Here is a 46,148-nt window from a genome sequence, read left to right on the forward strand (position 1 = left end):
TGCCTTATTTAGAGTGTTTTTATCAAGGGCCTTTTCGATACTAACGTCAGACGAGATTGTGGCTAATGTTCGCTTCAGACACGCGGTGAATACATCCATGTACGCTCTACCGCAGCATCCTTGCTGCGGAAGGTCTTCTGCGAACATTAGCCACAACCTCTAATCCGCGCAGTGCAAAATTCAGCGCAGGAGGATTGAATAAGAGGGACATTAAGTGAATCGAAAGCTTCTGCCGCAAGGATGCGGCAGTAGAGCCATCAGGGAAGATTTCACGGCGTCTTGAGAATTTACTTAATGGCACTCGCTGAGAGTTTGATATCGCTTCTAGCTGGTTTGAAATTGGCCCAAGTCGAGCTGGCTCACAGCAATCACGGCTTGGGTGCGGTTGCGAACATTAAGCTTCTTAAAAATGGCCGTCGCATGAGCTTTCACCGTTGCCTCTGACACGCTTAAATCAATGGCAATTTGCTTATTCAGCATGCCATCGGCAAACATCATCAAAATGCGGTGCTGCTGCGGGGTTAATGATGCCAACCGAGCGACGATATCATCATCACCAGACTGCTCGAGAATTTTGGGGTCAGGCACCCACATTTGCCCTTCAAGCACCGCAACAATGGCATCGCGCAACTTGTTTGGGTCCATCGACTTTGGAATAAAGCCACAGGCGCCAGCTTGCATCGCCCGACGAATATTTTCGTCTTCCTCATGGGCCGACACCACTACCACCGGCAAGTCCGGAAAATGCGAGCGAACATGCACTAAGGTTGAAAAACCATGGGCGCCAGGGATCTGTAAATCAAGCACCAGTAAATCGGCATCTGCCGACGTTTCCAGCAATTTTTCCAAAACATCCACTGTATCTGCTTCAAGCCACTCTACCCCCTGAATTTCAGGCACGGCATTAAGAGTAAGCATCAATGCCTGACGAAATAATGGGTGATCGTCAGCTATGATAATCTGGTCGGCTAAGCGCATGGGCTCTATCCTGAAGAGTCTCGATTAACGCGGCAGTATTTCAATTTGAGCCATTAAGCTCAAGCGCTAAAACAACAATTTGGCACTTGAATCACCAAACTAAAGGAATCAATGATGATTACTCTCTATGGCATTCCCCGCAGTCGTTCACTCAGAGTCAGTTGGACGTTAGAAGAGTTAAGATTGGATTGGCAATACCACAAAGTGGATTTTGCCAAAGGTGAACATCGCAGTGCTGAGTATCTGGCACTCAATCCTTGCGGCAAAATTCCAACCTTGCAAGATGGCGACATCGTGATGACTGAATCGGCGGCAATCTGCTTATACCTTGCCGAGCGTTATGGTCCCAGCCAACTGCTTCCCGAAAGTATCGAAGATAGAGCGCAACATCATCGCTGGGTTCAACTGGTGACCAGCGAACTGGAGCAACCATTGTGGACCATGGGGAAACACCGATTTGCCCTACCTGAGCCACAGCGGGTACCACAAATGCTCGAAATCGCCGCTTGGGAGTTTGACAAAATCTGCAACGAATTAGAGACCCAGCTACCCGATTCAGAAACCTTGTTCGACTCGTTTACCGTTGCCGATATTCTGCTCACCCATACGCTCAATTGGGCGGTCAAATTTGAGCAGCCGTTACCACCTAAACTCGCCGCTTATCGCAAGCGCAATAGTCGCCGCCCCGCATTAGCCGCAGCGCTCGAAAAAGAAATGGCAAGCTAACGACACCGGCGTTGTCTGCTTTAGGCAACGCCTGATATTTCTCACCACCTCATTAGTTAATTTCACCACATCATGCGCTACAGGCAACGAGCCACTGAAAAAGCGAAAGATATTTCCTAACAGAAACAACAAAATAAACCTTGGCACATTGTTTGACTAAGGATTAACTCAACCATGCAGTACCTACCAATTTTTGCTAATAAGGATGATGACAATGCGTAACGCTCTATTCGCCACCGCCGCACTACTTTCAACTTCGGTCATGGCACATGACAATGAGTGTTCAGTCGACATGACCATGGGCGTGGATTTGAGCCCAACCAAAATTGAATTGCTGGCTGATGACAAATCGCCAGTAGTAATGACTGCCGACCGGCTTTACATCGACGGCGCCGCGATGGAACTAAACCACGAACAGCAAGATGCCTATCAGGCCTACCAGCAAGGCATCCGCGAATTCGTACCGCAAGTGGTCGATCTGGCCATGGATGCGGTGGAAGTCGCTATGATCGCAGTGCAAGAGGTAATGACAGGCCTCAACATTAATGAAGATGGTCAACGTGAACTGGAAGAATCCATTGAGCAACTGAAAGAAACGCTGGAGCGCTACTTCTCCAAGGAAGAGCAAACCTATCATTTAGCGGCGCATAACAATGACCAATTTGATCAAGAGATTGAACAAGGCCTCAGCCGAGTGGTGGAAAACTCTGTAGAACAAGGATTGGGATCAGTATTTACCATGCTCGGCGAAGCCTTTAGTTCGAGTGATGGCTCCTTCGAAGAGCGCATGGAAGCGTTTGGTCAGCGGATGGAGCAAATGGGCGAGGCCATCGAACAAAAAGTAGAAGCCTCTGCTGACGCCATTGAACAGCGCGGCGAACTGGTTTGTGAACAAGCAGAGCAACTGCACAAACTAGAGCTTGAAGCCCACCGCCAAATCCCGCAACTGCAGGACTACAGCCTGCTGAAAATCTAATACCAGGCCAATCAAGGGGACTCGGTGGCGAGTGACTGCAACACTTCGCCACACGCCCGGCAACGATAGCTAGCGCCGCGCAACACTCGATTGTGGCGGCGAATGGTCAACTGGTGCTGCTGACAGCCGCAACGATAAAGAAACTTGTCGCCCTCAACCTCAGAGACATCAAGCTGGTGAGTACGGCGGGCCGGCACCTGAAATACCGACTCCATCATTTGTTGCCACTCAGCGCCATGAGGGGCAACGCGACCGTACAACTGATGAACCAGCAAATGAGCCAGTTCATGTGGCAAGATTTGCTCAACAAAGACGTCTGGCTCAGCCACCAGCAACACCGGATTCAGCCGTAACAACTGGCTTTGCAAGCGAGCGCTGCCAGCACAAGTTCCGCGCTGGTTTAGCACCAATGTCGGCCGCTCAAATGGCTGCTCAAACGCTACCCTCGCCCGTTCAAGCAATTGCTCCAAGCGCTGCTCCAACCGCTGCCGCCATTGTTTTTCAGCAAGTTGTTGGCAGTCTAAAAAGCGCTGCGCTACTGTGGTTCGAGCCATTTAATCAGCTCTCGACTAGGGCGCTAAGCGCTCAATCGACCAGTCGCCTTGGCTTTGGCGTTGATATAAAAACCGGTCGTGTAAGCGATGCTCACCGCCTTGCCAAAATTCAATGCTCGACGGCACGATCCGAAAGCCGCCCCAAAATGTCGGCAGCGGCACTTCGCCATCAGAAAATTTCTTTTTCAGTTCCATGTACTTGGCTTCAAGCATCTGGCGAGCGCTGAGCCGCGAGCTTTGTTTGGAAGCCCAAGCAGCAATTTGCGACTCTTTCGGTCTCGACACAAAGTAGCGCAACACTTCACCGTGGGATAAGGGTTCAGCCTGACCGGTGATGTGAACCTGCCGCTCCAACGGGTGCCATGGAAACAAGGCGCTGACTTGCGAGTTTTCTTTGATGTGCTGGGCTTTGCGGCTACCTAAGTTGGTAAAAAACACAAAACCCGATGGTTCGGACTGCTTGAGCAAGACAATGCGTTGATACGGCTGGCCATTGCTGTCCACTGTCGCCACACTCATCGCGGTCGGATCAGATAGTTTGGCGTCAACTGCTTGCTGCAACCACTTTTCAAACAAATCAAATGGGCTGGCCGGTAATTGCTCTCGGCGCAATCCACCTTGGGTATATTCTCGGCGTAAATCGGATAAATCCAACATGAAGCTCCACTCGTAACGTCAGGTAGTAGGCAGATTAATCATAGGCTGTTCAAGCGGCCCGCGGCGATTGTCATGGCAGTCGCGCGGAATTGCAACCCCAGTCCACCAGCGCTAGTGAATTGTGACCATGACCGCAATGAAAACCTGTATTTTTCAGGGTCATGCCTTAGATTAGAACAAGCATAGAAAAAGTCGCGGTTACGGCAATCAAGGAGTTCAAGTGCTCGAGTTAGAAACAATTAGTCACTGGTTTGAGCCAACGGCTGCAGCCGATCCAGCGCAGCGGGTGCTGCATGATGTTTCACTGACCTTACAACAAGGCCAGAGTTTGGCGCTCATGGGCAATAGCGGTAGCGGCAAAAGCACGCTGTTGCAGATCGCCGCTGGTCTTGAGCACCCCAACCAAGGTCAGGTGCGACTTGCTGGCCAGCCCCTTTATCAGCTATCAGACAACCAGTTATCGGCATTACGTCGGGATAAAATCGGTTTTGTCTTTCAGCAATTTAACCTGCTGCCGGGTTTAACCGTGGGAGACAATATCTTATTCCAAAGTCGCCTTAGCCAGCAGCCTATCGATAACCAATGGCTGAAGCATCTAATGACCGAGCTGGCCATTGATGATCTGCAACACCGCTTGCCAGAGCAATTATCTGGCGGCCAGCAACAGCGAGTTGCCATTGCTCGGGCCATCGCTCACAAACCCTGTATCGTTTTTGCCGATGAGCCCACCGGCAATCTCAACGATAGTTTAAGTCACTCAGTCATGGCGCTACTGAGCCATTTGATCAAACAAGCCAATAGCAGTTTGCTCATGGTGACTCATAGCGCGGCAATGGCCGGTTATGCCGATACCGTGTTGGAGTTGCACCAAGGCCAACTGACTGAGGCGTCACCGGCATGACAAAGCCCAGCGCCACAATGCCTGCAGTGATGACTGTCAGCCATGCGCTGGCTGGCCATTATCGCCGCCACCCGCTGCAGGCACTGTTCTTATTCACCGGCATCGTCATCGCTACTGTGTTGCTGGTCGCAACGCAATTAATCAATGCTCAAGCGCAGGCAAGTTATGCCAAAGGCACGCAATTATTCGAGCAAAACCCAATTGGCTATTTGGTCGCCGCTCAAGGCCAGCGGCAATTTTCAATGGCCAGCTATGTCGCCCTGCGCCGGCAAGGCTTCGATCAGTTGCTGCCGGTGCTCCACCACAACTTTCAAAGCCAGCATCACGGCATTATTGCCGTAATGGGAATCGACTGGCTATCGCTACCAGCAACGCCACAAGCATCGGCAAACGGCAACTCACAAGTTAAGCCAATCGCACCAGCGGATCTTACCCTTGAGGACTTTTTGCTACCGCCATACCGGTTGATGATGGCGCCAGCAAGAATGACGCAGCTCGCGCTCAGTGCCGATCAGACGATTGCTCTGACCAACACCACATCGTCATTACCACCCGTAATCCCCGCGCCTGACAATTCAGGAGTGGGTCATCAGGCGCTGATGGATTTGCAAGCGTTACAAGCGATAAGTAACCGTCAGGGAATGCTTTCAGCGATCTGGGTATTGCCAATGTCCGAGCAACGATTAGCGCAGTTACAACAGCAATTGCCGCCTGACTTGCGATTTCGCCCTGCGGCAGAGCCTCTGTCACAAGCGGCGCTGGCAGAGAGTCTGCATCTGAATTTGGCAGCCATGGGATTGCTGAGCTTTGTTGTTGGGCTATTCCTGGCGTTTAACGCCATCCAATTTAGCTACACCGACCGGCAGCCATTACTGCGCCGCTTGCGTCTCAGCGGCACCAGCCAGCGCCAACTTTATCAAGCCCTTAGCATTGAATTATTGCTGTTTGTATTGGTTGGCAGCGCAGTTGGCTACTGGCTCGGCGCATGGCTTGCCACCTTGCTATTACCCGGCTTAGGCCAAACGCTGGCGCAACTCTACGGTGTCTATATCAGTTATCCGAACAAAGTCATTGCCGACCTGCCTCTGATGCCGCTGCTAATGACTAGTTTGGCGGCGCTCTTGGCCGCGATTGTGCCGATGCGGCAAATAGTCCAGCAGCCCCTGCTCAATCGCTATCGCCAACAAATAGCTCAGCACCAAGCGCGCAATCGCGACCGGCAACTACTGTTAGTTGCCTTGGCTTGTTTACTCGTCGCTGTCGCCTTGAGCCTTTGGGCCAATAGCTTATGGCATGGCCTTGCTTGTTTAGCATTAGTGCTGCTTGGTGGCGCCCTCGCGCTACCCGCGGCCCTAAGAGCAAGTTTGTCGATAGTGCAGCGATTGGTGCCCGCTAATCGCCCATTACTACAGTGGCTGATTGCCGATAGCCGCTGGTTGCTTGGACCTGCGGCCATTTCCTTGATGGCGATGACACTCGCTCTGGTGGCCAATTCGGGTTTGAATACCATGATTGGCAGTTTCCGGGCGGCAACCCTTGACTGGTTAGAGCAACGGCTGGCCGCGCCGATTTATTTATCGGTTGCCGATGGCCAACGCCAGCTCGGAGATTGGCTCAGTCAGCATGCGCCACAGGTGGCGATTGCTGAGCGCCATACCTTGCGCCATGGTCAGCTTGCGCACATTGAGATTGCTTCACTGCCGCCGATGGCCGCATTCAGAAACAGTATCGAGTTGATCGAGCAAGTCGCAGACGCGCCGCAACAATTCGCTCAAGGTCAGGGCATTTACATTTCAGAGCGCCACCAGCGGCTCGACGGTGGCGAACTTGACCAGCAAGTCTGGCTTTGTGATGGCCTGCCGAATGTGCCAGTGCTTGGGGTTTATCATGACTATGGCAACCCTCGTAGCCAGTGGTTGTTAGATGAAAAACTGCTGCGCCAATGCTGGCCACAGCACATCGCCCAAAGCACGGCACTGCTGGCCGCAGAAGGCGCGGAGGTTGATTGGCCTCAGGTCATGACGGCGCTGTCTGACAGCGGTCTGATTCGGCCCGAGCAAATCATCGATCAACAACAGATCAAAAAGATGGCAATGGCAGTGTTTGATCAAACCTTTACCGTGACCGAGGCACTCAATGGTTTGACCTTGCTGGTTGCCGGAATCGGCATTTTTTGTGCGACCAGCGCAATCCATCATCATCGAGTACAACAACAAGCTCAGCTCGCCGCCATGGGCGTTAGCCAAAGCCAGCGGCTGTTGATGATCTTATCGCAATGGTCGCTATTGGCCTTGCTCAGCATGATTATTGTCTGGCCATTCGGCACCTTGCTCGCTTGGGTGTTGGCGAGTTTGGTGACGCCGCTAGCATTTGGCTGGAGCTTCAGCACCGAGCTAGTTTGGCAGCACTACCCCGTGTTGGCCGTTCTCGCTTTGGCCTGCGTGGTCGTCGCGACATTGTGGCCAAGCTGGCGTCTGCACCGAGTCAGTATTGCCAGCTTGCTGAAGGAGGTGGACGAATGATGCGCCAAAAATCGCTGATGGCCGCTGCGCTGGCATTATCAATTAGCGCCTGCCAACCACCAACCAGTGACTCACCACCGACCGAGCCGAGTGATGATAATTACCAGCAGTTGCTTGCTGGTCAGTTTGGCGATTACCAACAGGCCAATGCAAACCGGCTATTGCGCTTTCCGGAAGACCACGGCGCCCATCCCGACTTTCGCATGGAGTGGTGGTATGTCACCGCCAATCTCGAAGATCAGCTAGGAAACTGGTACGGCGTGCAGTGGACCTTGTTTCGTTCCGGCCTTGATGGCCCCAAATCCCTAGGTGACCAGCGGCAAGTCTATATGGCTCACGCGGCGCTATCGTGGCCCGGCGGCCATCATGCGATGCAAAAATATGCCCGCGCGGGGACCGGTCAAGCAGGCGTTCAAAACCCACCATTTCACGCTTGGTTAGACCATTGGCAATTACGCAGCACCAACAAGCAATCTTGGCTGCCGCTAGCCATGACAGCGGCAGACGACCAATTCAGTTTTGACCTAGTTCTCGATAGTGATAAACCGTTAGTGCTGCAGGGCCAGCAGGGCTTTAGTGTGAAAAACACCCAAGGCTCAGGATCCTATTATTACAGCCACCCTTACCTTGAGGTCAGTGGCAAACTCAATATCGACGGTCAATCGATCGCGGTGAGCGGCTCGGCTTGGCTCGACCGAGAATGGTCGAGCCAATTTCTATTGCCATCGCAACAGGGTTGGGACTGGCTGGCGCTCCACCTTGACGATGGTGACAAGGTCATGATCTATCAACTCAGAGGGCAGCAACTAAATTCAGCTGACACCGTCAAATGGTTGAGCTGGTTTGATAGTGCAGGCAACCGCAAAGTACTGACCCGAGATTTCGAGTTAAGCGCATTGGAATACGCCACAGTGGCGCAGCGACAAATTCCGCAACGCTGGCTGATCCGTTATGGCAAGGAACTAACGCTCGAAGCGACAGCCAAACAAGCCAATCAATGGATGGATCTGGACTACCCTTACTGGGAAGGCCCTGTCGATATTAGCGGTAGCCATGCAGGCGTTGGCTATTTAGAAATGACCGGTTATCCGCTTGGTTCAACGGACTAAAATAAAATGGACAAGGGGCCAATTCAGTGACATGAATCAGGCTCCAGATAGCAGTTATATGTTATCGAATTGTTATCAATAGGTATGATTATTGAGCCGCTTCATGACTTGAAGCTCACCGTGTTGCTCAGTGGCACTATGTACTGAATAATGACGGTGCAAAATAAAAAAATAATAAGGCGCATCCAGGCACACTGCACACAAGTGGGTCCGGTGCTATATATACGGAATATAACTATATGGCGACCATCAAGGACGTTGCCAAGCTCGCGGGTGTTTCAAAAGCCACTGTATCGCGAGTACTCAACGGCAACGAGCGTGTTTCTCAGGTAGCACGCGACAAAGTAAAACAGGCCATGAGCGATCTTGGCTACAAACCGAGCGCTCTGGCGCAAGCATTAGCAACGAATCGTTCACGTACCATTGGTATGGTGGTGAGCGACTTATCAGGCCCTTTCTTCGGTCCCATCATGAAAAGCGCTGAGCGGGTTATCCGCGATGCTGGTTTTCAGCTTGTGGTGACCAACGGCCATGGCCAAGCGGACCGCGAACGCGAAGCCATTGAGTTCATGACCAACCGGCCAGTTGATGCCCTGATCTTGACGGTATTTGGTTTTCCCGAAGAAGAAATCGTCGAACTACATCGCAATGGCACCCCCATTGTGTTGCTCAACCGCCACATCCCAGGCTTTGAGGACAACTGCATCTACCTTGACAATGAGCAAGGTGGTTACCTAGCCACCAAGCGCATGTTGGAGCTGGGGCATACCCGCATTGCTTTTCTCGCAGGTCACTTTACTCACCATGACAGCGTCGAGCGACTCGAAGGTTATCAGCGTGCACTGGCCGAGTTTGGCGTGCCATTCCGGCAGGAGTTAGTGTTCGATGACGACTACAACGAAGATGGCGGCCGCCGCATGTGTCAAAAGCTGTTGAACCTGAAGCGTGAGTTCACAGCGATGTTTTGCGGCAATGATCTAATCGCCATCGGCGCGCGCGACATTCTTAATCAAAACGGCTTGCTGCACGGCACTTGCATGGTCGGTTTTGATGATGTCACCTTTGCTCGCTACCTCAACCCGTCACTCAGTAGCGTATTCTTCCCCGTGGAAGAAATGGGCGAGCGAGCTGGTCATATGGCGTTAGCCATGGCCGGTCAGCGCAGTGAATCAGTCGGCCACATTTTGCAACCAAAGCTGATCGAGCGGCAGTCGTTGTGCCCTCTTGCTACAACATCCGATTAACATTTCTATCATCATTTCAGCCGTCACTGTGGCATTCATCGTCAGGTGACGGCAAAATCATCGTTCAACAACTTAGAACAACAACGGAGCCAGGATGGTCCAACTCACTCGGTTAACGTCGCTGTTAGCAGGGGCCGTGATGCTGCTATCTGGATGCAGTCAAATCGGCGCCAGCCGCCTGCAAAGCGATAATATCAGTTACATCAGCGCGATTTCTGATGCCACCAAAGAACAAATGCTGTCGAATGTCGTGCGTATCCGCTACATGGATATTCCGGTATTTTTGGATGTCAGTTCAGTACTCACGCAATATAGCTACGGTGGCAACGCTTCGGCAGGTTATTTGAGTGACAATGGCTTTACCGGCAGCTCGGTCAATGCCGGTGTCGGCGGCCAGTACTCAGAGCGCCCCACCATCACCTTCCTGCCGCTCAGCGGCCATGAATTTGCCATGCGCATGATGCGGCCAATTCCGGTTGATTTTGTCTTTGCCATCGCCCAAGGCGGCTGGCCAGTGGACGTATTGATGAGTGCCGGTTTGCAACAACTAAACGACGTTGAAAACATGTCGTTTGGCATTTCCAAAAATCATCGATCAGCAGCACAAGGCGAGCAATATCAGTCGGATTTAGAAGATTACCAACGCTTTCAGCATGTCCTGCAGTTGATCATTGATTTGGGTAATGAGGGCGCTTTTGAAGTGCGTAATATTGGCGCAAGTAAGCAAATGCAGCTGATATTCGAACCAAACCCCGATGAAGAGCATGCTGCTGCAATTGCTGAGCTAAAAAACCAGTTATCGCTTGATCCCAATCGCAACAGCTTCTTGATCACCTCGAAGCAAACTTCCCGCTCTGATCAAGAAATCACCGTGAAGACTCGCGGTTTGCTGCCAATTATGTCTGTCATGTCCAGAGGTATTGTGATCCCTTCGGCCCACCAGCATGCGGTGGTGAATACCCATATTGACCCGCAGAATTTACCGATGACCATTCATAGCTCGGTGGACTACCCCAGCGATGCGTATCTTGCCATTTCTTATCGTGAACACTGGTTTTATATTCGCGATGATGACATCACCAGTAAGCGATATTTCGGCTTGATGATGTATCTCTACAACATTCAAGCTTCCCCTAAATCACAACAAGCGCCGTTGCTGACCTTACCTGCTGGCTAAAGCCAAGCAACTCGCAAGCAAAAAAAGAGCTGCCGATTGGCAGCTCTGTTGCTTTGTGAGTGGGCCAAAATCATAGCCACTAGTAATAATGAACGTCTTTAATACGGCGGGGCTTATTGACGGAACGAGTGATCTGATAAACCCGCTCCATATCCAATTCCATTTCGGTGGCGTAGTTGTCGCCAACCGGATAGCTGCGAACCACTCGGGCTCCGCGAATCAAGCCATCAACCTTCGACTTGATGCCATCGTCAACCACCACCATATCGGCCACCGTCGCTTTACCTTGCAGGCGCTGACCATAGACTTGCTCTGCCAGCTCGCGATAGGCCTCCAACTTGGATGCTTTCATCGCCCGAAGTGATTTGGCATTGTAATCTGCGCCCTGCTGAACGCTGATCGGCGCATAACCCACAGCGCTGAGCACCGGATAAACATCGGGCTCAACGTATTCGTATTCGACCTCTTTCTCATACGCGGTATCAAAGGATGAACAAGCCGTCATCGCCAGCGTAGCGAACAACATTAACCACAGCTTCATAACCAACCTCCGTCGTCATTCTCTGCACTGTTGTTATTTGATGGCGGCGCGTCAGGCTCTGATCGCACTAACGAACCATGCTCCATCCGCAGCGCCTGATGGTCGGTCTTTTTAATCGGCTCTTTGGACAAGGCTTGATTCGGGACAAAGCCTTGCGCCGTTGCCACCACAATTTTCGTTTCCGCAGCAAACATTCGGACGTTCACCATCATGCCTTGCGGCACCGCGCTGTAGGTTCCGGTAAGGATGTAGTCAATTTCAAAACTTCCGGTAAGTTCCTCATAATCGCGACTCAGGGCAAAATCGCCTTCATCGGTCACCTTGATGTAACCCGGCGCTTTGTACTCAATTACTCGATAACCATTGGCCTGAAGATGATGAATAAAACTCTCGGCCATTTGGTTGCCCAGTTCACTGGTTTTTTGCAGACTTTTTAATTCAACGAATGACGTCACTGCGATAGGCGTCTCAAGAGTGACGAACTTTCGGGTGGCAAGCAGTTGCCGGGCCATGTCATCAATCGCTCCAACCAACTGAGTTGGCTCTTGGTCGCTATAGGTAATGATGGGCTCGGGCTCAGGCAGCGGCTGACTTGCGCAACTCGCCAGTCCCCAAACCGCCAATGATGCTATTAATAAACGTTTATTCACCCTTCAATCCTCATGCCACAGGCAGAAACTTGCCACTGTGATGGTTCTTCGTGGTTAGTTCAGCAAAATCCGTGCCGCCAAGAGTGACAAGTTTCCGTCAGAAAGCAGTCGGCACTAATTTTGCTTAGCTCTTTCATCAGATAATGGAGACAAGCCAAGGCGGGTCATTTTGACGCCTTGGCGCTGAGATTCAAACCTAAGCTAAACATGAATGAGCGACGCAATGAGTAACCCCATGAGCATCCACCGACTAGCCCAACAAATCGCTGCCGTTACCAGTATGCTGGGCAAGGTTTGCTTCGCTCTGGGCTTGCTGCTGAGCTATCCTGCCGCGGCGCAATGGTATGAAGCCGAGGGCTCTGCGCCAATCATTGCCAACAACATCGAGCGCGCTAAAGAGCATGCAGTGAAAGAAGCGGTAAAGTCCGCCATATTGTTTGCCGGCGCCTCAGTTTCCAGCATTCAACAAGTTGAAAATGGCACGCTGACCCAAGATTCCATTTCTTATCAAAGTAACGGCGAGTTGGTTGGCTTAGAAGTACTTTCTCAGACCACTGTCGGCGATACCCTAACCGTGCGTATCCGAGCGGAGATCTTCGCTGAAGCACAGTGTGCGAACAGTGGCCTCAGTCACACCCTGACCATTGCCCGCTTCCCTCTTGCTCATCGCCAACAGGCCGCGCATGGCGGGATCTATGATATCGGCGGCGCGCTGAGCAAAGTCATGCACAGTTCATTTCAAGAAACCAGCACGCAGGTCAAAAGTCATTTATGGCTCGATGAAGTGCTGGCCTACGATCCATCACAATTAACCACCATTCCCGAAGTCGATGAGTTAGCAAGGACGCTGGCCCGTCGCTCCAATAGCCAATTTGTGCTGGTTGGCCAAATTCGCGATATTAGCGTGAGTCAGGAGCAATCGCTTAATCTGAAGTTTTGGACCTACGAGCCCAAGCCTCGCTCGTTGTCGCTAGAGCTCGATTTATTAGACGGAATGACCGGCGAACTGGTCAAACGTTTTCGCTACCGCGATCAGGTGTTATGGGACTTTCCGCCGGAACAAGTAGTCGATCCGTTCTCAGCAGATTTTTGGCAAAGTGATTACGGCAAGGCATGGGGGCAACTGTTGAGCGATGCTCAGAACGACATCGAAACAGCTCTGTCATGCTCACCAAGCATTGCCAATATCATTAACCGTCAAGATGGCGGCGTGATCGTCAATATGGGTTCGCAAGATGGCATTGTCCGTGGTCAAACAGCCAAACTAACCCGCATGACAACCTTTATGGATCCGTTTGGCAAAGTGAAAACCAGCTTTGATGCATCGCCCATTGAACTGGTAGTAAGTGCGGTTGAGGCGCGCCAAGCTTATTTAACAGCAAAGCGCTCCTCTGATTTGGCTAACGTCAGTATTAATGACGTGGTGATGTTCAACGCGCTGAAGCCCGAATGGTGATTCCAGCGCCAGTGCCAGTGCCAGTGCCATTATGCTGTGCGCTGACTGCGCAAATAGGCGAGCACGGCGATGATAAACAAGTAAGGCACCGCCAATTCCATTGACTCTTCCACTAGGCTGGCAACCTTGTCTACTTCTGGCGAAATATCAGCAATGCCCCAGCCGCGCAACTTCCGGCCCAGCCCGTCGAGCGACTTGGATACCACCAAAAACGTGCCGGCAAAGCCAATGCTCCAAATCACCGGATCCCAGCGGAAACTAAATACCTTTGCGATAAAGGCTTTACTGTGACGGCGGACAATTGTAATCAGGGCAAACAAAATAAAGCCTAAAATGACCGCGCTAACCAGCTTACCCATAATGCTGACGTCGGGGCTAAAAAAGAACTTACTCTTGAGCACGCCAACATTAGTAAAGGCTTTATCAAAGTCCATTTCCCGCGCCGCAAACGACACCAAAACCACAGAAAAGTACCAATATTTTTTCACATAATCGCTGCCGCCAGCTTTTGCCATAACCGCCACACACAGCAAATAGCCAAACGCCGATAAGGCTTCGATCGGGCCATGTTCACGCATCAACATTTTCTGCGCCGCAGGCTCAAGAGAAACAGCAACAAAAAACACCAGAGTTGCCACGGCGACAACAGCGGCAATCGCCCAATAAAACGGTCGGTTCATCATAGAATCACTCATATCAGTGAATGCACAGGGATCATCGCTGTGCCAGAGAAAAAGCTGTCGCAAGCTTAGGGAGATAACAAAGGGATGTCCACTACACCGGTGCTAAAACGTTGCAATTAACCAAGCAATAACCAGAGCAACTACAGCAAGTTATACATTGATAACAATGGCCACCAAAGCTGCATTTTCAATTTCGTCGCTGTATAATCCTGCCGCCTATCCAACGCATTCGCGCAAGTCCCCATAGTTCAACTGGATAGAACAGTCGCCTCCTAAGCGATCGATCCAGGTTCGAGTCCTGGTGGGGACGCCATCAATGCTCAACCACCTCTCTTCGCTACCTCCAGCGCTTGTTGCACTTTCATCTCATGCTGAGCCTGCCATTGTGCCAACGTCATAGCGCTTTCTTGTTGGTATTTGGCTCTTGCTTTCTGCAGTGTTTCGGTCGCAATATCTTTTGGGATGGCGGCGATGCCCTCGCAATCAGCCACCATGATGTCGCCTGTTGCTATCTGCACGCCGCCGCATGTAATCGGTTGGGCCAATTCAAAGAACTGTTGCTTCTTACCCGGTACTGGAAACACGCCTTTGGCGTAAACCGGAAATGCCATGTCAGTGATTTCCACTAAATCTCGGATCACCCCATCTACGATAAACCCGTGGATGCCGCGTTGCTGGGCGATAGCGCAAACGTTGCCACCGGCAACTGCTCGGGCGCAGTCAACCCCATCAACGACAATAATTGAGCCTTCGGGCGCTTGATAAATAGCGGCATGGAGCATCAGGTGATCGCCAGGCGCCAGCTGCACTGTGTAAGCGGGGCCTGCAATTCGGGGCATGTTAGACCATAAAGGCCGAATCGATGGCTCCAAAAACTGTCGGCCATCGAGAACATTGGCGTACTCTGTGGTTGCTAGCTCGGCAAATTGGCTGCTCATGGTTGCACTCCTGCTTGAGATTGTTGTGGCCTAGTTATATTGACCGGCGGTAATAAATTCGCCAAAGGATTCACACCAAACAATCACCGTAGAGTACTGCGATACGTCAATGTCATCAGGGATCTGAACAGCAAAATTATCGAACGTTGTTACGTCGCCGACCATCACCATACGGTGCTTCTGTTGTTCAAACGCAGCTTCAGTTTCAACGAATTCTGGCGCTAGATACAGTTTGTAATCAGGCCCCGGCGCTAACTTGCCTGCAAAGCTGATCCAATCCGGCCCGATTGCGACTTGCCCTTCGCCCCAGTGCAAAAAATCACTATCTTGCAAATTACGAGTGAACTGAGCGCTATAAGTAGCCTGCTGCGACAGCTGTTGGATCTGCGCATGACTTGGAGCTGCAGGCGCGGTCAAAATCGGCAAAGCATAGATTCCAGCGGCAAAGCCCGCAAAAGCCACCAAACCGTGGCTCGCCAACAACATAATCCTTGGTATTTTCATCTCGAACATCCTTACCTTACTCCTGTAATAACAATGGCTTCATTCACCCACCGAGTCGACTGTGGCACAACTTTGCCACGGTTTTAAGCGTCGATCTGCTATCAATGTTGGCTTGCAAACAAACTGTGAAATACAATCAATCGTCTTTTAATTACCTATTTGCGCTACGTCGGAGCAAACAACAACATGGGCCTGAGATTGTCGATTGTGTCATTGCTGTTTATCGCCATGCTCATTGCTGGTTGCGGCACCGAGCCCAAAGAGCGAGTTGTCGACCTGGCCGATTTTAAATCGCAGATGCTGGGTCAACACAGTCGCTATTTTCAGGAGCAAGGCGACCAACTGTCATGGCAACAAGCAGCATCTCAATTCGCTCAGTCTGATTTGCCTTATGGCCACAGTGAATCGATCGCGCTTGGAATAGGGACCGAGCCAGTTTGGCTTCACTTTCAAGTTAATAACCCACAAGCAACAGCCAGAGAAATGCGTTTGGCGGTCAAGACGCCATGGCTTGATATCATTGATGCCTATATTGTTGCCGACAATACCCTCATTGCGCATATCAACGGTGGTGACTACCTGCCGTTTGAACAGCGGCCAATGGCCCATGAGAACTTTGCCTTTAAATACCAATTCGAGCCAGGGTTAACCGACGTTTATCTGCGGGTCGAATCGCTTGGTCCTATGGCAATTCCGCTGGAGCTAAGCACCGTTGAACAAGCACAGCAATTGGATATTGCCAGCGCTTATCGCTTTGGCTTGCTCTACGGTATGTTGCTCGCTTTATCGCTCTACAATTCGCTGTTGTACCTCATTACTCGCGAGAAAGAGTTCGGCCTTTATAGCCTGTATTTGGCCGGATTTGTGCTCAACAGCTTTTCCTATACGGGGCAACTCCACGAAATCATTACTGTCGATCTTGGCGTGCACTTTCAGGATTGGCTCGATTGCTTTTTGATGATCACCTACAGCGTCGCCGGCCTGCACTTTGCCCGCGCCTTGCTGAAAACCAAAAACTACGCGCCGGTGTTAGATCGCGTTGTCGTTTGGACCACGATTGCTTTTCCTCTGGGCATTTTGCTCGGCGCACTTGCCAACCAATTGGTGTTCTCGCTGTTGCTAGGTTTTATGTTGAACTCTGGCTTTGCCACCTTGTTCATTATCATGGGGATACGAGCGCGGCAAGCGCAGGTCGATTCAGCTAATTTATTCATTGTTGCTTCGGTGACTGCAGCCGTTTGCATTGGCATTTCAACCATGGCCGTTGCCGGAATTGTGCCCTACAACGCTTATACCTTTCAGGCGATTGAAGTCGGCATGGTGTTCGAAGCCATCATGCTGGCGATTGTGCTGGCGAAACGATTCAATTTGGTACAACAAGATCTTGCCGTGGCAGAAAAGTTTGCGCATACCGATCCGCTGACCAACGTTAATAATCGGCGAGGCTTTCAGCAACCCGCAGAAGCTCTATTCAAAGCCGCAGTAGACAACAATCAAGATATCGCCGTGCTGCTCATCGATATTGATCACTTCAAACGGATCAATGATCAATACGGCCATACGGTGGGCGATGAAGTCATTCAAATGACAGCCAGTTGTCTGGCAAACTCCACTCGCAAAACCGATTTAATTGCCCGCTGGGGCGGCGAAGAGTTCATTATGCTGCTCAACAACACCAGCCAAGCAGAGGGCCGCAACTTTGCTGAGCGCATTCGTTTGTCGTTGGCAGAGTTACGCTGCAACACGCCGTCCGGTGCCGTTAACTTTACCGTGAGCATTGGTGCCGCGGGCTCTAATCAGCGAGTTTGCGCGGGTAAGAAACTGGCTGAATTATCTCTGCCGGAGCTGATCAAATGTGCCGATTCGGCGCTTTATGAGGCGAAAAAGGCTGGCCGCAATCGGGTGGTTGAACTCTGTGGCGATTGCCCTTTTACTGAAGCTTCGACTGCTGAGAAATAAGGGCAGTGGCCGGTGCATGCACATTTCACCAAGCCACCACCCTTAGGGGGACCGTTTAGTTGCTATCAAGGCCTTTAACAAAGACCGTTAAGTAAGGCTTTGCAGCGGGCGATCAGCTGCTGTCGTTGCTCGTCATTGTGAACCGGTTGAAACAAGCTGCCACCAACACCGACGCCAGTGGCGCCCGCCGACATCCAATCAGCAATGTTATGCTCACCAATGCCGCCAACCGGAAAAAACGGCACATCTAAAAATGGCCCTTGAGCCAAAGCCTGAAAGTACTCAATGCCAGCAGGCTCCGCGGGGAATAACTTAATGACATCCGCGCCCGCCTCTACCGCCGTAACCACGTCTGTCGGCGTCAAGGCCCCCATCATTACCGGCACTTGCTGGCGATGCGCAAACTCAACCACCGCTTTTGATGTGTTCGGCGTCACCAAAAATTCAGCGCCGGCGGCTAAAGCTTCAGCGGCAACCTGACAATTCGTAATGGTGCCAGCGCCAAACATAGCTTGCGGAAACTGTTCCTTGAGTTTGGGTAACTCGGCGGCATAACCAGGCGTGTTACTGGTCACTTCGATGGCTCGAATACCAGCGGTCACTAAGCAGTCGACAATTCCCTTGATGTCGCTCGGATCAGAGACCCGAATAATGGCCACCAATTTTTCGTTCATGATGGTGGCTAAACGCTTGCCATGCAGCGTGGTGTTCATGCCGACTCTCCTTGTGGATGATGTTGCAGTTGCTCGACCTTGCCGACCAAAAACAGATAAGAAAACAGTCCAACCAGCGCCAAGCCACAAATCATTGCCAACGCAGGCCGAAAATCGCCATCTTGGGCCAGATAGCCAATGGCCAGCGGCACCGTCACTGCCGATAAGCCACCAATGAAGTTAAAGCAGCCGCCAACTAAGCCAACCATATGGCGTGGTGCGATAAGCGAGACAAACACCCAGTTAATCGAAGCCAAGCCATTGCCAAAGAAAGTGAGCGATAAAAAGAACGTCACCATGGCCGTGCTGTCGACGTAGTTGGCGCCGATGACGGAGCTAGATAGCAGCAACCCGAGGATAATCGGCGTTTTGCGAGCAAATTCGTTGGAGAAGCCTTTTCGAACCAAGGCATCAGAGACAAATCCTGAGAGCAACACACCACAAAAAGCCGCTAAAAATGGAATGGCAGCGAGCAATCCAGAGTTCAAATCGCCAAGGCCACGATATTCAGCCAGGTAAGTGGGAAACCAGGTTAAAAAGAAAATCAAAGTGCCGCCTAAGCAGAACTGGCCAATGTAAATGCCCCACAGTTTGCGTTGACTAAAGGCAAACTTGAGATTGGCCAAACTCACTTGCGCCTGTGGCTCAGCAACGACTGCTTGCTGTGTAGTGGATTCGGTCGCGGTGTTGCGCGGCTCATTTTCTGTCGGATCACGATACAGCCAGTACCAAATACCAGCCCAACCGATGCCGATGAGTCCCGACACAATAAACAGTCCGCGCCAGCCAAACCATTCTTGAATTATTGCCAATACCGGTAGTAAAAATGCCAAGCCAATGAATTGGCCTGAGGTATAAATGGCAATAGCACCTGCGCGCTCATGTTCGGCAAACCAGTGGGTGACAATCTTGTTATTGGCCGGATAGGACGGTGCCTCAAACACACCAATTGCCATTCGGCAGCCAACTATTGCGGCGAGCGAGCTAACCATACCTTGAATCAAGGTCGCGACCGACCAAGCCACTAAAATCACCGGATACAAGATCCGCACTCGCACCAAATCCACGAGCATGCCGCCGGGAATTTGCATGATGGAATAGGTCCACGCAAAGGCCGAAAAAATAATCCCCATCTGCACTTTTGATAGTTCTAAATCAGCCGAGATGGCATTAGCCGCCACTGAGATGTTGGTGCGATCCATGTAATTAATCACCACGCTGACAAAAATCAGCACCAGCACGCCAAACTTGCCTTTTTTCGAATCCGCAGCGGAATTTGCTTTTGTTGTCATCAACTCGTCCTTAGCTGTTGGTGTATGAGCCATCGGGCTTATGCATCCGCGGCGCTTCCCAATATTTAAAACGCTGCCCCTGCAACTCGGCTTCATTGACGTCAATGCCCAACCCTGGCCGATCGGACACTTCCAGCACATGCTGCTCGGTTAGCTTGGGGCGCTCGCTAAACACGCGGTCGTAATCGGACATATCGCCGTCATAGGGCGGCCATTCGAGCCACGCTAAATTTGGAATCGCAGCACAGTAGTGAATCGATGCCGCACTGCAAATAGGGCTCAGTGGGTTGTGGGGCATCATGTCGATATAACGGGTTTCGCAAAGCGCGGCGATTTTCATCGCTTCGGTGAGGCCACCGGCGTTGCACACGTCCACTCGGCCAAAATCGGTCAAAGCCGATTCAACGTAGGGTGAAAAATCCCACTTGCTAGCGAACTCTTCGCCAATAGCCAACGGCACATTAATTCGCTGTCGCAAGGATTGGTAACTGACCGGTGATTCGTCGCGAATGGGCTCTTCAAGGAAATCCAGCGTACCGGAGGGCATGCGCTGGCAAAACGAAATAGTCTCAGCAACCGATAAGCGGTGATGATAATCCACGCCTAAGACGATCTCTGGGCCAAGCGCTTCGCGCGCTTTGGTTAGCCAATAAGCGGCTTCGGCAATCGACTGGCGGGGTTCAAATTCCGTTGAGCACTCGCCGCTGCCGTGAATGCCCGTGGTAGTACGTAGCACTTGCCAGCCCTGCTCCTTCATGGCCACCAGCTCGTCAACCATGGCTTGGCCATAAGGTAAGATGGAGGTTGCAAACACCGGAATATGATGGCGCTGTTTACCGCCGAGTAACTGATAAACCGGCACTCCAAAATGCTTGCCACAAGCATCATGCAAGGCAATATCAATGGCCGAGATGGCGGCGGCTAATACCCGCCCGCCTTCAAAATACTGACCGCGATACATCTCCTGCCATAGCGCACCGATATTCAGCGCCGATTTACCAATCAGGAATTGCTTGAAATGATCGATCGCTCCAACCACGGCTAGTTCGCGACCGGAAAGTCCAGATTCGCCCCAACCATAAATGCCACAGTCGGTTTCAACTTTGACCAAGCAAACATTGCGGTAGCCCAACCAAAAGGCGTACGGCTTAATATCAGTAATTTTCATCGGTTGTTGTCGTCCCTATCCAAAACCATTGCTTATTTCGCCAGCACTTTTTGCCAATAATCGCCACTGCAACGAATGTGTTGGCGCAAAGCTTCAATTGCCGCACCCGCTTGATCTGATGCGATCAAATCAAGCATCTCGCCGTGTTCATCAATGGCATCAAGAAAACGCCGTTTGCTGATGGCCAAGTTGGCGTGCATGGCTTGCAATACCAGCTTTTTCTGGCGCCACAATTGCACTGCCGTTTTGTTGTAGTGGTTGCGATACATTTGCCAATGGAATGCAGTGTCCAGCTCGCGAAAACCGGCAAAATCTGAGGTGTCCAGTTGTCTCATCCAGTTGGCGATATCTCGCAATCGATTGATCTGAGCATCGGTGTAATGGTCCACGAACCACTGCAGGAAATAAGGTTCGAGTAACTGCAACAGCTCAAATACATCGCGCATGGTGGCGTATTCGAAATGAGTGACTCGCGCGCCGCTGTTCTTTTGAAACGTGACGAATCCTTCACCTTCAAGCTGCTTTAGGGCCTCTCGCACTGGGTTGATGCTGCTGTTATAGCGCTCCGCCAATTGCGTGGTGATCAGCCGATCGCCACTACTCAGCACACCATTGGTAATGTCTGACAGCAACCGGTTGTAGATGGTGTTCGACTCAGTTAACAGCACCGAGTGAATGTCAGATGGCGAGATATTGGCACTCATGGAGCACTCCTTTACACATAGTGAAAAGCAAGATTACACATAATCCAAACAAGAAAAAGACAAAGTTAATCTTTTTACTGTTAACAATTTATATTTGAGATCTTGATCGATTAACCGCCGAGTTAACCATGACATTGACTAGCGGCAGCAAGCGGCAAGACAGAAGAGAGCAAGGTGATGATGCTGCTAGCAATCGCCAACAGCATTAAGTGATGACAGTTAGCGGGGCGCTAATGGTGACTGGTTGAGCTTGATGCCAGCCCAACCATGGCTGATAAAATTGCGGATGTTTTGGTGATCATCACCGTCAGGGTTACCTTTCACTGCTCGATAGTGCTCGCCAAACAGAGCGAGCGTTTGCAGCTCATTAAGCTGATGCAGTTGGCCGAATGCAAACACTTTGCAAGAGCCGCTGTTTTCGCCGGCGGCGTTGTGGATCGCACCATTATCGAAGGCGCTGGCAGTAAAGTCATAATGGCTGTCGATCACAGCCATGACATCAGCAAACACAATATTGTCGGCTTGCTGAGCAAGTTGCTCAAGTAATTGTTGGGGAGTGGTCATTGGCATTGTTTCGCTTTTGGCATTTTGATGGGTTAATCAATCAGGCGCCTAATCATCCGGATACTGGCTCAAAAGGCAAATTAGAGCCTGTTGATCTTTAGCCGTAATGCCGTAATTATTTAGGCCGGCTGACGGTAAATGGAGCCGTTAAACCGGCATATTCACCAAGCCCCAAGCGACTGATTGGGTCGAGTTGGTCGGCATAAACTTTGGCTTTGCCGTCGGTGATATCAATCAGTTCGTTATCAATATGAACCAATTTCACTTGCATGATCAGTAGCGTTTGCGGTGTGTCACCGATTTCAATGGTATCCACCAACTCACAACCAAATGCGACTTTGGCTTCGCTCAGGCGCGGTAAGTCAAAGCCTTCAAAGGTCGATAGCTCAAGGTTATTGGCGTCGATTTCAGATTGGTCATGCTCAAGCGTGGCTGCCGTTGCGGTCATCGCTTCGCTCGATCCGACTGATGCAATATGAACCACTAGTTTGTTGCTCTCCATGGCGTTGACTACGGTATCTTTTTTGTCGCCATTGGGCTTCTTGCCAACGGAAATCATCATCAGCGGCGGCGAGCTGGACAATGGCGTGAAATAAGAAAATGGCGCAAGATTCAAAATCTGCTGCTTGGATTGAGTCAGCACCCAAGCCACTGGTCGAGGGATAATAGTCTGAGTCATCAGATGGTAGATCTGATTGGCACTGAGCTCATCGAATGCGATATTCATAGCGTCCTTTTTGTATTGCTTTGTTGTGTTGCCGTGGCGTATTTGCAATCAACCGACAATACCAGCTGAATATTGGCCCTATCAATAGCTAGCTCCTGAAACTAAAAAGCCGCGCTCTAAAGGCTATAGAGCGCGGCTTTTGCGTCGAGTACAAATTAATTAGTCGTAGTTGACGTAGAAGGTTTTCTTCTCGAGGTACTGCTCGAAACCATACTTGCCGTCTTCGCCACCAGTACCGCTAAGCTTATAACCATTGTGGAAGCCTTGATGCTGCTCACCATGACCACGGTTAATATAAATTTCGCCACACTCCAGCTCATCGGTCAGGCGCATGATGTTTTTCATGCCCTTGGTGCAAACCATGGCGGCTAAGCCGTATTCTGCGTCGTTCGCATATTCAATTGCTTGTTCAATGGTGGAGAACTTAATGACCGGCAGAATCGGGCCAAATGACTCTTCATGAACAATGGTCATGTCCTGAGTGACATCAGTGAGAATGGTCGGCTCAAACCAGTTTCCGCCCTCAAAACCTTCAACGACGGCCTCTTTACCACCGTAAGCGACGGTCGCCCCTTCTTTAACGCTAACCGCCACCAACTCCTTCATGTGGGCTAACTCTTTGGCATTGACCTTTGGCCCCATGTCGATTGACTCATCCATCGGATCGCCAACTTTCAGCGCCTTCACTTTTGGCATAAAGATCTTCATGAATTCGTCGTAAACCGACTCTTGCACATACATCCGCTCATTACAGGTACAAACCTGACCACAGTTATCAAACCGAGAGTGCAATGCCGCATTGGCCGCTTGTTCTAAATCAGCATCTTCGAGCACGATAAATGGTGCTTTACCGCCCAATTCAAGCTGACAATGGGCCATGTTATCGGCCGTGGCTTTGATAATAGCCTGGCCTGCCGGTGTACTGCCGGTCATTGACACCATTTTGGTAATTGGATGACGGCAAAGCGCATCGCCCATGGTGCGGCCCGGCCCAGTAACAATATTGAGCACCCCAGCAGGGATCCCCACTTTGTTGGCAATATCGGCCAGCTCTAACGTTGCCAAAGGGGTTTCCGAAGTAGGTTTAAGCACAATGGTGTTACCGGCTACCAGCGCCGGTCCAATTTTGCGACCTGCTAGCGCAAGCGGGAAATTCCAAGCGGTAATGCCAACCACCACACCACGCGGAATTTTGTGGATCCAGATATGTTCGTTAGCGTTGTCAGACTGGACGATATCGCCGTCCATTTGCCGAGCCCAGTCACACGCATATTCAATAAAAGAGCAGCAGACATCCACTTCCAAGCGCGCCACTTTGAGCAACTTGCCTTGTTCGCTGGTCAGCAATTGCGCCAGCTTTTCACGATTGTTTTTGATTTCAACACAGAACTCACGCAGCAGCTCAGCACGCTGCCGTGCAGGCATTTTCTTCCACTGCTGCTGGGCCTGCTCTGCGGCCTTCAGAGCCGCCTCAGCATCAGCCTCATTACCGTCTTGAATCGTCGCAACGACTTTGCCGGTCGACGGACTGAGCACGTCCACAGTCGCTCCGGTTACCGAGTTCTGCCATTGGCCATTGATAAATAATTGATAATCTTTCACTGCTTGTGCTCCATGTTGATTTTGTGCTGATCTTGCTACAGCGCGGCCCTATGGTCCCTGCTGCAACATTGCACGCACCACAATATTGTTAACAGTATAAAGATTACATTAATTAAAATCCCAACTAATTTTTGAATTACGTGATCTGCCCCAGCCACTGCCGAGCAGCATTAAGCAACAGCGCTGGATGATTTAAAAAAAGGCAGCTCGACCCGCTCCCATATCTTTTCATGGATCATGTATGCCACCGTGTTCACCGCCGGCTCAATCAAAGCAATCGTGCCGCCAATGACCCAACTACCGGTCAACAAATAGGCAATGGTAAAGGCAACTGTAAAATGAGTAATGGCAAAGGTGACTGTCTTCATCGTGGTTTTCATCGGTGCTCTCCATAAGAACTGAATTAATGATAATAGTTATCATTTGCAATTTCAAAAGAAGATTCATATTGAATCAATAGGGCCGAGCTATCAGCCGGTAGCAACGGCCAGAAGATTGGCTGAGTGGTCATCACGAATTAGGTTTGGTGATTGGCCGGTTTCACGTCACAATCACCACCGATAACCACCACTAATAATCGTTAATCACAGCGGCGCACGCCACGTAGTGCGTTAGCCAAGGAGTCAGTTTTGCCAGTGGATGTATGGCCAATATTGTTGTTTGTTGTATCGACCGCAATTACGCCCGGCCCCAATAACATCATGATTTTGACGTCAGGGGTAAATCACGGCTGGCGTAAGAGCATTCCTCACCTACTGGGTATTGATATTGGCTTTCCACTAATGGTGATCGCCATTGGCCTAGGTCTAGCTGGGGTCTTTTCAGCTTACCCGATTTTCCAAAATATCATTAAATATCTAGGTATTAGCTACCTTCTTTATTTAAGCTACCTCATAGCGACATCCACCACGGTGGTGGCAACCGATAAACAGCGGCCGCCATTTAGCTTTGTCCAAGCCGCGCTGTTTCAGTGGCTGAATCCCAAGGCATGGATCATGGCGATAGGCGCGGTAGCTAGCTTTACGCACGCCGACCAAGCCTTGCACTGGCAAGTGCTGACCATTGCAGCCCTTTATTTTATTGCCGGAACGCCCTGTACTGTCAGTTGGCTACTAGCCGGACAATTGCTGCGACGTTGGTTAAACCGAGCCCAAGCCAGGCGCTGGTTCAACTACACCATGGCTGGATTGTTGGTGTTAAGCCTGCTACCAGCCATCGTTGAAGAGCTAAGCCGCTGGCTGCCGTAGAGAGTCGCCCTTGTTGATCCCTGCCCTGATCCGCATTGTTGTGGGTTAGGTTGTTGTATTCCGAATGGACCCGAGTTGTTATGCGTAGACTGTTATTCTCATGTGCTTTGTTGCCTTTAAGCGCCTGCCAAGTCACCGTTGATCTTGATTCAACATCCGCCCCATCACAATCTGCCGAATTATCCACCCAGGCTTCGTCTTGGTATGACAATGGTGAAGCAGCGGTTGCCAAGGCACTGCAGCGTGACATCAACAATCGCAAAGGTGCCGCGAAAAATGTCATTTTATTTATTGGCGATGGTATGGGTATATCGACCATTACAGCCAGCCGCATTTTGGCAGGTCAGCAACAAGGGTTAGCTGGCGAAGAATATGACTTGAGTTGGGACAAATTCCCTTATTCAGGATTAATCAAAACCTATAACACCAATCAGCAAACGCCAGACTCAGCAGGCACCATGACCGCCATTGTTACCGGCGTCAAATCCAAAGCCGGTTTCATTGGTATTAGCGAAACGGTGCGTCGCGGTGATTGTCAGGACTTTCTGGCCAACGGTGAGCCGCTTGTCACCGCATTGGAATTGGCGAAATTAGCTGGTAAAGGCACAGGCATTGTGACTACAGCCAGAGTCACACACGCAACGCCCGCTGCCACTTACGCCAAATCTCCCGAGCGCGAATGGGAATCCGATCACAACTTCAAAGGCGACGAAGCTAAACTTGGCTGCGTCGATATTGCCCAGCAATTGCTGCAATTTCCGCAGACCTTGGCCCAACGCTTTAACCAAAGCATTAACCACCCCAACATCTCGCCAATCGATGTAGTTTTTGGCGGCGGCCGAAAAGCCTTTTATGGTGACGATCCGCAATCGCTAAGCGGTTTCGCTGAGCAAGCCAATCAAGGCAAACGCCGCGATAATCAGAACTTGATTGCACAATGGCAGCAGCAAGGCGGCCAATATGTCATGGATAAAACCGGCCTAGAAGCGCTTTCCGTCAAGGATCAACGGCCAGTGTTAGGTTTGTTCCACAACTCCCATATGCGCTATGAAGCCGATCGCGTTGCCACTCAAAGCAGTGAGCCATCACTCACCGAGATGACAGCAAAAGCACTGGAGTTGCTGAAAACCAACAATAATGGCTACTTTTTAATGGTTGAAGCTGGCCGTATCGATCACGGCCACCATGCCGGCAGCGCCTTTAACGCTCTGACCGATACCATCGAATTTTCTGAAGCGGTTGCCCATGCTGTGGCAGTAACCGATCCGAGCGAGACCCTGATCATTGTCACCGCCGATCACAGCCACGTCATGACCATGGGCGGCTACCCCACCCGCGGTAACCCGATTCTCGGCAAAGTTGTCCATAACGATCATCATGGCGAGCCCATGACAGGGCCGAAGCTGGCAATGGATGGCCTGCCATACACCACTGTCGGTTATTACAATGGTCGTGGTTTTGGCCATGTTCATGGCCGCACTAATGGTGGTATTCGATACCAAGAGCCGGTTGTTGGTGGCCGTCAGGACATTTCGGCTATCGACACCACACAACCCGGTTTCCATCAAGAAGCGCTGGTACCACTGAGTTCAGAAACCCATGGTGGTGAAGATGTTGGTATATACGCGCAAGGCCCTGGCGCCCATTTGTTGACCGGTACCAACGAGCAAAATGTGATTTTCCACGTGCTCAACCATGCGGCAAATTTGACGGGTCAAGCACGCCAAGCCATGAATATGGCAACGAAGTGATTCAGCTCAAAACAACAGTGATAACAAGGTCGCTTTTGGGTTTGTTATCACAGTTCCTGAGTTTGAGGGCATGCCATAACAATTTCATCGATTAATCTTCATCTGGCTGTCACATATCGCCCGCATAGTAGCGCCGTGATTTTCAGGCGAAGTAAGTTTATGAGAATTGAAATATCTATCGAAGATTTGCCACTACTGAGATTTATCAAACGCAATCAGCTATTTACTGCGTGTTTAAGATATATTTCAGAGCACCCATCGGTGCGTCGAATGGAAGCTGGCAGTGCTCAGCATATTGAGTTGGAGTGCGAAGTGAATCGCCAAGAGCAAGCTCGCCTAAGCCAATTGGTCGAATGGTGGGACAAAGCCGAGCGCGAAGGCATTTCCACGCGCCTGCTCAATCGTTTGTGCCGCCAGCAATATCAAACTCGGCTAGCCAGCTAGCCGGTTTTTAATCGCTCTTTTTCCGCTGTGCTCACTGCCTGATTACTCGCAGGCAGTTTGCCATCCAAGCACCGCTCAATAGTGGATTTAGCACCACCTTCAACGCGCTTCACCGGCTCCTGTTGAGCCTGAGTGACCACTTGTTCTGCGGCGTCTTTTTCTCGGCAATGGCCGGTAAAGCGACCGCCTTTGGCAATAATCAATTCAGTCGCTCTGATTTCGCCCATCACCTTACCGGTTTTGGTAATTTCAAGGCTATCAACATTGCAACGTCCATCAAAGACACCGCTAACCACCAGCTTGTTAGCCATTAATTGCCCTTTGAGCATGCCTTTACGGCCGATGGTCACGGTTGATTGGCAATCGACGGTGCCCGCTACTTCTCCGTCGATATGAAGGTTGCAACTGAGCTTAAAGGTACCATCGACGATGGTGCCCGGTGCGATAATTGAAGTACCTGAGGTTGCAGCTGGAGCCTGAGTTCGTCCTGAAAAGAGTCCCATGGTAACGTTCCTACGGTGTCAAAAATGTCTTCGTAATTGTCCAGTTGCCATGTCATGAATGGCTTAGGATCAAGTGCTTTGCCGAGGAACCGGACCTCGTAATGTAAATGCGATGCGGTGCTATCACCGGAATTACCACAATAGCCGACCAGCTCGCCTTTGCGAACAAACTGGCCATACTTCACCGCAACAGAATCCAGATGAGCATAGCGGGTATCAAAGCCCATCTGGTGTGACAACTTCACCATATTGCCATAACCACGATCATAATTGCTTCTGGCCTGTTGCACATAACCATCGGCGGTGGCGTAGACAGGTATGCCCTTGTCTGCCCGCAAATCAATCCCAACATGGCTGTGACGTTTCTTTGAAATGGGATGATTACGGGTGCCGAATCGAGAGCTGATACGGCGATATTGCATGGGCTGACCGTTGGGGATTTTGCTGAGCATTTGCTGGCGCAGCAATAGCTGATGTTGAGCGCTTAGCAAGCGATCGTCGATAGAATCAGGCATTGGCGTTGCGCCAGCAGCAGCGGTGCCGGCCAGCGTTTCCAATTCGATTAATCGATACTCGTAATGACGTAACTGGTCGTATTGTTGGTCGAAGCTACTGAACATGTTTCGTCCAGATTGCTGTAAAGCGGCAATCGACGACTCCGCTTGGGCCACTTCGCGTTGCGAAACGAGTAATTGCTGCTCCAACGTGCGAACTTGTTGCTGATAAAGATAGACACCGCCAATCACCACTAACAGCGTCAACAAGCTTGCCCATAACAATAACTTGTGGACCGAATAGTGGCGCGCACCTTGATAGCTAGTGACCGTAATTAGCAGACGTTGTTTCACAAGCAGCTCGACAGCAAACAACAAATACAAGGTCGTAACAATGCCCTGATTCAGGGCCAAATTCAAACGCACGCCAAGCCAGAATAATGAGCTAATCAGCCAAAAAATAAGCGATTCGCTGAGATTTTCGGGCGCTAACGACCATCGCAACATTTGTTACATTTGTGATCGCAATCTACTCTTTGGCCTGCATTAATCGACGACGTCGTGCCACTCACACGCCTCATGGCCATCATCAGAACTCATTGCGCCGTTCAAGCCAAAGACAATGACGTCCAGCACCTTATCATCGGTAAAATAGCTTTTGTGCGCCGCCATCGGCTCGGCAATACGAGCTAACCCAAACAGGTTAATCGGCGCTGCAACTTCGGTCACCACATTCACTAAAGTCGGGCACAAGCGCGGATCGACAAACTCATCAACAAATGATTGCGGCACCGTATAGCTAAATAGATCGTTGGGATCGGTAATCGACACTAGGCGTGTTTGCTTAACCAGTCGTTGCTCGGAATGAGCGCCTGAAGGTGAACAATATGCTGAATCCGGCTCTCGTAATTGCGGACTGGGGCGGCCCAATTGAAACAACTGTAACTGATTCGACAACATGTAGATGTTCAGCACCTTGTCTTTGAAAGCAGGATTGAAGCCTTGGCCCTGCTCGCCTCGCTCTGCAGCATCCTGAATCACATCAATGATGATCCGACTGCCCATACTGTGAGTGATCACCGCGTAATTAACGTCATGGGCAAAGGGTTGCTGCTGGTGATTCTGGCAATCAAAACTACTTTCGGAGTTGAGTTGCTGCCAGCTCGCCTGCGTCATTAGACAGGTAGCCGTTTCCACCGATTGGCGGATCTGATGCCCCGTTGGCCCCATGTAAATCATTGGGTCAGAGGCATGCATGTTGACCATTTCTTTGAGCTGCCGATTCACCGACACTCGCTGACTGGTCATCGCGGTGGACTCATCAAAAGCCAGCCGAGTTTTCTCTGCTGCAGCAATATCAGTCCAGCTCAGTTCAAACACCAACAGCTGGCGGTTGTCCTGAGCATTGCGAAACCGCGACACATTCAACTGGCCCAAACTGGCAGTTGAACCGCTTGGCGCTTCGCCCGTGTTGAGTTCATTGAGCTCCAATTTACGTGGGCGGGCATCCACCCGCGAGAGGCCCATGCGCTGCGCTAACGAAAAGCTCATGGCATCGGAGTAACCGCTAGGGTAATCGCCAGCACCATGGATCACCAACAGCCGTAGCTCGCGATCCTGATAAGGGTGTTGATTCGACCAATTTTGATTTAAACCGGCAAACGGCGCACCGTAGACTCGGCATTGACGTTGATAGGTTTGTTGGTCTTGTTGCAGAACGGCTTCGGTAACACCTTTGGCAATGCTCGAACAACCTTGTGTTATTAGCGTGATGCCAAAGCAAACAACCATCTGGCTGAATCGCTTGAACACTGTGAATCCTTGCCAGCAGAATGACTCGGGGCAGATTAACGATTCAAAATGACAAATTGATTAAGGCTGATCAGTGTAGGTATTTGACTTTAGCTAAGCGGGCGACTCATCAGCAAGCCATTCTCTCGGCCCCAGGGCGCACTGTAGTAATCTCGGCGAACGCCATCGAGCTCAAATCCGAGCGATTCATAAAGACCGATGGCACTGGTGTTACTTTCTCGCACTTCGAGCATCAGGCGCGTGACGCCGGTTTGCAGGCATTGGCCAATGGCATGTTCGATTAACTGGCGACCAAAACCTTTGCTCTGATGCTCTGGCGACACGGCAATATTGTGTAGAGTTGCCTCATCCGCAATTACCTCGACAATGTAAAAACCGAGAAGCTGCTGTGCTTGCATCAAGACGTAACCGAAATAGCGAGGAACACGCAAGGTATCGGCAAACAAGGTCGCCGACCAAGGGGTAAATTGGACTTGCTGTTCGATGGCGGCAACAGCTGCGACATCGCCCGAATTCATCGGCCTTAGCGCGGCGCTCAAGGCGTTTTCCGCCAACGCTTTAATTGCTGCCATAAAGCGCCTTTCTCGGCGCGATTGGTCGCCAGGTCATTAAGCCCCACAGATGAGGTGTGCTGACATTGCTCAGGGAATAGTTGCGCTGCTGGCGGTATCGCCAGCCACCACACGCCGACGATGGTTTGGCGCTGTGCAGGGGTCAATTGAGTGGCATCGTCAATTAGCAAGTAGTCGTGTGGTAACCAACCTACTGCGGTAATAATTGATGACAATAACTGCCGATGTTGCGTCACATCAGCAGCGCTGGCGATAATAGCGTATTCAGCAGCACCGCTTGGCTCAGGATAGATCCCCGCGGCGGCTCCTTGTTCTCCTGGCGCTTTGCGCTGCCAGCAGTCAACTCCGATTGCCTGTAAAACTTGCCACTGTGCTTGATTCATAAAGATACCTTCAATATCCAGCGGCTAGTTTACTCATTCACAACAGCAGAATCACCTGCTGTTTTTGTCACAATTTAAGCAACCACGCTATCGAGCCCATCGCCCAGCGTGTCGCTGAACTCAGAGGCTAACTCATCGGCTAGTAACACCGAATCACCAATCATGATCAACGCCGGCGATGGCAATTGCGCCTCGGCCACCCGCTCAACAATATTGCTCAGATCACCAATCACTTGTTGTTGTTCAACGGTACTGCCTTTACTGATCACGGCAATCGGCGTTGTCGCGGCACGACCTTGAGTGGCCAGCGTGGTGGTAATTTCTGGTAACTTACTCAAGCCCATATAAATCACCAGCGTGTGTTCTGGATGGACCAAGGCGCTCCAACCATTTGGCAATTTGCCGTCGCTACCGTGGGCAGTCAGGAATGTCACCGCGCGGGCCACCTGACGATGAGTTAGTGGGATGCCGGTAGCGGCAGCACAACCACTTGCTGCGGTGATCCCTGGGATCACCTGATACGCAATACCGGCCTCTCGCAATGCCAGCATTTCTTCGCCACCACGGCCAAAGACAAACGGATCGCCACCTTTCAAGCGCACCACATGGCGCGGTTGCTGAGCCAGCGTCACCAGCAATTGATCAATCTCTTGCTGCGACATTTGAATGCAGCCTTTGGCCTTACCCACGTAGATTTGCTGACAATGGGCTGGCGCATGTTGCAGCAGCTCAGGCGAAGACAAGCGGTCATATACAATGACATCAGCACTCTCTATGGCTCGTAGCGCTTTGAGGGTGATTAGCTCTGGATCACCGGGGCCGGCGCCGACTAAGCTTACGTGCCCTTTATTTGATTGTTTCATGTTGTTGCTCTCCGCTGGCTTAGGCCAGAGTAACCAAAGCAGGCATTTTATGGCCAGCAATTTCTGGCAGTGCCACACCAGCTAACTGCTCTGCTCGCGCCATGATCGCAGCGTCAAAACAGCCCTGAATTTTTGCCAAGGTTAGGTCATGCTCAGCGACGCAGCTACTCATGTGAGTTAACAGCCATTGCTGCTGAATTTCTGATAGTTGATTGGCTAACCGGCCGTAAAATTGATGATAGTTAGGCACATAAATTTGCTCGCCAAGCCGGTTTAACACCAGTTGACCGGAAATAGCAGGATTCAACGCCGCTTCGGGCAAATCAAGGTATTCAGGCCGCGCTAAAATGCGAATAGCCTGCTGATGATTGTCAGGCTCTCCGAGCCAAGCACACGCCGCCAAAATTGCCGCCAACAATTTTTCATATTGCTCTTGATGTTGAATCACCCAAGCTTGTGGCATCGCCAGCACTTTTTCTGGGGTCTGACTCCACAATTGGCAGCCCGCCGCCATAATCTCAGCGACGCCTCGCTGCACAGCAACAGAGCTCCACGGAGAGCCGACACAAAAACCGTCGATATGGCCATTGACTAAGCTGTCGACCATTTGCTCTGGTGGCAAGGTGACAATTTGCACGTCTTCTTTTGGATTCAAACCGGCATAGCGCAGCCATGCGTGCAGTTGAAAGGTGTGGACTGAATAGGGGTGTACCGTGGCTAGGGTAATTTTCTGCTCACGTTGTCGTACCCATTCGCCAAAGCTCTGGGCATTAACCATGGGATTGCCGCCAAGCTCGCCGCCAACAGCGCGTATCTGCGCGCAGCAGCGCGAAGACATGGAAATTGCATTACCATTGCAACCAAGACTCAAACTCATGTCCATGGGCATCGCCGGCCCCATCAAGCCGCCGTGGATTGCCAGCGACAGAGGCGCTAATAACTGCGCCCCTTGGATGATATTGGCATGCAATTTATCGCGAATCGCAGCCCATGAACGCTCACGCTGCAATTGCACGTTTAAGCCGTGCTGCTGATAAAACCCAAGTTGTTCAGCAATAATCAAAGGCGCACTATCGGTCAGCCTGACAAATCCTATTTTTATCGTTTCGTTGTTACTCATTGACCGATCCCATGTTCAACTTCCTTACCTACCGTTTGCCCACCCGCTTCGGGCAACAAAGCTTCAATCAGATTATCTGCCGCTTGCTCTAGGCGCCAACGCTGACGCATAGCCAAATCCCGCAAATGCTTATGGGCCTGCTGCTCGGTGAGCTTTTGGGTTGCCATCAGCAATCCTTTTGCCCGTTCAATCCGTTTACGTGCCTCAAGCTCAGCTTGGCTGTCGGCCAGCGCTTGCTTTAAACTCTGGTGTTGCTGAAACTGCACTACAGCCAAATCAATTGCCATTTTTACCAGCGATGGCTCAATGGTTTGCGTCATGTAGGCGCTAACTCCTGCTCCGACGGCTTGCTGCATAAAGTCAGGATTATCTTGCTGCGAAAACATCACCACAGGAATGGGGTGGTGATTATTTACAAACGACAGACTTTCTAAAATATCGCGATCGGGGGAATCCAATTCCATGATGACGATGTCTGGCATCGACAAGCCAATCTGATGCAGTAGTCCTGAAGCGTTGGGTAAGTTAGCGACAACATCAAAACCGTGGTCTCTTAAAGCGGTCTCCACCAAAGCGGCCCGCTCAACTTGGTCATCAACCAACATGACCTTGATCGCCGTGTTTTCAATTTGCTTCATTAATAGTTACTCAAATGCGCCTTTGCATTATCGACACAAGTGCTGAAATAGACCTTGTGTTTGTCCTTACAAAGACAAAAGCAAAGAGCAGGCCACTTAGATAATCTATTGATTTAATGTAAAAATAATTTTCAACGCACCGATATCGCGCATTAAATTTGGGAGCAAGGAAGTAGCAAGCACCAACAAATGAACCAAATTAGTGCAAAACAATGAGGCGTTGATTTATCAGCCGCTAGAATGACAAAACCCAGCCGAAGCTGGGTTTTGAAAATTGGCAGGGGCGGAGGGACTCGAACCCCCAACCATCGGTTTTGGAGACCGCTGTTCTACCAATTGGAACTACGCCCCTAGATAAGCGAGCGGGATTATACCTAAGCTCACCGAAAGGTAAAGCGCTTTTCTAAAAAAGCGATTTAATTGCTTAATTTGCAACCGCTGCGAGCTTTTGATCGCCGCCGGAGATCAAGGTCATCACCGGCTCGCTCGGATCGTAAGCCAATGGCGCTTCGAGCAAAATGCGTTTGATTTGATGCGCATCGTGACGCTCAAGTGCCACTTCTAACTTGTCCAGCAACGGAATAGTCTCAGACAGCGGCAATGACACTTCACTGGCCGACATAATTCGAGGATGCTGGGTATCAATGGTGTCTTCGCCAATCAGCAGCTCTTCATAGAGCTTTTCGCCGGGTCGCAAACCAGTAAAGCGAATTTCTATATCGCCATGAGGATTGCGCTCATCTTTGACTGAACGCCCCATCAGATGGACCATTTTGTACGCGAGCTCGACAATCCGGACCGGCGCGCCCATATCAAGCACGTAAACATTGCCGCCGGTTCCCATGGCTCCGGCTTGAATCACCAGTTGGGCCGCTTCTGGGATGGTCATAAAGTAGCGAATGATCTCAGGGTGAGTAACGGTAATTGGACCACCTTGAGCAATCTGCTTTTTGAACAGCGGCATCACTGAACCACTGCTATCTAACACGTTACCGAATCGAACCATAACAAAACGTGTGTTATGGGGCTCTTGCGCCAACGCCTGAAGCACCAGCTCTGCAAAGCGCTTGGTTGCCCCCATCACATTGGTTGGTCGTACCGCTTTGTCGGTTGACACCAATACAAATGTCTCGACATTGCAATCAATCGCCGCTTCTGCCGCTTCTTTGGTGCCAAAGATATTGTTACGGACACCAGACATGGAGTTGGCTTCGACGATCGGCACATGCTTGTATGCAGCAGCATGATAGACGGTATCGACGCGATACTGACGCATGGTGTTGCGCATCAGCTTACCATCCATCACCGAACCCAAGACCGACACCAACATGGTGCCCTGCTCTTTGGCTCGCTTGGTTAATTCATTGTCGATTTGATAAAGGTTGAACTCGCACAGTTCGAAAAACACTAACACTCGAGGTTGTTGGGCAAGCACCTGACGACACAGTTCAGAGCCAATGGAGCCGCCTGCGCCAGTGACCATCACCACTTTATTGCGGATGTTGCGCTCGAATAACTCAGGGATCGGTTGCACCGGCTCTCGGCCCAAGACTTCTTCAACCCGCACCGGACGCAATTCATCAATACGTTGCTTGCCACTGACGATGTCGGACATTTTCGGGACTTGCAGAACTTCCAACGCGTGCGGTTCGATTTTATGGATGAGCTCTCGGCGACGATCGGCAGTGGTATCGGGTAATGCCAGCAGCACTTTAATGCGGCCGTGGCGCTTTTTCAGTTTATCCAATTGGTCCAGGCTGTAAACGGCTAGGCCAAGCACTGTCGTGCCAACAAAGCGTTGTTTTTCATCAACAAAAGCAACCGGATGATAGTCGATACCGGCGTTAAGTGCGGTCACCAATTGACGACCGGCAGAGCCGACACCAAAGATCACAACCTTTTCTTTATTCATGGTTCGGTGCTGCGCGAAGCTCATACTGAGCAGCACCCGTGGCACGCTCATCAGCAACACCGACAAGGCACCAAATAAAATTGGAATGGAGCGGGGAATGAAGATCTCGGCAAGCAAGCCAGAAATGTACATGTAAGTGGCAGCAAGGATGACGCATGAAATGGATAAGATCCACTCGCTCCCAGTCATGAAGCGAGTCACCGTTCGGTAAACACCGGTAATTGATGCCAGCGCTATGCCCAAGCCAATTGAGGTCGTCAGAACCAGCAAGTGATCGAGGTGAAGCTCAGATGAGCTCCAACCTAATCGGAGCCAGAAGGCAGCGACAAACGCCAGGGACATGGCAAATGCATCGTAACCGACGACCAGCAACTGCTTGGCACGACGAGGCAAACGATCCAAAAGATCGGTATTCATCATAGCGCACAACCACTTATTATTAATTATGGAGTCGAACTTACCACCCTGACTAGACTTGTACAACAACCAACCAGTCAAAAAACTGACTAATCACTCAATTTCTTCGCCGCAACGTGAATTGCATCGACAATTTTATACATTTCAGCAACATCAATAGTCGGATGGACCATAAACATAAGGCTTGTGTCGCCAAGCTCTTTTGCAACCGGCAAACGCTCCTTGGGTCGCAAACCATTCCCTTCAAACGCTTTTTCTAGATAAACCTCAGAGCAAGAACCAGACATTGCAGGTAAACCGCACTCATTTAGGGCAGCCATAAAGGTTTCACGATTATAACCATTTGGTAACAACTCTGGACGAACAAAGACGTAGTGTTTGTAACGCGCATGGTCAATGTGAGCGGGAATTTCTGGGATCCGAATCCAAGGGTATACAGCCAGAGCCTCATCTAGGATCTTGGCCAATTGCTGACGCTTCGCTTTCCACTCTGGCATGCGTTGCAGTTGGATACGACCGATCGCCGATTGCATTTCGGTCAATCGCCAGTTGGTACCAAATGAATCGTGGAGCCAACGAAAACCCGGCGGATGCTCAGTGTGGTAGATTTTGTCGTAACTCTTACCATGGTCCTTGAACGACCAAGCCCGCTGCCACAGCGTTTCGTCGTTGGTGGTTACCATGCCGCCCTCGCCGCCTGTGGTCATGATCTTGTCCTGACAAAATGACCAAGCAGCAATATCACCAATACTGCCAACCGAACGACCTTTGTAACGCGCACCATGGGCCTGAGCACAGTCCTCAATCACCCTGATGTTGTGTTGAGCAGCCAACGACATAATGTCATCCATTTCACATGGCCAGCCCGCTAAATGAACGCAAATAATCGCCTTAGTGTGGCTAGTAATGTGTGGTGCGATGGTGGCCGCACTGATGTTCTGACTATCGGCATCGACATCAGCAAAGACTGGGGTTGCGCTGGCATTGACAATGGCACTAACCGACGCCAAAAAAGTTCGTGAGGTGACGATCACTTCATCGCCTTGACCAACGCCCAAGGCATGCAAAGCCAAATCCAAGGCGACAGTGCCGTTGGCAACCGCCACCGCGTATTGGCAATCAGCAAATGCGGCAAATTCTTTTTCAAATTCACGCCCTTCCTGCCCAGTCCAATAATTTACCTTGTTGGACAACAAGACGCGCTGCACTGCATCAGCCTCTTGTTGAGTAAAGCTCGGCCATGGCGAAATTTTGGTGTTCAACATCGAGTTATTCCTTTTTAGAAATAGGGCGAGCAGGCACGCCAACAAGGGTTTGGCCAGCCTGAGTAGAATGAATCAAGGTCGCACCTGCGCCAAGGGTGCAGTGGTCTGCAATGGTGATAAGTTGAATCACGTTTGCACCAATGCCCAACCAACAGAGCTCACCGACATGAACCATTCCAGCAATAGACACGCCCGGACAAACATGGCTATATGCTCCGATAACGCAGTCATGATCAATGGTTGCGCCAGTGTTGATAATGACCCCAAGTCCAATCTTGCTATCGGGGTTAATAATGGCGCCAGCACAAATCAAAACCCCTGACTCGATGACAACACTGTGAGCGATAATCGCAGTTGGATGAATCAAGGTAGCAAGCTGTGCTTTTGCGGCCAACAATTGCTGCAACCAACTTTGCCGTCCGGCACAACTCCCCATCGCGACAAAAAAGTGAGTGTGCTCGTTGATATAGCGACTAAAATCGCTCAGCGGCCCAGCCACGGGAAGACCTGCGCATTCACCGATGCGTTCGAAAGCATCATCCAAAAACAATAATTTGTCGTAATCTTGTGATAACTGAGCAACATCGGCGACGACCTTACCATGGCCACCCGCCCCAAGGATCACTAGACGCGTCATGCGTTGCCCTCAAACTTACTCATGGTTGCCTCACCTTCACCACTAATACCATCGCGCTTGATGACCTTAAGCACCGTCAGCCAGATAATTTTAAGGTCGAGCCATATCGATTGGTGGTCGACATACCAGACGTCATAATCAAATTTTTGTTGCCATGAAATGGCATTGCGGCCATTGACTTGTGCCCAGCCTGTAATGCCTGGAGGCATTTCATGGCGGCGGCGCTGGTGTTCGCTGTATAACGGTAGATACTCCATCAACAACGGTCTGGGCCCTACTAGACTCATATTGCCAACCAGCACATTCCACAACTCGGGCAACTCATCAAGGCTAGTCGAGCGCAAGAAACGGCCAAAACTGGTCAGTCGTTCACTATCGGGCAACAACTCGCCGCTGTCGTCGCGAGCATCGGTCATGGTTCGGAATTTATACATTTTGAATGGGCGCCCGTGTTTACCGGGCCGAACTTGGCTGAACAACACCGGTCGTCCCAACTTGACCGCAACTAGCAACGCAACGATCAGCAACACCGGCCACAACAGCAACAGAGCGACAATCGCTGCAAACAGATCAAGCAGACGTTTCACAGTGACTCTCCTGATTGGTTCTTGGTGATAATGCGTGCTCGGATAACAACGCCTGATAGTAACGCGCAATATCTCCTGCGTTGTTTTTCACATTCAACAAGTAAGCGGCCAATTCATAGCCTTGGGCAGCGAACTGCTGACGTTTTTCTGGGTTCGCCAAAGCATCGGCAATAGCATCAGCCAAAGCTTTCGGATCAGCTTTGGGCACTAACCAGCCAGTTTGGTCTGGTTTAATGAGGTCGGGAAAACCACCCACATTACTGGTGATTGTTGCTACACCGGACAATAAAGATTCAACCGCGCCGCCAACATTTTCCGAATGAGAAGGATGAATCGCGACATCAAGCTCCGCGTAGATATCCTGCACATCATGACGAGTGCCAGTGAAAATAAAGCGGCCGTGGTGCTTTTGCGCCGCATAGGCTTTGACCGAGTCAAAGTAGTCTTGCGAATCTCCCCATGGACCACCAACAAAGATGCAGTGCAAATCAGGCCGTTGTCGAGCAACCAAATCTACCGCATCAATTAAATCTTCATGACCTTTTAAGCCGCGCTTTTGGCCGAGGTACTTCTTCGGCGGATAAAAGTAAGCGATGTTACCAATGACTGGCGCATCATCCGGAATATCAAACTCCTGATGCAACTTCCCTTTGTTCTGGCCATGGTGAGCCTCAACATCGACGCCATAATAAGCCAACCCGAGCCGTTCAGAATCAATGCCATTTTTCAAATAGCATTGCCGAGTCCACTCACAAGATGCCAGCCAATAATCAGCTTTTGATGCCGTCCACAAATCAACTCGACGGAACAAACCATGTTCTAGGTGCAGTGGCCCTGGCACATGAAAAATACGCGGAATCGGATGGTTGCGGCCCAATGCCAAGCGCATGGTCAAGGTCGTCGCCACAAAGTGAGAGTGAATGATGTCGGGTTGAACGTCGGCAACGAGCTGCCTGAACTGCCGAAATAATTTTATATTTGCCCACGGCTTTTTGATGTTGAGTGCCGTTTGCAGAATATGAACCTTAACGCCCTGAGAACGATACTTTTCAACCATTGGCCCGTCGGGTAATGCCAAGTGAACTTCGACACCAAGCTTAATCAATTCACGTGTTTGTCTTAGCGCCCAACTGGCACCAACGGCAGTTTTTAATAGATGTAAAACTTTCACGGCAACTTCCTATGTCGATGCAGACAATACGCGTTGTTGATAGTCCAAATAGAAATTGGTTCTTCGTTCAACCAGAACGTCTAGCTCATATTCTCGGCTCTTTGCTAAATTGTTTGCCGATGCTTGCGTTAGAGTTTGGGGCGATAGGCACAACGATGCCAGCGTGTCGGCTAAGCCCTTGGCATCGTCTTTATCAACCAAGAATTGCTCGGGCAACAATTCAGGAATACCACCAACGTTTGAGGCCACACAAGGCAGCCCTCTAGCCATCGCTTCAATCAACGCTCGTGGCAAACCTTCGGTGCGCGACGGCATCACAAACACCTCAGCATCATCGAGATAACGAATCACATCGGCGTGGTTGATCGCACCGACAAACTCAAAATTGTTCGAACAGTGTTTTTGCGCGGCGAGTTGTTGCATTGAGCCCAAGAACCGGCCGGCCCCTAGCATGACGACTTTCAGCTCAACGCCTTGTTGTTTGAGCAGCCTAACGGCTTCAATCAATACATCAGGCCCTTTGTAGAGCTGCTCAAAGGAACCAACAAATACAAGCTTTGACGCATTGGCTGAATAATTACGTGGTAGCGCTCGTATGGATTCCTTTGGTAACTCAATATCAGAGCAACCTACCGAAATGTTGCCACTTGCCGTGTTATAGCGACGCTGCAGGTATTCTTGAGTCACATAGCAAGCTGCCGCTGCCTTCTTACAGATACGCTGCAAACTTAAATAAGTTGCCACGCCCAGCACTTTGTCAAACAAAGTGCCAGTGATCCCTGAATTGAATACATCGAGTGGATCGCCAACGACTTCGACAGCATATGGTTTCACTGGTTTAGCAAGAAAACAGGCGATACTGGCGGATTGAGAAGGGACTCGAAATATTGCCCCATCAGACTGACGTAATTGATGATGAATAACTCGCCGGATAGCGAACATATTTTTTAGCAGGCCGACGAAACCGACGTAATAGGGTAATGCAACGAACTCAACTTTATTGCCACTTGATAGACGCCAAGATGGATCGGTCTGTTCAACGTCAAGAATTCTAGCGACGACAGTAACGTGATCAAACACCTTTAAATAGCGAAGCCAGAACTCATATAAAAAGACACTGTCAGTCCAAACTTGGCCATCTGGAGTTCGATAAAACCTGAACTCACACGTTACAGCGAGTTTCATAGCGCGCCTTTAGAGTTTTTTCGAAACATTATCATTAGTGCGCCAGTTACAACAACTCCAAGAATTATTTGGACCGGCACATGAGCAAAGCTATTTCTAATCATGACAAACAGAGGCAATAAGCTCACACCAAGCAAGACATCTCCAACTAGAGTCGAACGCAGATTGTCCAACATAGCGAGTACCGCTCCGAATAATACGAAAAGAATGAACACCCCCGATTCACCGAAATTTATGTATGCTTCAGCGACAGGAGAAAAACCAATTGGCCCAGTCCTTTCAATCACTTTCACATTCAATAGTCGATGATCTTCTGCCGCAGGTAGTCGCTCCATCTGAGGAATGAGCAATGCTAGTTGCCTTTCAATAGGCGCCCAATAACTTGCCCCCATTAAAAGCTCATCGCCACTGCGACGCCATCGAATAACTTCATCAACTGCACGCAAACTAGATCCCATTTCAGCTACAGCATTTAATGGATTCATCGACATTTCCTGAGAGCCGCTGTAATCGCCAGAAACCCTCAAGTTCTTAACGATACCTGCGCTGATCAAAAAAACAATGATTGCCAAAACAAGCAAAGCGCCGTTCATTGGTTTACATTTTCGACCCAACATACAAGCGCCAACAGCAGAAGGAAACATTACTTCGCCCCTCAACCCAAGCTTAAAAGCAACGAGGGCCCAAATTGCAAACACGACGAAATAGCGGTTGCCAAAAGATTTGTCATAGCAAACCGTCAGCAATACCATCCCCAGCCCTATAAATAAGTAGATATACGTAAATAGCAACCCCACTATTGGCGTACTATCGACCACACTCAAATAGCTGCCATAAGAGGCAATGGCTCCAGTAGCAATTGCCACCATAAAGAATAAGACGACCACTGCAGAGACCATTAAACCGCCTATATCAAAAAGCTTCTTTTGATACTCTGTTGTATTTAGTGGGCCAGCTAATTGTTGCGGTTTAGTACAAACAACAACACCAATACCTAACGCTAAGAAAGACAAATTTATCAGGTGAATTGCATTGTAAGTTTCTTCACTTGAGAACCAGAAACTGATTTGATAGAGAATGTCTTCGTCAGTGATTCCACCCATCCCACTAGCTAAGATGAGTCCACCGTGGAAAACGCCAAAGGCAATAAAAAAAATAAAGCTAATAGACCAAACGCCTTTGGGGACAGTGTTAGCAATGATAAAGGCGGTGACCAACCAATTGAAATTAGTTATCACTTCAAGGTCTGCTCTTGATGTTTCAAACACATCAAAATACGAGGCGAAAACTAAAACGCTAATTGTCGCTAATACAAGGCCTGCAAGTAACTGTCGGCTTTGATCGTTAACTTCTATACGCGCCATACAATTGGTCTATATTGGCTTCTAGGCGAAAATCGCTAGACATAAATTCATTACGAGATTTCTCCTTATCCACCGGCTGTTGGATAAGTTCTTCAATCCTGCTAGACCAAAATTCCAGTGGTGCGTCTAATGGCACAGTAACCACAGTGTTCAATTGCCGTGATATTTCGACAATACCAGGGATCTCAGACCCAACAACAGGGGTTCCCAAACAAGCACTTTCAATAACTGCCCCGGGAAGACCTTCCCAAGCCGATGGAAACAACATCAGGCTTGAATGATAAACAAATGGGTAAACGTCAGCTTTCTCGCCCAAAAAGGTCACCCTATCAAAGCACTTGTAGCGCTTAAATATGTCTATCATCATCGACTTAATATGAGGGTCTTCTTTACCGATTAACACTAGCTGGGCATCGTCATTCTTTTGCGCGAAGTTGGAAAAAATATGAGCTAAGCCCTTATGGTTTTTTTGCTCATGCATACGCGCTACATTGACAATTACATCTTGTCCAGAATAGCCAGAAATGTATTTCGCCCAGAAATTCTTCTGGAATTCCGGTAACGCAATATCAAAGCCATTATAAATCACCGAAAACTTTGTGTTATCTCGCCAACTTGGTGGCCAAAATGCGTCCATAGCGCCCTGACAAACGGCTAAAATTTTAGACGCGGAGAGCAACAGTAAACGCCTCAACACAAAATCTCTAAGCTTACGGAAGGTTGATTTGTGCTGAACATCGTGAGTACTGCGAAAATGAGCAATTGTTGTGTTAATACCTACGATTTTAGCTAACGCTAGAATGATACCCGACACTAGAGAAACATGAGAATGAACAATATCATATTGGCCTTGGCGTAAAATTCGAATGAACTGAAAGGGAAATTTAGCCCCTAACTTGCAATAATGAATCTTACATCCTTGCTCAATAAGAGAGCTATCTAACACTCCCTTGGAGCCACTTAACACTAGGAAATCAAACTCCACGCCCCGTCGTTTCATGCCTTCTATACCAGAAATCGTCCGTAGCTCAGCGCCCCCTCTATTCATAATCCCAAAGACATGCAACACTTTTACTGACAACTTTTTTCTCTCTTTTCAAAGCAACTAATGACCGTGCGATTAATAAGCACAAAATAGCAAATCATCTCTACAGATACCGCGATTAACATCGCTAAACTAGCGCCAAGCAAATTGAGCGTCGGCACCAACAAAAAACAGCTTAGAGTCAAGGTGATAATACCGGCAGTATATATACGGGTTTGGAGACGAAACTCCTTCATAGAACTCATCGCAGTGCCAATGAAGATGTAACAGTAACGTAGCGCCGCTGCAGCCATAATAATCACTAACTCCAGGTGATAGTCTGCAATGGATTCGTTATATACGAATCTTAAAAGCCAAGATCCGAACAACCAACTGAAGATAATCGCACTGGCGCCAATAACTAAGCCCGATAAACACATCAGCCGAACTAATTGAGTGAACTCTGCTCGCTTATCATTAACGAAAAATCTGGCTAACCTTGGCGAGCAGGATTGAGAAATGCTATTAATGACGATAGCGCCAGCAACCATAAAGTAACTCAGCGTCGCAAAGTAACCTGCAGATTCTATGCTTATGTGGCTAGCTAAAAAGTAATTTGGGACGTTAAAAAACAAGGCAGATATAACTGCTGACACCGCCAACGTACGGTAACGAACGAAAAGGCCAAAAATAGCTTTAACTGACTTTGTCGCCAAGATATTTATCGGCAGCGATTCGGAATCATGCTTTGCTATCAGCTTTTTGAATAAGATGTATTCTAAACCGGTAAAAGTGATGGCATTCAGCAACCAAATTGTTAGGACATAATTGAGCTCAAAAGACGAGAAGCCACCAAGTAGCAACAGAGAAATGGAGAAAATCGATTTTAGCGAAACAATGACTGCAGACAGCTTAAAATATGATGTACGACGATAGTAGGCATGAATAAATTCAGACAAAGAATCAATATATTTGTAAAGTAGAATAATCAGAAAATATATTGGCTCTATAGCAGAAGGGGCCAAGCGAAATAGACAGTATGCAATCACTACGGCCGCCCCACCAACTAGCATTCTAGCTTGCCAGTAAGTAGACAACGAATAGTCCCAAGTGACGTCGACGACCAGCAGAGTACGAAGATTCAAACTAATTAATAAAAAAATAGGCGCACAAATAGAAAGGCTTAAAACGACTTGACCTAATTGCTCAGCACTAAACGTCTTACTCAATATGATTAAAAGTGCCCAATTCGACAACGCAAGTGAAGTATTAGCTATTAAGCTAAAAGCCGAGTCACTTTTAATCCCACCACTCATGTCTAACCCATCTCGCGGTAGGAATCAGTAGATCTTTTCTGCCGTATTATATAAAGAACGCCAAAACCTAAAATAAACATAAAGATGGTCGTAGGCTCAGGTATTGATTCTTTCGTTGCAAGGCGCATTGGCTGGATTAACTGTTTGTCGCGAACCAAAAAAGTACCAACCGAGTCTTTTCCATAAAATGGATTAGCTATTTCTGCGTTACTGATATACGTACTTTGCCCGCTATTACTATATCGAGAGCCACTAGATGCATCGGTGAAAGAATACGTCCCATTCTGAATTCGTGCAAAATACTGCTGTCCATCATCGCTACTATCGGAAAGAAAACCCAAACTATACATTGTGTTAACTTGTTCCAACAGAAGGTCATAGCGGCTGTCTCTACGAATGAAATACTCCCAAGTATCACCGAATAAGTTGACTAGCAGTTCTGGGCTTACCCGACCGAAACTAGAACTTGTCAGAAGTGCAAACCGTTGTTCAGGTGCTGATATACGATAATCAAGGCCCATCAACATATCGTTGAACTCTGTAGTTGATGCAACGCGCCACCCCTCAAACAATTGGCCTGCGGCAGTTTGTTCAACTACGGAATGATAAGACTGCCCTTCCGTATAAGTTAAAGAAAGCCACTCCAAACCATCGTCTCGATCATCTAGCACACCACTAAACTGAGAGAAAACGGAAGGTATGAGCGCCGCGCTGGTAGAAAAACTGGCGGGTACTGCAATTATTAAAAGTAATATTCTTATCATTCTCACTTAGAAGGCCCTACTACAAGCGACTGAGCATTTATTTTTGAATGCATAGTAAAGTTTCGCTGTAACTTGCCAGTAACAAGATAATTATGCAATAGAAATAGTGAGTTACTTTTTCCCTAATGTTGTTTTTGCCATAAATAGCACATCCAATCACTTATATTTACAAGGGATATTTATAACATACAAAGAAAAAGTTGAACTTTAAGACACTTGAGGGCGAAGCAGTCGAGCCCTTAAACGCAAAAAAGCCCGACTCTTTCGAATCGGGCTTTTGCTTTATTAGGTGCCTGGCGGTGACCTACTCTCACATGGGGAAGCCCCACACTAC

The 46,148-nt window shown here is 49.7% G+C and carries 46 protein-coding genes and 2 tRNA genes; 13 read left to right on the forward strand and 35 right to left on the reverse strand.

Annotated features, from left to right (window positions below; translation table 11 throughout):
* Positions 1-324: 324 nt before the first annotated feature.
* Complete coding sequence (locus IC617_RS13605) at positions 325-978, reverse strand: response regulator (protein ID WP_191145537.1); 654 nt, start codon at positions 976-978, stop codon at positions 325-327.
* Between the two features lie 114 nt (positions 979-1,092).
* Between IC617_RS13605 and IC617_RS13610 the strand changes: the two genes are divergently transcribed.
* Both IC617_RS13610 and IC617_RS13615 read left to right on the forward strand, forming a co-directional pair.
* Positions 1,093-1,704 carry a glutathione S-transferase family protein gene (locus tag IC617_RS13610; protein WP_191145582.1) on the forward strand — a complete coding sequence of 204 codons (612 nt, stop codon included), beginning with the start codon at positions 1,093-1,095 and terminating at the stop codon, positions 1,702-1,704.
* Positions 1,705-1,918: 214 nt separating this feature from the next.
* Positions 1,919-2,680, forward strand: coding sequence for a DUF2884 family protein (locus tag IC617_RS13615; protein WP_191145538.1), 762 nt, complete (start codon positions 1,919-1,921; stop codon positions 2,678-2,680).
* Positions 2,681-2,691: 11 nt separating this feature from the next.
* Here IC617_RS13615 and IC617_RS13620 read toward each other — a convergent pair whose 3' ends face one another.
* Together IC617_RS13620 and pdxH are read right to left on the reverse strand one after the other, a co-directional pair.
* Positions 2,692-3,234, reverse strand: a complete 543-nt coding sequence (locus IC617_RS13620; RefSeq protein ID WP_191145539.1) for a SprT family zinc-dependent metalloprotease — start codon at positions 3,232-3,234, stop codon at positions 2,692-2,694.
* Between the two features lie 15 nt (positions 3,235-3,249).
* Positions 3,250-3,891, reverse strand: coding sequence for a pyridoxamine 5'-phosphate oxidase (pdxH, locus tag IC617_RS13625; RefSeq protein ID WP_191145540.1), 642 nt, complete (start codon positions 3,889-3,891; stop codon positions 3,250-3,252).
* 220 nt (positions 3,892-4,111) lie between these two features.
* Here pdxH and IC617_RS13630 point away from each other — a divergent pair, with 220 nt between their 5' ends.
* The 5 genes from IC617_RS13630 (at position 4,112) to IC617_RS13650 (ending at position 10,844) form a co-directional block, all read left to right on the forward strand.
* Entirely contained in the window at positions 4,112-4,792 is a 681-nt protein-coding gene (locus IC617_RS13630; protein WP_191145541.1) for an ABC transporter ATP-binding protein, read from the forward strand.
* Positions 4,789-7,314 (forward strand): ABC transporter permease, encoded by a 2,526-nt coding sequence (locus IC617_RS13635; protein ID WP_191145542.1) that lies wholly within the window; start codon positions 4,789-4,791, stop codon positions 7,312-7,314. The genes IC617_RS13630 and IC617_RS13635 overlap by 4 nt, the downstream gene beginning before the upstream one ends.
* The gene (locus tag IC617_RS13640) at positions 7,311-8,423 is read left to right on the forward strand and encodes a lipocalin-like domain-containing protein (protein WP_191145543.1); all 1,113 of its coding nucleotides are present in this window, start codon (positions 7,311-7,313) and stop codon (positions 8,421-8,423) included. The genes IC617_RS13635 and IC617_RS13640 overlap by 4 nt, the downstream gene beginning before the upstream one ends.
* A 239-nt stretch (positions 8,424-8,662) precedes the next feature.
* The gene (locus tag IC617_RS13645) at positions 8,663-9,667 is read left to right on the forward strand and encodes a LacI family DNA-binding transcriptional regulator (RefSeq protein ID WP_191145544.1); all 1,005 of its coding nucleotides are present in this window, start codon (positions 8,663-8,665) and stop codon (positions 9,665-9,667) included.
* A gap of 94 nt (positions 9,668-9,761) precedes the next feature.
* The gene (locus IC617_RS13650) at positions 9,762-10,844 is read left to right on the forward strand and encodes a hypothetical protein (protein WP_191145545.1); all 1,083 of its coding nucleotides are present in this window, start codon (positions 9,762-9,764) and stop codon (positions 10,842-10,844) included.
* Positions 10,845-10,923: 79 nt separating this feature from the next.
* Here IC617_RS13650 and IC617_RS13655 read toward each other — a convergent pair whose 3' ends face one another.
* The gene (locus IC617_RS13655) at positions 10,924-11,385 is read right to left on the reverse strand and encodes an LPP20 family lipoprotein (RefSeq protein ID WP_191145546.1); all 462 of its coding nucleotides are present in this window, start codon (positions 11,383-11,385) and stop codon (positions 10,924-10,926) included.
* A complete protein-coding gene (locus IC617_RS13660; RefSeq protein WP_191145547.1) occupies positions 11,382-12,035 on the reverse strand; it encodes a FlgO family outer membrane protein in 654 nt (217 codons plus the stop codon). Before IC617_RS13660 ends, IC617_RS13655 begins: the two co-directional genes overlap by 4 nt.
* 223 nt (positions 12,036-12,258) lie before the next feature.
* Between IC617_RS13660 and IC617_RS13665 the strand changes: the two genes are divergently transcribed.
* Entirely contained in the window at positions 12,259-13,491 is a 1,233-nt protein-coding gene (locus IC617_RS13665) for a flagellar assembly protein T N-terminal domain-containing protein (protein WP_191145548.1), read from the forward strand.
* Between the two features lie 29 nt (positions 13,492-13,520).
* On the opposite strand, the gene IC617_RS13670 is transcribed toward IC617_RS13665, so the two are convergent.
* Positions 13,521-14,174: a hypothetical protein gene (locus IC617_RS13670; RefSeq protein WP_191145549.1), complete on the reverse strand. Its 654-nt coding sequence runs from the start codon at positions 14,172-14,174 to the stop codon at positions 13,521-13,523.
* A gap of 237 nt (positions 14,175-14,411) precedes the next feature.
* Here IC617_RS13670 and IC617_RS13675 point away from each other — a divergent pair.
* Positions 14,412-14,487 (forward strand) — tRNA-Arg (locus IC617_RS13675).
* Positions 14,488-14,494: 7 nt separating this feature from the next.
* On the opposite strand, the gene IC617_RS13680 is transcribed toward IC617_RS13675, so the two are convergent.
* Positions 14,495-15,112, reverse strand: a complete 618-nt coding sequence (locus IC617_RS13680) for an RraA family protein (RefSeq protein ID WP_191145550.1) — start codon at positions 15,110-15,112, stop codon at positions 14,495-14,497.
* Positions 15,113-15,142: 30 nt separating this feature from the next.
* Complete coding sequence (locus IC617_RS13685) at positions 15,143-15,616, reverse strand: DM13 domain-containing protein (protein ID WP_191145551.1); 474 nt, start codon at positions 15,614-15,616, stop codon at positions 15,143-15,145.
* Between the two features lie 186 nt (positions 15,617-15,802).
* Here IC617_RS13685 and IC617_RS13690 point away from each other — a divergent pair, with 186 nt between their 5' ends.
* Positions 15,803-17,575 (forward strand): diguanylate cyclase, encoded by a 1,773-nt coding sequence (locus tag IC617_RS13690; protein WP_191145552.1) that lies wholly within the window; start codon positions 15,803-15,805, stop codon positions 17,573-17,575.
* Between the two features lie 74 nt (positions 17,576-17,649).
* Here IC617_RS13690 and IC617_RS13695 read toward each other — a convergent pair whose 3' ends face one another.
* The 8 genes from IC617_RS13695 to IC617_RS13730 all read right to left on the reverse strand — a co-directional run bounded on the left by IC617_RS13695 (position 17,650) and on the right by IC617_RS13730 (position 24,713).
* Complete coding sequence (locus IC617_RS13695; RefSeq protein WP_191145553.1) at positions 17,650-18,288, reverse strand: bifunctional 4-hydroxy-2-oxoglutarate aldolase/2-dehydro-3-deoxy-phosphogluconate aldolase; 639 nt, start codon at positions 18,286-18,288, stop codon at positions 17,650-17,652.
* Positions 18,285-19,580: an MFS transporter gene (locus IC617_RS13700; RefSeq protein ID WP_191145554.1), complete on the reverse strand. Its 1,296-nt coding sequence runs from the start codon at positions 19,578-19,580 to the stop codon at positions 18,285-18,287. The genes IC617_RS13695 and IC617_RS13700 overlap by 4 nt, the downstream gene beginning before the upstream one ends.
* Positions 19,581-19,590: 10 nt before the next feature.
* The gene (locus IC617_RS13705; RefSeq protein ID WP_191145555.1) at positions 19,591-20,748 is read right to left on the reverse strand and encodes a mandelate racemase/muconate lactonizing enzyme family protein; all 1,158 of its coding nucleotides are present in this window, start codon (positions 20,746-20,748) and stop codon (positions 19,591-19,593) included.
* 32 nt (positions 20,749-20,780) lie between these two features.
* Complete coding sequence (locus IC617_RS13710) at positions 20,781-21,452, reverse strand: GntR family transcriptional regulator (protein ID WP_191145556.1); 672 nt, start codon at positions 21,450-21,452, stop codon at positions 20,781-20,783.
* 219 nt (positions 21,453-21,671) lie between these two features.
* The gene (locus IC617_RS13715; protein WP_224746008.1) at positions 21,672-22,016 is read right to left on the reverse strand and encodes a HopJ type III effector protein; all 345 of its coding nucleotides are present in this window, start codon (positions 22,014-22,016) and stop codon (positions 21,672-21,674) included.
* Positions 22,017-22,131: 115 nt separating this feature from the next.
* The gene (locus tag IC617_RS13720; RefSeq protein ID WP_191145558.1) at positions 22,132-22,743 is read right to left on the reverse strand and encodes a flavin reductase family protein; all 612 of its coding nucleotides are present in this window, start codon (positions 22,741-22,743) and stop codon (positions 22,132-22,134) included.
* 159 nt (positions 22,744-22,902) lie between these two features.
* On the reverse strand, positions 22,903-24,345 hold the full coding sequence (gene aldA, locus IC617_RS13725) for an aldehyde dehydrogenase (RefSeq protein ID WP_191145559.1): 1,443 nt from the start codon (positions 24,343-24,345) through the stop codon (positions 22,903-22,905).
* A 170-nt stretch (positions 24,346-24,515) separates the two neighbouring features.
* A complete protein-coding gene (locus IC617_RS13730) occupies positions 24,516-24,713 on the reverse strand; it encodes a DUF2061 domain-containing protein (protein WP_191145583.1) in 198 nt (65 codons plus the stop codon).
* Between the two features lie 267 nt (positions 24,714-24,980).
* Here IC617_RS13730 and IC617_RS13735 point away from each other — a divergent pair, with 267 nt between their 5' ends.
* From IC617_RS13735 to IC617_RS13745, 3 genes are all read left to right on the forward strand, one after another.
* Positions 24,981-25,592 (forward strand): LysE family translocator, encoded by a 612-nt coding sequence (locus tag IC617_RS13735; RefSeq protein ID WP_191145560.1) that lies wholly within the window; start codon positions 24,981-24,983, stop codon positions 25,590-25,592.
* 80 nt (positions 25,593-25,672) lie between these two features.
* Positions 25,673-27,343 carry an alkaline phosphatase gene (locus IC617_RS13740; protein WP_191145561.1) on the forward strand — a complete coding sequence of 557 codons (1,671 nt, stop codon included), beginning with the start codon at positions 25,673-25,675 and terminating at the stop codon, positions 27,341-27,343.
* A 159-nt stretch (positions 27,344-27,502) separates the two neighbouring features.
* Complete coding sequence (locus tag IC617_RS13745) at positions 27,503-27,787, forward strand: hypothetical protein (protein ID WP_191145562.1); 285 nt, start codon at positions 27,503-27,505, stop codon at positions 27,785-27,787.
* Here IC617_RS13745 and IC617_RS18875 read toward each other — a convergent pair.
* The 19 genes from IC617_RS18875 to IC617_RS13835 form a co-directional block, all read right to left on the reverse strand.
* Complete coding sequence (locus IC617_RS18875) at positions 27,784-28,236, reverse strand: bactofilin family protein (RefSeq protein WP_369410407.1); 453 nt, start codon at positions 28,234-28,236, stop codon at positions 27,784-27,786. The two genes, IC617_RS13745 and IC617_RS18875, sit on opposite strands and share 4 nt — an antisense overlap.
* Positions 28,164-29,291, reverse strand: coding sequence for a M23 family metallopeptidase (locus IC617_RS19105; RefSeq protein ID WP_191145563.1), 1,128 nt, complete (start codon positions 29,289-29,291; stop codon positions 28,164-28,166). The genes IC617_RS18875 and IC617_RS19105 overlap by 73 nt, the downstream gene beginning before the upstream one ends.
* A gap of 39 nt (positions 29,292-29,330) precedes the next feature.
* Positions 29,331-30,596 (reverse strand): hypothetical protein, encoded by a 1,266-nt coding sequence (locus IC617_RS13755; RefSeq protein WP_191145564.1) that lies wholly within the window; start codon positions 30,594-30,596, stop codon positions 29,331-29,333.
* A gap of 89 nt (positions 30,597-30,685) precedes the next feature.
* Positions 30,686-31,168: a ribosomal protein S18-alanine N-acetyltransferase gene (gene rimI, locus IC617_RS13760; RefSeq protein ID WP_191145565.1), complete on the reverse strand. Its 483-nt coding sequence runs from the start codon at positions 31,166-31,168 to the stop codon at positions 30,686-30,688.
* A complete protein-coding gene (locus IC617_RS13765; RefSeq protein ID WP_191145566.1) occupies positions 31,132-31,551 on the reverse strand; it encodes a DNA polymerase III subunit psi in 420 nt (139 codons plus the stop codon). The genes rimI and IC617_RS13765 overlap by 37 nt, the downstream gene beginning before the upstream one ends.
* 74 nt (positions 31,552-31,625) lie before the next feature.
* Positions 31,626-32,414 carry a uroporphyrinogen-III C-methyltransferase gene (gene cobA, locus IC617_RS13770; RefSeq protein WP_191145567.1) on the reverse strand — a complete coding sequence of 263 codons (789 nt, stop codon included), beginning with the start codon at positions 32,412-32,414 and terminating at the stop codon, positions 31,626-31,628.
* 19 nt (positions 32,415-32,433) lie between these two features.
* Positions 32,434-33,534 (reverse strand): ABC transporter substrate-binding protein, encoded by a 1,101-nt coding sequence (locus IC617_RS13775; protein WP_191145568.1) that lies wholly within the window; start codon positions 33,532-33,534, stop codon positions 32,434-32,436.
* Entirely contained in the window at positions 33,531-34,172 is a 642-nt protein-coding gene (locus IC617_RS13780) for an ANTAR domain-containing response regulator (RefSeq protein ID WP_191145569.1), read from the reverse strand. Before IC617_RS13780 ends, IC617_RS13775 begins: the two co-directional genes overlap by 4 nt.
* A 275-nt stretch (positions 34,173-34,447) precedes the next feature.
* Positions 34,448-34,524: transfer RNA gene (locus IC617_RS13785), tRNA-Trp, on the reverse strand.
* A gap of 72 nt (positions 34,525-34,596) precedes the next feature.
* On the reverse strand, positions 34,597-36,504 hold the full coding sequence (locus IC617_RS13790; RefSeq protein ID WP_224746010.1) for a nucleoside-diphosphate sugar epimerase/dehydratase: 1,908 nt from the start codon (positions 36,502-36,504) through the stop codon (positions 34,597-34,599).
* A gap of 86 nt (positions 36,505-36,590) precedes the next feature.
* Positions 36,591-37,766 (reverse strand): DegT/DnrJ/EryC1/StrS family aminotransferase, encoded by a 1,176-nt coding sequence (locus tag IC617_RS13795; protein ID WP_191145570.1) that lies wholly within the window; start codon positions 37,764-37,766, stop codon positions 36,591-36,593.
* 4 nt (positions 37,767-37,770) lie between these two features.
* Complete coding sequence (locus IC617_RS13800) at positions 37,771-38,403, reverse strand: acetyltransferase (protein WP_191145571.1); 633 nt, start codon at positions 38,401-38,403, stop codon at positions 37,771-37,773.
* Positions 38,400-38,990, reverse strand: coding sequence for a sugar transferase (locus tag IC617_RS13805; RefSeq protein ID WP_369410406.1), 591 nt, complete (start codon positions 38,988-38,990; stop codon positions 38,400-38,402). The genes IC617_RS13800 and IC617_RS13805 overlap by 4 nt, the downstream gene beginning before the upstream one ends.
* Complete coding sequence (locus tag IC617_RS19110; RefSeq protein WP_191145572.1) at positions 38,974-40,161, reverse strand: glycosyltransferase; 1,188 nt, start codon at positions 40,159-40,161, stop codon at positions 38,974-38,976. The genes IC617_RS13805 and IC617_RS19110 overlap by 17 nt, the downstream gene beginning before the upstream one ends.
* A 9-nt stretch (positions 40,162-40,170) precedes the next feature.
* Positions 40,171-41,346 (reverse strand): glycosyltransferase family 4 protein, encoded by a 1,176-nt coding sequence (locus tag IC617_RS13815; protein ID WP_191145573.1) that lies wholly within the window; start codon positions 41,344-41,346, stop codon positions 40,171-40,173.
* Complete coding sequence (wzy, locus tag IC617_RS13820) at positions 41,343-42,710, reverse strand: O-antigen polysaccharide polymerase Wzy (RefSeq protein ID WP_191145574.1); 1,368 nt, start codon at positions 42,708-42,710, stop codon at positions 41,343-41,345. The genes IC617_RS13815 and wzy overlap by 4 nt, the downstream gene beginning before the upstream one ends.
* Complete coding sequence (locus tag IC617_RS13825; RefSeq protein ID WP_191145575.1) at positions 42,691-43,791, reverse strand: glycosyltransferase; 1,101 nt, start codon at positions 43,789-43,791, stop codon at positions 42,691-42,693. The genes wzy and IC617_RS13825 overlap by 20 nt, the downstream gene beginning before the upstream one ends.
* Positions 43,782-45,050, reverse strand: coding sequence for a lipopolysaccharide biosynthesis protein (locus IC617_RS13830; RefSeq protein ID WP_191145576.1), 1,269 nt, complete (start codon positions 45,048-45,050; stop codon positions 43,782-43,784). The genes IC617_RS13825 and IC617_RS13830 overlap by 10 nt, the downstream gene beginning before the upstream one ends.
* 2 nt (positions 45,051-45,052) lie before the next feature.
* The gene (locus IC617_RS13835; protein ID WP_191145577.1) at positions 45,053-45,814 is read right to left on the reverse strand and encodes a PEP-CTERM sorting domain-containing protein; all 762 of its coding nucleotides are present in this window, start codon (positions 45,812-45,814) and stop codon (positions 45,053-45,055) included.
* Positions 45,815-46,148: the final 334 nt, after the last annotated feature.

The sequence above is a fragment of the Neiella litorisoli genome (assembly GCF_014773395.1).
Lineage (GTDB): Bacteria > Pseudomonadota > Gammaproteobacteria > Enterobacterales > Neiellaceae > Neiella > Neiella litorisoli.

Coding starts and splice junctions, on each gene's coding strand:
- IC617_RS13790 (WP_224746010.1), bottom strand. CDS start 36,504: ATGATGAATACCGATCTTTTGGATCGTTTGCCTCGTCGTGCCAAGCAG.
- IC617_RS13730 (WP_191145583.1), bottom strand. CDS start 24,713: ATGAAGACAGTCACCTTTGCCATTACTCATTTTACAGTTGCCTTTACC.
- rimI (WP_191145565.1), bottom strand. CDS start 31,168: ATGGCAGCAATTAAAGCGTTGGCGGAAAACGCCTTGAGCGCCGCGCTA.
- IC617_RS13670 (WP_191145549.1), bottom strand. CDS start 14,174: ATGATGAACCGACCGTTTTATTGGGCGATTGCCGCTGTTGTCGCCGTG.
- pdxH (WP_191145540.1), bottom strand. CDS start 3,891: ATGTTGGATTTATCCGATTTACGCCGAGAATATACCCAAGGTGGATTG.
- IC617_RS13635 (WP_191145542.1), top strand. CDS start 4,789: ATGACAAAGCCCAGCGCCACAATGCCTGCAGTGATGACTGTCAGCCAT.
- IC617_RS13720 (WP_191145558.1), bottom strand. CDS start 22,743: ATGAATATCGCATTCGATGAGCTCAGTGCCAATCAGATCTACCATCTG.
- IC617_RS13700 (WP_191145554.1), bottom strand. CDS start 19,580: ATGACAACAAAAGCAAATTCCGCTGCGGATTCGAAAAAAGGCAAGTTT.
- IC617_RS13705 (WP_191145555.1), bottom strand. CDS start 20,748: ATGAAAATTACTGATATTAAGCCGTACGCCTTTTGGTTGGGCTACCGC.
- IC617_RS13680 (WP_191145550.1), bottom strand. CDS start 15,112: ATGAGCAGCCAATTTGCCGAGCTAGCAACCACAGAGTACGCCAATGTT.
- IC617_RS13605 (WP_191145537.1), bottom strand. CDS start 978: ATGCGCTTAGCCGACCAGATTATCATAGCTGACGATCACCCATTATTT.
- IC617_RS13775 (WP_191145568.1), bottom strand. CDS start 33,534: ATGAGTAACAACGAAACGATAAAAATAGGATTTGTCAGGCTGACCGAT.
- IC617_RS13710 (WP_191145556.1), bottom strand. CDS start 21,452: ATGAGTGCCAATATCTCGCCATCTGACATTCACTCGGTGCTGTTAACT.
- IC617_RS13645 (WP_191145544.1), top strand. CDS start 8,663: ATGGCGACCATCAAGGACGTTGCCAAGCTCGCGGGTGTTTCAAAAGCC.
- IC617_RS13765 (WP_191145566.1), bottom strand. CDS start 31,551: ATGAATCAAGCACAGTGGCAAGTTTTACAGGCAATCGGAGTTGACTGC.
- IC617_RS13665 (WP_191145548.1), top strand. CDS start 12,259: ATGAGTAACCCCATGAGCATCCACCGACTAGCCCAACAAATCGCTGCC.
- IC617_RS13795 (WP_191145570.1), bottom strand. CDS start 37,766: ATGTTGAACACCAAAATTTCGCCATGGCCGAGCTTTACTCAACAAGAG.
- IC617_RS13640 (WP_191145543.1), top strand. CDS start 7,311: ATGATGCGCCAAAAATCGCTGATGGCCGCTGCGCTGGCATTATCAATT.
- IC617_RS13740 (WP_191145561.1), top strand. CDS start 25,673: ATGCGTAGACTGTTATTCTCATGTGCTTTGTTGCCTTTAAGCGCCTGC.
- IC617_RS13620 (WP_191145539.1), bottom strand. CDS start 3,234: ATGGCTCGAACCACAGTAGCGCAGCGCTTTTTAGACTGCCAACAACTT.
- IC617_RS13780 (WP_191145569.1), bottom strand. CDS start 34,172: ATGAAGCAAATTGAAAACACGGCGATCAAGGTCATGTTGGTTGATGAC.
- IC617_RS19105 (WP_191145563.1), bottom strand. CDS start 29,291: ATGTTGCGATGGTCGTTAGCGCCCGAAAATCTCAGCGAATCGCTTATT.
- IC617_RS13800 (WP_191145571.1), bottom strand. CDS start 38,403: ATGACGCGTCTAGTGATCCTTGGGGCGGGTGGCCATGGTAAGGTCGTC.
- IC617_RS13615 (WP_191145538.1), top strand. CDS start 1,919: ATGCGTAACGCTCTATTCGCCACCGCCGCACTACTTTCAACTTCGGTC.
- IC617_RS13655 (WP_191145546.1), bottom strand. CDS start 11,385: ATGAAGCTGTGGTTAATGTTGTTCGCTACGCTGGCGATGACGGCTTGT.
- cobA (WP_191145567.1), bottom strand. CDS start 32,414: ATGAAACAATCAAATAAAGGGCACGTAAGCTTAGTCGGCGCCGGCCCC.
- IC617_RS13650 (WP_191145545.1), top strand. CDS start 9,762: ATGGTCCAACTCACTCGGTTAACGTCGCTGTTAGCAGGGGCCGTGATG.
- IC617_RS13815 (WP_191145573.1), bottom strand. CDS start 41,346: ATGAAACTCGCTGTAACGTGTGAGTTCAGGTTTTATCGAACTCCAGAT.
- IC617_RS13610 (WP_191145582.1), top strand. CDS start 1,093: ATGATTACTCTCTATGGCATTCCCCGCAGTCGTTCACTCAGAGTCAGT.
- IC617_RS13685 (WP_191145551.1), bottom strand. CDS start 15,616: ATGAAAATACCAAGGATTATGTTGTTGGCGAGCCACGGTTTGGTGGCT.
- IC617_RS13745 (WP_191145562.1), top strand. CDS start 27,503: ATGAGAATTGAAATATCTATCGAAGATTTGCCACTACTGAGATTTATC.
- wzy (WP_191145574.1), bottom strand. CDS start 42,710: ATGGCGCGTATAGAAGTTAACGATCAAAGCCGACAGTTACTTGCAGGC.
- IC617_RS13830 (WP_191145576.1), bottom strand. CDS start 45,050: ATGAGTGGTGGGATTAAAAGTGACTCGGCTTTTAGCTTAATAGCTAAT.
- IC617_RS13835 (WP_191145577.1), bottom strand. CDS start 45,814: ATGATAAGAATATTACTTTTAATAATTGCAGTACCCGCCAGTTTTTCT.
- IC617_RS13695 (WP_191145553.1), bottom strand. CDS start 18,288: ATGAACACCACGCTGCATGGCAAGCGTTTAGCCACCATCATGAACGAA.
- IC617_RS13690 (WP_191145552.1), top strand. CDS start 15,803: ATGGGCCTGAGATTGTCGATTGTGTCATTGCTGTTTATCGCCATGCTC.
- IC617_RS13715 (WP_224746008.1), bottom strand. CDS start 22,016: ATGACCACTCCCCAACAATTACTTGAGCAACTTGCTCAGCAAGCCGAC.